The organism is Kutzneria sp. NPDC051319 (assembly GCF_040682195.1).
GTDB lineage: Bacteria > Actinomycetota > Actinomycetes > Mycobacteriales > Pseudonocardiaceae > Kutzneria.
Genome location: NZ_JBFBAM010000053.1, coordinates 1 through 55363 on the forward strand (window position 1 = coordinate 1; position 55363 = coordinate 55363).

The 55363-nt window shown below is 70.5% G+C and carries 55 protein-coding genes and 1 pseudogene (1 of these 56 cut by a window edge); 30 read left to right on the forward strand and 26 right to left on the reverse strand.

The features are described 5' to 3' along the window. Positions 1-8: 8 nt before the first annotated feature. The 6 genes from AB0M73_RS35430 to AB0M73_RS35455 all read right to left on the reverse strand — a co-directional run bounded on the left by AB0M73_RS35430 (position 9) and on the right by AB0M73_RS35455 (position 5889). Complete coding sequence (locus tag AB0M73_RS35430) at positions 9-563, reverse strand: hypothetical protein (protein ID WP_363900310.1); 555 nt, start codon at positions 561-563, stop codon at positions 9-11. 28 nt (positions 564-591) lie between these two features. Continuing rightward, positions 592-2010, reverse strand: coding sequence for a hypothetical protein (locus tag AB0M73_RS35435; protein ID WP_363900313.1), 1419 nt, complete (start codon positions 2008-2010; stop codon positions 592-594). Positions 2011-2183: 173 nt separating this feature from the next. After that, a complete protein-coding gene (locus AB0M73_RS35440) occupies positions 2184-3383 on the reverse strand; it encodes a cytochrome P450 (protein WP_363900316.1) in 1200 nt (399 codons plus the stop codon). 53 nt (positions 3384-3436) lie between these two features. Then, on the reverse strand, positions 3437-3868 hold the full coding sequence (locus tag AB0M73_RS35445) for a tetratricopeptide repeat protein (protein ID WP_363900319.1): 432 nt from the start codon (positions 3866-3868) through the stop codon (positions 3437-3439). Between the two features lie 102 nt (positions 3869-3970). Next, positions 3971-4867, reverse strand: a complete 897-nt coding sequence (locus AB0M73_RS35450; protein ID WP_363900322.1) for an SGNH/GDSL hydrolase family protein — start codon at positions 4865-4867, stop codon at positions 3971-3973. Between the two features lie 116 nt (positions 4868-4983). Next, the gene (locus tag AB0M73_RS35455; RefSeq protein WP_363900325.1) at positions 4984-5889 is read right to left on the reverse strand and encodes an LLM class flavin-dependent oxidoreductase; all 906 of its coding nucleotides are present in this window, start codon (positions 5887-5889) and stop codon (positions 4984-4986) included. A 474-nt stretch (positions 5890-6363) separates the two neighbouring features. Between AB0M73_RS35455 and AB0M73_RS35460 the strand changes: the two genes are divergently transcribed. Beyond that, positions 6364-7617, forward strand: coding sequence for a LuxR C-terminal-related transcriptional regulator (locus AB0M73_RS35460; protein ID WP_363900327.1), 1254 nt, complete (start codon positions 6364-6366; stop codon positions 7615-7617). Here the strand turns inward: AB0M73_RS35460 and AB0M73_RS35465 are convergent. Both AB0M73_RS35465 and AB0M73_RS35470 read right to left on the reverse strand, forming a co-directional pair. After that, the gene (locus AB0M73_RS35465; RefSeq protein WP_363900329.1) at positions 7600-8190 is read right to left on the reverse strand and encodes a hypothetical protein; all 591 of its coding nucleotides are present in this window, start codon (positions 8188-8190) and stop codon (positions 7600-7602) included. The two genes, AB0M73_RS35460 and AB0M73_RS35465, sit on opposite strands and share 18 nt — an antisense overlap. Positions 8191-8225: 35 nt before the next feature. Further along, on the reverse strand, positions 8226-9155 hold the full coding sequence (locus tag AB0M73_RS35470) for a helix-turn-helix domain-containing protein (protein WP_363900332.1): 930 nt from the start codon (positions 9153-9155) through the stop codon (positions 8226-8228). A 70-nt stretch (positions 9156-9225) separates the two neighbouring features. Between AB0M73_RS35470 and AB0M73_RS35475 the strand changes: the two genes are divergently transcribed. Together AB0M73_RS35475 and AB0M73_RS35480 are read left to right on the forward strand one after the other, a co-directional pair. Beyond that, complete coding sequence (locus AB0M73_RS35475; protein WP_363900336.1) at positions 9226-9900, forward strand: DJ-1/PfpI family protein; 675 nt, start codon at positions 9226-9228, stop codon at positions 9898-9900. After that, positions 9887-10828, forward strand: a complete 942-nt coding sequence (locus tag AB0M73_RS35480; protein ID WP_363900339.1) for a pyridoxal-phosphate dependent enzyme — start codon at positions 9887-9889, stop codon at positions 10826-10828. The genes AB0M73_RS35475 and AB0M73_RS35480 overlap by 14 nt, the downstream gene beginning before the upstream one ends. 4 nt (positions 10829-10832) lie before the next feature. On the opposite strand, the gene AB0M73_RS35485 is transcribed toward AB0M73_RS35480, so the two are convergent. Beyond that, the gene (locus tag AB0M73_RS35485; protein ID WP_363900341.1) at positions 10833-11294 is read right to left on the reverse strand and encodes a MarR family transcriptional regulator; all 462 of its coding nucleotides are present in this window, start codon (positions 11292-11294) and stop codon (positions 10833-10835) included. A 53-nt stretch (positions 11295-11347) separates the two neighbouring features. Here AB0M73_RS35485 and AB0M73_RS35490 point away from each other — a divergent pair, with 53 nt between their 5' ends. Beyond that, the gene (locus tag AB0M73_RS35490; RefSeq protein ID WP_363900344.1) at positions 11348-12715 is read left to right on the forward strand and encodes an alpha/beta fold hydrolase; all 1368 of its coding nucleotides are present in this window, start codon (positions 11348-11350) and stop codon (positions 12713-12715) included. Here AB0M73_RS35490 and AB0M73_RS35495 read toward each other — a convergent pair. Beyond that, positions 12712-13488, reverse strand: a complete 777-nt coding sequence (locus AB0M73_RS35495; protein ID WP_363900347.1) for a hypothetical protein — start codon at positions 13486-13488, stop codon at positions 12712-12714. The two genes, AB0M73_RS35490 and AB0M73_RS35495, sit on opposite strands and share 4 nt — an antisense overlap. A gap of 398 nt (positions 13489-13886) precedes the next feature. Here AB0M73_RS35495 and AB0M73_RS35500 point away from each other — a divergent pair, with 398 nt between their 5' ends. Beyond that, positions 13887-16235: a glycoside hydrolase family 95 protein gene (locus AB0M73_RS35500; protein ID WP_363900350.1), complete on the forward strand. Its 2349-nt coding sequence runs from the start codon at positions 13887-13889 to the stop codon at positions 16233-16235. Between the two features lie 148 nt (positions 16236-16383). On the opposite strand, the gene AB0M73_RS35505 is transcribed toward AB0M73_RS35500, so the two are convergent. Further along, positions 16384-17046: an SDR family oxidoreductase gene (locus tag AB0M73_RS35505; protein WP_363900353.1), complete on the reverse strand. Its 663-nt coding sequence runs from the start codon at positions 17044-17046 to the stop codon at positions 16384-16386. Between the two features lie 79 nt (positions 17047-17125). On the opposite strand from AB0M73_RS35505, the gene AB0M73_RS35510 reads away from it, so the two are divergent. The 5 genes and pseudogenes from AB0M73_RS35510 (at position 17126) to AB0M73_RS35530 (ending at position 19638) form a co-directional block, all read left to right on the forward strand. Further along, entirely contained in the window at positions 17126-18004 is an 879-nt protein-coding gene (locus AB0M73_RS35510; RefSeq protein ID WP_363900356.1) for a LysR family transcriptional regulator, read from the forward strand. Positions 18005-18035: 31 nt separating this feature from the next. Continuing rightward, the gene (locus AB0M73_RS35515) at positions 18036-18278 is read left to right on the forward strand and encodes a helix-turn-helix domain-containing protein (protein ID WP_363900359.1); all 243 of its coding nucleotides are present in this window, start codon (positions 18036-18038) and stop codon (positions 18276-18278) included. A gap of 1 nt (position 18279) precedes the next feature. Then, positions 18280-18462, forward strand: a pseudogene (locus AB0M73_RS35520) (Clp protease N-terminal domain-containing protein); the annotation flags it as partial. 201 nt (positions 18463-18663) lie between these two features. Continuing rightward, entirely contained in the window at positions 18664-18873 is a 210-nt protein-coding gene (locus AB0M73_RS35525) for a Clp protease N-terminal domain-containing protein (RefSeq protein WP_363900487.1), read from the forward strand. A gap of 51 nt (positions 18874-18924) precedes the next feature. Further along, positions 18925-19638: a thioredoxin domain-containing protein gene (locus tag AB0M73_RS35530; protein ID WP_363900362.1), complete on the forward strand. Its 714-nt coding sequence runs from the start codon at positions 18925-18927 to the stop codon at positions 19636-19638. A gap of 78 nt (positions 19639-19716) precedes the next feature. On the opposite strand, the gene AB0M73_RS35535 is transcribed toward AB0M73_RS35530, so the two are convergent. The 3 genes from AB0M73_RS35535 to AB0M73_RS35545 form a co-directional block, all read right to left on the reverse strand. After that, complete coding sequence (locus tag AB0M73_RS35535) at positions 19717-22311, reverse strand: LuxR C-terminal-related transcriptional regulator (protein WP_363900365.1); 2595 nt, start codon at positions 22309-22311, stop codon at positions 19717-19719. Positions 22312-22563: 252 nt separating this feature from the next. Then, positions 22564-24408, reverse strand: a complete 1845-nt coding sequence (locus tag AB0M73_RS35540; RefSeq protein WP_363900368.1) for a glycoside hydrolase family 9 protein — start codon at positions 24406-24408, stop codon at positions 22564-22566. Positions 24409-24485: 77 nt separating this feature from the next. Continuing rightward, positions 24486-24689, reverse strand: coding sequence for a hypothetical protein (locus tag AB0M73_RS35545; protein ID WP_363900371.1), 204 nt, complete (start codon positions 24687-24689; stop codon positions 24486-24488). An 18-nt stretch (positions 24690-24707) separates the two neighbouring features. Here AB0M73_RS35545 and AB0M73_RS35550 point away from each other — a divergent pair, with 18 nt between their 5' ends. The 4 genes from AB0M73_RS35550 to AB0M73_RS35565 are packed head-to-tail and all read left to right on the forward strand — an operon-like array spanning position 24708 to position 27362. Then, the gene (locus AB0M73_RS35550; protein WP_363900374.1) at positions 24708-25595 is read left to right on the forward strand and encodes an FAD:protein FMN transferase; all 888 of its coding nucleotides are present in this window, start codon (positions 24708-24710) and stop codon (positions 25593-25595) included. Then, entirely contained in the window at positions 25592-26098 is a 507-nt protein-coding gene (locus AB0M73_RS35555; protein ID WP_363900377.1) for a ferric reductase-like transmembrane domain-containing protein, read from the forward strand. Before AB0M73_RS35550 ends, AB0M73_RS35555 begins: the two co-directional genes overlap by 4 nt. After that, positions 26095-27096 carry an NADH-ubiquinone oxidoreductase-F iron-sulfur binding region domain-containing protein gene (locus AB0M73_RS35560; protein ID WP_363900380.1) on the forward strand — a complete coding sequence of 334 codons (1002 nt, stop codon included), beginning with the start codon at positions 26095-26097 and terminating at the stop codon, positions 27094-27096. Before AB0M73_RS35555 ends, AB0M73_RS35560 begins: the two co-directional genes overlap by 4 nt. Beyond that, positions 27093-27362, forward strand: a complete 270-nt coding sequence (locus AB0M73_RS35565) for a ferredoxin (RefSeq protein WP_363900383.1) — start codon at positions 27093-27095, stop codon at positions 27360-27362. The genes AB0M73_RS35560 and AB0M73_RS35565 overlap by 4 nt, the downstream gene beginning before the upstream one ends. On the opposite strand, the gene AB0M73_RS35570 is transcribed toward AB0M73_RS35565, so the two are convergent. Further along, positions 27286-28578, reverse strand: coding sequence for a cytochrome P450 (locus AB0M73_RS35570; RefSeq protein WP_363900489.1), 1293 nt, complete (start codon positions 28576-28578; stop codon positions 27286-27288). The two genes, AB0M73_RS35565 and AB0M73_RS35570, sit on opposite strands and share 77 nt — an antisense overlap. 342 nt (positions 28579-28920) lie before the next feature. Here AB0M73_RS35570 and AB0M73_RS35575 point away from each other — a divergent pair, with 342 nt between their 5' ends. From AB0M73_RS35575 to AB0M73_RS35595, 5 genes are all read left to right on the forward strand, one after another. After that, positions 28921-29319, forward strand: coding sequence for a hypothetical protein (locus tag AB0M73_RS35575; RefSeq protein ID WP_363900386.1), 399 nt, complete (start codon positions 28921-28923; stop codon positions 29317-29319). Between the two features lie 49 nt (positions 29320-29368). After that, positions 29369-31672 (forward strand): penicillin acylase family protein, encoded by a 2304-nt coding sequence (locus AB0M73_RS35580; protein WP_363900389.1) that lies wholly within the window; start codon positions 29369-29371, stop codon positions 31670-31672. 80 nt (positions 31673-31752) lie between these two features. After that, the gene (locus tag AB0M73_RS35585) at positions 31753-32562 is read left to right on the forward strand and encodes a M48 family metalloprotease (RefSeq protein ID WP_363900392.1); all 810 of its coding nucleotides are present in this window, start codon (positions 31753-31755) and stop codon (positions 32560-32562) included. Between the two features lie 131 nt (positions 32563-32693). Further along, positions 32694-33728, forward strand: a complete 1035-nt coding sequence (locus AB0M73_RS35590) for a saccharopine dehydrogenase NADP-binding domain-containing protein (RefSeq protein WP_043717643.1) — start codon at positions 32694-32696, stop codon at positions 33726-33728. Further along, entirely contained in the window at positions 33703-34908 is a 1206-nt protein-coding gene (locus AB0M73_RS35595; protein ID WP_363900396.1) for a serine hydrolase domain-containing protein, read from the forward strand. The genes AB0M73_RS35590 and AB0M73_RS35595 overlap by 26 nt, the downstream gene beginning before the upstream one ends. Positions 34909-34975: 67 nt before the next feature. On the opposite strand, the gene lipA is transcribed toward AB0M73_RS35595, so the two are convergent. Both lipA and AB0M73_RS35605 read right to left on the reverse strand, forming a co-directional pair. Then, positions 34976-35983, reverse strand: coding sequence for a lipoyl synthase (gene lipA, locus AB0M73_RS35600; RefSeq protein ID WP_043717640.1), 1008 nt, complete (start codon positions 35981-35983; stop codon positions 34976-34978). A gap of 36 nt (positions 35984-36019) precedes the next feature. Further along, positions 36020-36460: a hypothetical protein gene (locus AB0M73_RS35605; protein ID WP_363900399.1), complete on the reverse strand. Its 441-nt coding sequence runs from the start codon at positions 36458-36460 to the stop codon at positions 36020-36022. A 56-nt stretch (positions 36461-36516) separates the two neighbouring features. On the opposite strand from AB0M73_RS35605, the gene AB0M73_RS35610 reads away from it, so the two are divergent. Then, a complete protein-coding gene (locus tag AB0M73_RS35610; RefSeq protein WP_363900402.1) occupies positions 36517-37224 on the forward strand; it encodes a TetR/AcrR family transcriptional regulator in 708 nt (235 codons plus the stop codon). Here AB0M73_RS35610 and AB0M73_RS35615 read toward each other — a convergent pair. Next, positions 37133-38056, reverse strand: coding sequence for a LysR family transcriptional regulator (locus tag AB0M73_RS35615; protein WP_363900405.1), 924 nt, complete (start codon positions 38054-38056; stop codon positions 37133-37135). The genes AB0M73_RS35610 and AB0M73_RS35615 overlap by 92 nt on opposite strands. Positions 38057-38207: 151 nt before the next feature. Here AB0M73_RS35615 and AB0M73_RS35620 point away from each other — a divergent pair, with 151 nt between their 5' ends. Then, entirely contained in the window at positions 38208-39146 is a 939-nt protein-coding gene (locus AB0M73_RS35620) for an LLM class F420-dependent oxidoreductase (protein ID WP_363900408.1), read from the forward strand. Beyond that, on the forward strand, positions 39134-39991 hold the full coding sequence (locus AB0M73_RS35625) for an alpha/beta hydrolase (RefSeq protein ID WP_363900411.1): 858 nt from the start codon (positions 39134-39136) through the stop codon (positions 39989-39991). The genes AB0M73_RS35620 and AB0M73_RS35625 overlap by 13 nt, the downstream gene beginning before the upstream one ends. On the opposite strand, the gene AB0M73_RS35630 is transcribed toward AB0M73_RS35625, so the two are convergent. The 6 genes from AB0M73_RS35630 to lpdA all read right to left on the reverse strand — a co-directional run bounded on the left by AB0M73_RS35630 (position 39954) and on the right by lpdA (position 46569). Further along, a complete protein-coding gene (locus AB0M73_RS35630; RefSeq protein WP_363900414.1) occupies positions 39954-40427 on the reverse strand; it encodes a helix-turn-helix domain-containing protein in 474 nt (157 codons plus the stop codon). The two genes, AB0M73_RS35625 and AB0M73_RS35630, sit on opposite strands and share 38 nt — an antisense overlap. Before the next feature lie 5 nt (positions 40428-40432). Further along, on the reverse strand, positions 40433-41461 hold the full coding sequence (locus AB0M73_RS35635) for a serine hydrolase (RefSeq protein ID WP_363900417.1): 1029 nt from the start codon (positions 41459-41461) through the stop codon (positions 40433-40435). A 57-nt stretch (positions 41462-41518) separates the two neighbouring features. Continuing rightward, the gene (lipB, locus tag AB0M73_RS35640; RefSeq protein ID WP_363900420.1) at positions 41519-42250 is read right to left on the reverse strand and encodes a lipoyl(octanoyl) transferase LipB; all 732 of its coding nucleotides are present in this window, start codon (positions 42248-42250) and stop codon (positions 41519-41521) included. A 9-nt stretch (positions 42251-42259) separates the two neighbouring features. Continuing rightward, positions 42260-43156, reverse strand: coding sequence for a TIGR01777 family oxidoreductase (locus tag AB0M73_RS35645; RefSeq protein ID WP_363900423.1), 897 nt, complete (start codon positions 43154-43156; stop codon positions 42260-42262). A 225-nt stretch (positions 43157-43381) separates the two neighbouring features. After that, positions 43382-45145 carry a 2-oxoglutarate dehydrogenase, E2 component, dihydrolipoamide succinyltransferase gene (sucB, locus tag AB0M73_RS35650; RefSeq protein ID WP_363900426.1) on the reverse strand — a complete coding sequence of 588 codons (1764 nt, stop codon included), beginning with the start codon at positions 45143-45145 and terminating at the stop codon, positions 43382-43384. A gap of 53 nt (positions 45146-45198) precedes the next feature. Continuing rightward, entirely contained in the window at positions 45199-46569 is a 1371-nt protein-coding gene (lpdA, locus tag AB0M73_RS35655) for a dihydrolipoyl dehydrogenase (RefSeq protein WP_043717628.1), read from the reverse strand. A 199-nt stretch (positions 46570-46768) separates the two neighbouring features. Between lpdA and AB0M73_RS35660 the strand changes: the two genes are divergently transcribed. Further along, complete coding sequence (locus tag AB0M73_RS35660) at positions 46769-47107, forward strand: oxidoreductase (RefSeq protein ID WP_363900430.1); 339 nt, start codon at positions 46769-46771, stop codon at positions 47105-47107. Here the strand turns inward: AB0M73_RS35660 and AB0M73_RS35665 are convergent. Beyond that, the gene (locus tag AB0M73_RS35665) at positions 47092-47547 is read right to left on the reverse strand and encodes an OsmC family protein (protein WP_363900433.1); all 456 of its coding nucleotides are present in this window, start codon (positions 47545-47547) and stop codon (positions 47092-47094) included. The two genes, AB0M73_RS35660 and AB0M73_RS35665, sit on opposite strands and share 16 nt — an antisense overlap. Positions 47548-47615: 68 nt before the next feature. On the opposite strand from AB0M73_RS35665, the gene AB0M73_RS35670 reads away from it, so the two are divergent. Further along, complete coding sequence (locus tag AB0M73_RS35670; protein ID WP_363900436.1) at positions 47616-48164, forward strand: GNAT family N-acetyltransferase; 549 nt, start codon at positions 47616-47618, stop codon at positions 48162-48164. Between the two features lie 599 nt (positions 48165-48763). Here the strand turns inward: AB0M73_RS35670 and AB0M73_RS35675 are convergent. Further along, positions 48764-50248 carry a leucyl aminopeptidase gene (locus AB0M73_RS35675; RefSeq protein WP_363900439.1) on the reverse strand — a complete coding sequence of 495 codons (1485 nt, stop codon included), beginning with the start codon at positions 50246-50248 and terminating at the stop codon, positions 48764-48766. Between the two features lie 143 nt (positions 50249-50391). Between AB0M73_RS35675 and AB0M73_RS35680 the strand changes: the two genes are divergently transcribed. The 6 genes from AB0M73_RS35680 to AB0M73_RS35705 form a co-directional block, all read left to right on the forward strand. Further along, a complete protein-coding gene (locus tag AB0M73_RS35680) occupies positions 50392-51603 on the forward strand; it encodes an amino acid permease (RefSeq protein ID WP_363900442.1) in 1212 nt (403 codons plus the stop codon). Then, positions 51600-52232: a DUF402 domain-containing protein gene (locus tag AB0M73_RS35685; RefSeq protein ID WP_363900445.1), complete on the forward strand. Its 633-nt coding sequence runs from the start codon at positions 51600-51602 to the stop codon at positions 52230-52232. The genes AB0M73_RS35680 and AB0M73_RS35685 overlap by 4 nt, the downstream gene beginning before the upstream one ends. 110 nt (positions 52233-52342) lie before the next feature. Continuing rightward, entirely contained in the window at positions 52343-53440 is a 1098-nt protein-coding gene (locus AB0M73_RS35690) for a branched-chain amino acid aminotransferase (RefSeq protein ID WP_363900447.1), read from the forward strand. A 293-nt stretch (positions 53441-53733) separates the two neighbouring features. Further along, positions 53734-54180, forward strand: a complete 447-nt coding sequence (locus AB0M73_RS35695; protein ID WP_198047181.1) for a helix-turn-helix transcriptional regulator — start codon at positions 53734-53736, stop codon at positions 54178-54180. A 6-nt stretch (positions 54181-54186) separates the two neighbouring features. Then, positions 54187-54747 (forward strand): hypothetical protein, encoded by a 561-nt coding sequence (locus tag AB0M73_RS35700; protein ID WP_363900452.1) that lies wholly within the window; start codon positions 54187-54189, stop codon positions 54745-54747. After that, on the forward strand, positions 54744-55363 hold the 5' portion of the coding sequence (locus AB0M73_RS35705) for an MAB_1171c family putative transporter (RefSeq protein WP_363900455.1). The gene runs 568 nt beyond the window's last position; the window shows 620 of its 1188 coding nt (coding positions 1-620); it begins with the start codon at positions 54744-54746; its stop codon lies off the right edge, out of view. The genes AB0M73_RS35700 and AB0M73_RS35705 overlap by 4 nt, the downstream gene beginning before the upstream one ends.

A 55363-nucleotide genomic window follows, 5' to 3' on the forward strand; every position in this document is an offset into this window, starting at 1 on the left:
GGGGGCGCTTACGGGTGGGGGGGCCCGTACCGCTGGACCTCCTGGCAGACGTCGCCGATCGGCGACGTCTGCCAGGAGCCACCGGGGTAGGCGTGCTCCATCGCGTCGAGGAAGGCATTGGTCGCCCAGACGGGCTTGAGCCGGTTCTCCCGGCTGCCCCAACCGTTCTGCTGCTGGAAGAGACCGATGCTGGTGGCGTCGCCGCCGTCGACGTTCTTCAGCGTCGACTCCACGATGGTGGTGGTGATCGCGATGACCGCCGCCCGTTCCGACAGTCCACGGTCATGGACGGCCTTCACGACCACGCGGGCGCAGGACGTCCGGTAGGCGGTCATGCTGTCGGCCAGCGTCCCGGTCAGCTCGCCGTTCAGGGTCGCCGCCAGCTGGCCGTCGCGGCTGTTGGCCCCCTGAGGATCACACGGCAGGGTCGGGAGGCCGGCCAAGCGCGCCGCGACGTCCGAAGGGCCGGAAGTTGCCGCCAGGGCCGGGACGGCCAGGACGCTGATCGTGACGACGGCTGCGGCGACGGATCTGAGCAGCCGTCCGGTCATCTGTCTGTTCATGGGGGAGTTCCTTTGCCGCGCAGGGAGGTCAGGCCGCATTGACGAGCCCGCCGACCTGCACGGTGCCGTTGTTCAAGCCCGCGGTGTAGGTGGCGAAGATGTCCTTGTTGGTGTCGATGCGGGTGGCGTTGGTGAAGGCGCCCGCGGCGGAGCGGGTGCGGTCCCAGATGCCGTTGCCCGGCACGACAGTGGTGACATGGAGGGTGCCGTCGGGCAGGCTGCCGGCAGAGGCCGACAGGATGGCGCTGTTGGCGTCGATCAGGTCGGCGGCGGCGGCCCAGGTCCCGCCGGCGGTGCGGCTGCGGTACCAGACGCCGCTGTCCGGGACGACGGCGAAAAGGTGCACGGTGCCGTTCGGAAGGCTGGTGGCGGCGACCGAGGTGATGTACGGGTTGGAGTCGACGTGCGTGGCCGAGGCAGCCCAGGCTCCGTCGGCGGCCCTGGCACGGGTCCAGATGCCGCTGCCGGGAATCGTGGTGAACAGCGAGATGGTGCCGTTGGGCAGCGCAGTGGCCGCAATCGCCACGCTGTAAGGGTTGCTGTCGACCAGCGAGGCGTTCGACCAGGTGCCGTCGACGGCGCGGGTGCGGTGCCAGACGCCGCTGCCCGGCACGATGGCGAAGACGTGCAAGGTGCCGTCGTTGAGGCCGGTGGCGGCCACAGCGGTGATGTTGGGGTTGGTGTCGATCTGGGTGGCCGAGCCGGCCCAGACGCCGGCGGCGGTGCGGCCGCGGTACCAGATTCCGGAGCCCTTCACGACGTTGAACACGTACATGTTGCTGTTGGGCACACTCGCGGCGGCGGTGTCGATCAGGTTCACGTTGCCGTCGACCTTGGTGGCGCTGGCGTCCCAGGTGCCGACGGCCCACCGCGTGCGGTTGTACAGCGGACCCCGCGGCTCCTGGCTCACCTCGGGCGCGGTCCACCAGGACGTCTGCTCCTTGGCGCCGGCCCAGCTCAGGCTGAAGTGGATGTGGTCGGTGTGCGGGTTGGGTCCCGTGTAGGGCCGCCACTGGTCGGGCGAGTCGTAGGCCCGCCACATCTGGTGGTTCCAGATCATGTACATGATCCCGAGGCGGCGGGCCATCGCGTTCTTGTTGCCGTACTTGTCGGTGGCCAGCAACCACCTGATGATGTCCTCGGCGTCGGCCTTGTCCGCCGGGTCGTTGACGCTGAGCATGTAGTCGAGGGCGCGGCCCTCCTTGTGCTCACTCGTGTCGCCCGAGTCGCACGCGCGGGCAATGGACGAGTCGTGCTTGCCGTACGCCCGGTTCAGCAGGTCCCGCAGCCCGACCGTGCCCTTCTGGATGGGCAGACACTGGTCCTGCCCGTCGTAGGCCGCGTAGTCGTCGATGGCCGCCGGAAAGTTCGGCGTCGGCGGCGACGCCATCGCCACCTGGGGAAGCGCCGTCACCACCAGGCAGGCGGCCGCCAACCCGACCGCCAATCGAGTGCGCCACGAACCTCTCAGGAACGGTCGATCAGGTGACACAACCGGCATCACGAACCCCCATCTCGAAAGAAGCGTCACGGAGGGGGCCGTCGTCGATTCCCGAAGCCCCCGGTCAGACACTGGACCGGGGACCTTGCGGCTTTCTTGCGGAACTTCTGGACGAGCGCCTAGCCCAGCAGCGTCGGCAGCTCCCGATGCCCGTTGGACAGGAACGAGCGCATCGGGAGCAGCTCGTCCCCCGGCACGGCCAGGTGCAGGCCCGGGTAGCGGGTGAACAACGCCTCCAGGGCGATGGTGGCCTCCATGCGGGCCAGCGGGGCGCCGAGGCAGTGGTGCACGCCGTGGCCGAAGGAGACGTGCTGCTTGATGTCACGGGCGAGGTCGAAATCGTCGGCGGTGTCGCCGAAAACGGCGGCATCGCGGCCGGCGGCGGCGTAGGCGGCGAGAATGGCCTCACCGCGGGGAATGACGACGTCGCCGAGGTCGATGTCCTCCACGGCGTAACGCAGCGGCAGATAGGGCACGGGTGCCTGCCAGCGCAGGGTTTCCTCGCCGACATCGGCCCAGGACCGTTGTCCGCCAAGCACCAGCGCCAGCTGCTCGGGATGGGTGAGCAGCGCGGTGACGGCCTGGTCGATGAGGTTGACGGTGGTCTCGTGGCCGGCGGTCAACAGCAGGATGAGGGTGTCCACGACCTCGGCGTCGGTCAGCGGCGTGTGGCGGTCGGACGAGGCCTGGATGATGGCGGTGGTGAGATCGTCGCCGGGGTGGGAACGCTTGTCGGCGGCCAACTCCGTGAAGATGCGGTACATGTCCTCGGCGCTGGCGGCGGCCTCGGCCGGGCTGCGGGTGGTGTCGAAGACGGAGTCGACCACGAGCCGCAGGTCGTCCCGCTTTTCCCTGGCCACGCCGAAAAGCTGGCAGATCACCTCGACCGGCAGGCGGTAGGCGTACATGGCCCGGAGATCCACGGCCGGGCCGTGGGCGGCGAGTTCGTCCAGCAGGCCGTCGGTGATCCGCTCGATCCACGGCCGCAGCTCGGCGGTCCGCCGCGCCGTGAAGCCGGACGCGACAAGGGATCGGAACCGCTGGTGGTCCTTGCCGTAGGCGGTGAACATGTTCCGCACCGACACCCAGATCCGCAGCGGCCAGTCGGCGGCGATCTCCCCGGCCCGCCACGCCGCCCAGTGCAGCTCGGGATCCTTGGAGACACGGGGATCCAGCAGCAACGCCTTCACTGTCTCCATGCGTGGCACGGCCCACGCCCGCACGCCGCCGGGTAGCTCCACCGGCACGGCGGAACCGGTGTCCCGCAGCCGGGCGCCTTCGCCCTGGATGTCTGTGCCGTCGACGTCGAGTACGTGCATACGGCCATGCTGCCGCGGGAACGCGCCGCCGGCATCGGCCGTGCGATCACGAATTATCGGCCGAACGATTCAAGTTCGCGCCGCACGCGATCGCCGTCGGCGTCACGCAGCTGCGCCAACCGGCCCAGGACGTCGGCCTCGTCGTGGATGTTGCCGAGATCCCGGTACAGGGCCAAGGCCTGCTCGAAGTGCCGCACCGCGTCGTCGCCGTCGCTGAGACGGCCGAGGCTGTCCAGGGTGTTGGCCTCGCCGTCACGGTTGCCGTGTTGCCGGTGCAGCACCAGCGCGGCCTCGCAGGCGGTGCGGGCCTGGTCGTACTCGCCGGTCAGCGCGGACAGCACCCCGATCTGGTTGAGCGCGGTCGCCTGCCACACCGGCTCGTCCAGATCCCGGTACAGCTCAAGCGATCGGACGGCGTGCGCGAGCGCCGGCCGGTCGTCGTCGGCCCGGGCCAGCGCGAGGTGGGAATGCGCTTGCTCCGCCACGTCCCCGGAGCGTTCGGCCAGCTCCAGTCGGGGAGGGTGCGGTCCCGCCGCGACGGCTTGCCCTCGGTGACCTGTGAGGTCCCGAGGGCGAGCCGGCATGACTCAGACCTGGGCCAGGATCAGGTCGGCCAGCGCGGTCTGGCCGTCCTTGTTCAGGTGCAGCACGGCGTCCGGGCCTTCCTGGCCGGGCGCCAGCGCGTCGAAGCCGCGGTAGAACGGCGTGCCCGCCTGGCACAGCGAGTGCCCGGCGAAGGTGCTGTTGAGGTGCACGGAATCGGCGGCGTACTCACTGACGAACGCCGTGTCGACGCCGTAGGCCCGGGCCCGGGAAACGGTGTCCTGCAACGTCTTGTCCAGCTGGCTGGCCACGGCGTTGCCCTCGGTCCGCTCCTGCGCGCTGAACACCGTGTCGTCGCAGATCGGATCCAGCTTGCCGGCGGCGTTGGCGTCGGGGTTGAGCTGGCTGCCGTACGCGGACAGGACGATCTTCGCGTGCGGGCTGCGGGCGTGGATGTCCTTGAACAGCCGGCCCACGTTCGTGGCCATGTCCGGCAGCTTCGCGGTGATGGCCTGGGTCGGCGCGCCCGAGCAGTCGCCCTGGATGCACAGCCCGCCGTACGCCGCGTAGCCGATGTCGTTGGTGCCGATCGTCAGCAGCACCACGTTGGTGTCGACCTGCAGCGCGTCCAGCTGCGGACCCTGGCCGAGGAAGTCCTTGTACAGGTCGGAGGTGGCCGCGCCGCTGCACGTCACGTTGGTGAACTGCACGCTCTGGCCACGGGCCCGGACCCGGGCGACGATCTGCTCGGAGTAGGAGTTGTTGCTACGCCAGCAGTTGCCCTCGGTGCCGGCCTGGTAGTCGCCGGCGCCGGTGCCCGAGGCGTACGAGTCGCCCATGGCGACCACGTGCAGCGGGCCGATCTGCGCCGACGCCGCGGGGGCCATGGCGGTGATCGCCGCGAACGCGGCCAGGGCGGCGATGGGAAGTCGCTTCAACATTCGCTCCAGTGCTCGAAACGATGGACTGCCCGGCGACGCCGGCCCCATGCACGTCATCGCCAAACGATCTCCACCGTACCGGGCACATCCGGACCGCACCGGCGAAACGGCCGAACTCACCGCTCGCGGTCACGCACCCGCGGCAGGACCTCCTGCGCGAACAGCTCCATCTCGTCGCCGTGGCCGAGGATGTGCGTGACGCCGGCCCGCCGGTAGTCGAGGACCGCTCCGGCCAGCTCATCGGGCGTGCCGACCAGCGCCAGGCCCAGCGGGCCGAGGAACGGCATGGCCCCGGTCCACAGGTAGGGCCGCGGCCAGTGATCGGCGTTCTCGGGTGGCGAGGCGCACCAGCCGCCGGTCAGCGCCACCGCCTCGGCGGTCAGCCGCCGGAAGCGTTCCCTGACCGCGTAGACGTTCTCACCGGCGATCTCGGTCAACGCGTGGGCGGCGTCGACCGCCTCGGCCCGATTTCGCCGGCACACCACGGAGAACAGCAGCCCGACCTCGCGGCCGGCGGCGCGCACGCGGCTCCCGCGCCCGGCGACCACATCGGGCGCGGCGCCGAGGAGCAGCAGCACGTCGCCGTGCCGGACCGCGAGGTCGGACGCCGCGCCCGAACTACCGCTGAAATACAGTTCGGGCCGATCCCGTTCGACGGGAATTCGGCGTTCCCGCCACAACGCGTCGCACACCGTCCAGAACTCGTCATGCGCACGGAAATCGTTGTCGTAAGGACAGGCTCCGAGCACGCTCACCCGATCGTCGGTCACCGACGAGAGCGTGTTCACTTGTCGCACGAGGTGTGTCGGAGACTGCATGTCGGTGCGTGGGCAGATCATGAATCCGATGTTCTTGACGGCGCCTGCCAGATGTGCGGCGAGTGCGATCGGATCCGGCCGATGGAATGCCGACGGCAGCAGCACCTGGTCCATGCCGCCATCCTGCGCCGCATGGCAGAACTCCGCCGGATCGCCGTCGGCCGGCAGCGTCCAGTGGAACCGTGTCGATGCGAGCAGGCCCATCGCCACCCCCAGCAGGTTGGTGTCCGAATGCTAGGTCCGCAGTGGTCCGGCCCGGTATGGCGTGTTCTCCCTAGTACGCGGTTGACGCCGCGGAGCGCCGGCTGCACCGTTGGCAGGCGCGCCGTGCGCCGATCGAACCAGCGTCGCCACGAATGCCGGCCGCCGCCGTGAACGAATACCTAGGTAATTAACGGGCCAATTGTTGCCGCCTGCACGTACCGCTGCCATACTCGGCCGCCGTCTAGTGGGTTCTTGTTGACGCCGCCACCGTGCCACAGATGCAACCCCCTTTCTCGGAATAGTGGAGGGCCATACGAAGAGACACCCGTTGCAATCGATTTCATCCGATGACTGCGGGTTCTCGAGGTTGGTCTGTACGCCCGCCGGGATGGTGCTTTTGGTCGTATTGACCGGCACCGCTCCTGGGTGTTTTCTGCGGTTACCTCGTCGGGGCGGCGGAGGGAGAAATCGGCAATGCTCGCACATCCCCAGGTGAACGTCGTCCTCCAGCATCAGAACCGGCTGGTCAGGGAACTGCTGGCGACCCACCTGACCCGCGAGCCGGGCATCGCCCTGGCCGGCACGGTGGCGTCGGCCCCCGAACTGGCGCAGCTGTGCCACCTGTGCCGGCCCGAGGTGGCCGTGTTCGAGGCCGACACGCCCCGGTGGAGCAACGAGCGGCTGGTGTCGCTGCTGCTGGAACCCGGGCGCCGGCTGCGGATGGTCGGCGTGCACGAGGTGTTGCCCGCGGCCTACGTGATCCGCGCCTACGAGTCCGGCATCAGCGCCCTGGTGTCCTACACCCGAGGGCTCGACGCGCTCGTCGCGGCGATCAAGGTGCCGTCGGCCGCGGTGGAGATAACGCGGCTGGACAAGGGAAGCCGACAGGCCCTGACCACTCGCGAGCTGGAGGTGCTGTACCTGATCAGCGCCGGCTACGCGCCGCGCCAGGTGGCCTACGAGCTCGGCATCAGCCTGCACACCGTGGAGCACCACAAGCAGCGCATCTTCGCCAAGCTGGACGTGCACAACCAGGCCCACGCCGCCGCCAGCGCCACTCGGCTCGGGCTGATGGCCTCGGTGATCGAGCTGCCCCGACAGAAGAGCAGCCAGCTGCGGGACCTGCTGCGGGTGTGCGTCACCGGGCGGACGGCCGGCTGCATGATCGCCGACCGGGTGCGACGCATCCTCGGCGAGCACGACATTCCCGTGGTCGACGCGGACGAGCAGGGCGTGGCCACGGTGCTGATCGACCCGGAACCCGAGGACTGGCAGGCGATCGTGGTCGGCCGGTCGGTGCCGGTGGTGGTCGCCAGCCGGCAACTTCCGTTGCAGCACGCCATGAAAGCGCTTGCCGAAGGCGTTGCGGTGCTGCCCGTCGCGCGGATGGACGGCCTGATCGTGCCGGCCGTGCGGGCGGCCAGCCAGGGTTACCTGATGGTGGACGCGGCCCATTCCCGTTCGCTGCTGGGCAACACGCGCGGCGCGGACCGCACGTGGTGGCGGTGGCAGCTGTCGCTGACCCGACGCGAGCAGGAGATCATTGCGTCCATCGGCCGCGGGCACTCGGCCAAGCAGACCGCCCGGCTGCTCGGGATTTCCGTGCGCACGGTGGAAAACCTCCAGAGCAGCCTGTTCCGCAAGCTGGGCGTGCACAGCAAGGCGGCGGCCCTGGCCGCGGCCCAGGACCTTGGCCTGCTGGAGGACGGCCTAGCCCAGCTTGAATGAGGACAGCGAGCAGTCGTGCTCGACCTTCGTCTGCTGGTCGGAGGTGAGCTTCTGCGTCACGCCGTCGTCGTAGGTCCAGCCCGAGCCGAGCGGGTCGGTGGCGTGCACCATGAGGCCGTGGCTGGTCAGGCAGGTCATGTACATGTGGTACTGGTCGAGGTAGTGAGGATTCCTCGACTGGTCCAACTCCGGCGGCTGGAGCGGCAGTTTGTCCTTGCACGCCTTGCGGGCGTTGACCGAGGCCGGGCTGTCGTCGTTCATGTCCGGGCTGTTGCCGTCGGTGCGGCCATTGGCGTCGGCCGGCCCGGCGTGGTCGTCGCCCCGGCCGGTCAGCATGCGGTGCCCGTTGTCCTTGAGGCAGACGTTGTAGCCTCGCCAGGCCGCGTTGACGTCCTCGTCGGAGCTGTCCATGCGCAGCTGCGGCCGCTGCGAGTCGTCCGAAGTGGACGGTGCGCTGCTCCTGGGCGCGTCGGTCGTGGCCAGCGAGGCCACCTGCGGTGCTTGGGGTTCAGAGCCGCAGGCGGCCAGCGTGATCGCGGCCAGGGCGGCTCCGGCGTAGAGCGCGAGCTTCATGCCGGCCACTGTCGCAGGCGATTGTGAGGAACCTGTCAGCGAATTGTGCTGCCACGGAAAGCGGTGCGGTACGCGGTCGGCGTGGTCGCGGCCTCGCGGGCCAGGTGCAGCCGCAGGTTGGCGGCGGTGCCGAGGCCGCCGCGGCGGGCGACCTCGTCGACGCTCAGCCCGGTCGTCTCCAACAGCCGGCGGGCCTCCAGCAGGCGCTGCGCGGTGAGCCAGCGCAACGGCGTCATGCCGGTCTCGGCGCGGAAGTGCCGCGCGAAAGTCCTTGGCGCATAACCGGCATGCCGGGCCATGTCGTCCACAGTGGTCGGTTCGTGCAGGCGTTCGACGACCCACGCGCAGGTCTGGGCCAGACCCGTGCCCTCGGGAATCGGCCGGTCGACGAACTGGGCCTGGCCGCCGGACCGGTGCGGGGCGACGACCATGCGGCGAGCGACCCGGGCGGCGTGGTCGGCGCCGTGATCGACGCGGTAGAGGTGCAGGCAGAGGTCGATCGCGGCCGCGACGCCGGCGCTGGTCAGCACCTCGCCCTCGTCGACGTACAGCACGTCGGGCCGCACGTCGATCTTCGGGAACCGCCGGCTCAGCTCGTCGGCGTCGCGCCAGTGGGTGGTGGCCGTGCGGCCGTCGAGCAGGCCGGCCGCCGCCAGCGCGAACGCGCCCGTGCACACCGACACCATGCGGGCCCTGGTGCCGCGGAGGGCGTTGAGCACCGGCTCGGGTGGGGCGCCGAGGGGGAAGAAGCCTGGCACGATGACCGTGTCCGCGCTGGTCAGGGCCTTAAGGTCGGCCGTGGCCTCGATGCTGAAGCCGGTGGTCGTCGGCACCGGGCCGCGGTGTTCGGAGCAGACCGTGAAGTCGTAGCGGTCCCGCTCGTCGCGGTGCCCGAAGATCTGCGCCGGCACGGACAGGTCGAAGGCGACCACGTCCGCCAGGGCCAGGGCGACGATCCGATGCATGGCAGAATCCTAGCGAAGTAGGGCAGTCCTGCCACTCGTTCTCCTCGTCCGATGCGGTGAGGCTGGGGTCATGAACATCGGCTCGCTGGTTTTCGACGACATGGACCAGATCGACTTCACCGGCCCGTTCGAGGTGCTGTCCCGCCTGCCGGGCGGGCACCACCGCGTCTACGGCATCACCGGGCAGCCGGTGCGGGACGTTCGCGGCCTCACGATCGTGCCGGACGCGGCTATCGGCGATGCGCCGGCGCTGGATGTGCTGCACGTGCCCGGCGGGCGGGGCGTGGACGTGCTGATGGAGAACGAGGAAGTCCTTGCCTGGCTGCGAGAGCAGTCGGGCAACGTGGTCCTGTCCGTGTGCACGGGGGCGCTGCTGCTGGGGGCGGCCGGGCTGCTGGCCGGGCGGCGCGCGACCACGCACTGGGCCTCGCTGCACCTGCTCCCCGAGTTCGGGGCCGAGGCCGTCGACCGGCGGGTCGTCGTGGACGGCGACTGGATCTTCGCCGCCGGCGTGACGTCCGGGATCGACGGCGCGCTGACGCTGGCCGCCCGGCTGTGCGGAGACGGGGTGGCTCAAGGACTTCAGCTGTACATGCAGTACGCGCCCGAGCCGCCGTTCGACGCCGGGACTCCGGACACCGCGCCGCCGTCGGTGCTGGCCAAGGCCAGGGCCGATATGGCGGAGGTCACGGAGCGTCGGCTGCACACGATCCGGCGGATAGTGTCGGAGCATGCTCACCCTTGACGATGTCCAGGAAGCAGCCGCCCGCTTGAAGGGCGTCGCGCACCGCACGCCGGTGCTGCGCTCCCGCACCCTCGACGGGCGGGTCGGGGCCGAGGTCTTCCTCAAGTGCGAGAACTTCCAGCGCATCGGGGCGTTCAAGTTCCGCGGCGCCTACAACGCCGTGTCCCGGCTGTCGCCGGAGCAGCTGACACGGGGCATCGCCGCCTATTCGTCCGGCAACCACGCCCAGGCCGTCGCGCTGGCCGCCCGGGAGTTCGGCAGCAGCGCGGTCATCGTGATGCCGGAGGACACGCCGCAGTCCAAACTGGACGCCACCGCCGGGTACGGCGCCGAGATCGTCACCTACGACCGGTACACCGGAAACCGGGTGGCCATCGGCGATGCGCTGGCCGAGGAGCGGGGCCTGGCGCTGATCCCGCCGTACGAGCACCCGCACGTGATGGCCGGGCAGGGCACCGCCGCGCTGGAGCTGATCGAGGAGTCCGGTTCCTTCGACACGATCGTGGTGCCGATCGGCGGGGGCGGGCTGTTGGCCGGCAGCGCCACTGCGGCCAAGGGGCTCGACCGCCGGATTCGGGTGGTGGGCGTGGAACCCGAGCTCGGCAACGACACTCAGCTGTCGCTGGCCGCCGGGCGCCGGGTGTCGATCCCGGTGCCCCGCACCATCGCCGACGGCCAGGCCGCCGAGACCCCCGGCGAGCTGACCTTCTCCGTGAACCAGAAGCTGGTCGACGACGTCGTGCTCGTCACCGAGGGCGAGATCCGCGCCGCCATGCGCTTTGCCTTCGAGCGCTTGAAGATCGTGCTCGAACCCAGCGGCGCGACCTCGCTGGCCGCCGTGCTGCACGGCGGCTTTTCCGGTCGTGTGGGCGTGATCCTCTCCGGTGGCAACATCAGCCCGGAGCGGTTCGCCGAGTTGCTGGGGTAGTAGGTCAGCTCTGTCCGCGGAGCTGGGCGGCAGACCGTTCGTGCCGATCGGCTGCCGAGCGCAGGAACCGGACGATGGCGTCGAGTTCCGTGTTGCTGAAGTCCGCGACTTCGGCATGGGCCTCGGCCAGCCGTGTCCCGAGCAGCTCGGTCACGATGCGGGCGGCCCGGTCGGTGGGCACGATCAGCACCCGCCGGCCGTGCGTCGGGTCGGGCATCCGGCGCACGTAGTCGGCCTTGGCCAGCCGGTCGACCAGGGCGGTCACGGAGCCGGGGGTCAGCCCGAGCATGCGGGCCAGCCGGCCGGCGGGCAGCGGCCCGTGCCGGAACACCAGGTCCAGGCAGCGCAGGTCGGTGCGGTGCACGCCGAGGCGGTCGGCCAGCGCCTGGTCGTCGGCGTCGATGGCGGCCTGGAGGTCGGCCATGGCCGCGCCGAGTGCGGCGATGATGTCGTCCCGAGCGAGCATGTGTGCCAGTATAATGTTTGATCATCAAACATTATGGGGGTGTGATGCGAAGCGTGATCACTGCTGTCGCGGCCGCGTTGTTGCTGGTCACGGTGCGTGCGCCGGTGTCGGCCGCGCCGGAGGTGGAGTGGTCGCCGTGCCCGCAGCCGCAGGCCGCGAAGTACCACGCGGAGTGCGCCACCCTCGCCGCCCGCGGCGTGACGCTCGCGCTGCTGCGGATTCCCGCCACGGAGGCCTCGCAGGGGCCGGTGTTCGCCGACTCGCAGGAGATGGACGGGTACGGCGGCGGCCAGATCGACTTCTTCCTACAACACGGCGACCACTACCTGGCCCGGCTGCCGCAGACGCACCGCACGCACGACATCGTCCTGGTCGATCCGCGTGGCCTCGGCGCGAGCACGCCGGTGCGCTGCCCACTGTCCACGCATGACCCGGCCGTGCCCGAGTTCCCCGCCACGCCAACGGATACCGGGCAGATCACGCGGCACGGGGCGTCGGTGTATCTGCGCTGTGCCGCCGCCACCGGTCCGCTGATCGCCCACAGCGGCCTCGCCGAGCAGGCCGACGACCTCGAAGCCGTGCGCATGGCGCTCGGTGCGCCGAGGCTGGACTTCCTGGGCCAGGCGACCGGCGCCGAGCTGGGTGTCATCTACACCGCCCGCCACCCGGCCCACACCGGCCGGATGGTGCTGGACACCGCGGTCGACCCGTTCCTGCCGGCCGGGCAACGGGTGCTCGACACGGCGCGCGCCGAGGAGGCCGCGTTCGACCGGTTCGCCGCCTGGTGCGACCAGACGTCCGAGCAGTGCCCGGTGGCCGGCCAGGACATCGGCGCCGTGCTCGATGAATTGGGGACACGGGGCGTGCCCGGCCTGACCGGCGACGAGGTGCGTATCGCCGTCGGTCAGTTCCTGCTCGGCTATCCGTTCGCATGGCCGGGCCTCGCGCAGGCACTTCACGACGGCAACGCCAGCGACTTCGCGCCCTACGTCGCCCTGACCTACACCGAACCCGACTACACGGCCAGTCGCGCCCAGACGTGCGCGGACCACCCGAGCGATCCGGGGCGGCTCGCGGCCCTCGCCCGCCAGGTCCGCGCGGCGGCCCCGCACACCGGCGGCGTTTCCTTGCAGTGGGACGCCCTGCAGTCGTGCACCGGCTGGCCCGTCGGTCCGGCGCTGGCCGATCGGCTGCCGGGCCACGTCTTTCCGGCCTCGCCCGTGCTCGTCACGGCGACGGCCGACGATCCCATCAACCCGTCGGCCTGGGCCGCCGACCTCGGTGCCCGGATCGCCGGATCGCACGTGGTGATCGCGCCCGTGGACGGCCACGGCGCCCTGGACAACGCACCGTGCGCCGCGGGCGCGATCGACACCTACCTGGCGGACGGCACGCTACCGTCCACCGAGGACTGTCATTAGCAACCGACGCCGCCCGGCTGGATCCAGGCGAAGGCGGCGAAGCGCTGGCCCGGCACGTCCGACTCCGTGAAGTAGCCGCCGAACATCTTGGTGCTCTGCAGGCGGTCGGCGAAGTAGAGCGTGTAGGTCTGTGTGACGCCGCCGAAGCTGAGCGGCCGCACGAACGTCAGCGTGTGCGTGGCCGGATCCCAGGTGCGCTGGGCGATCGGCTCCGAGCGGCCGAGCTCGTCGTACCACAGGTTGATCTCCGGGACCCGGCACTGCGTGAACTGCACGCTCATCGTGCCGGTCCACCCGTTGCCGTTGAAGCCGTAGTAGCCCACCAGGTCGTCCGGCAGCGTGTCACTGGCCTTGAACGCCTGCAGCCGAGGCGTGCCCAGCGGCAGATAGTCCTTGGCGTACACGCCGTAGCGCTGACCGGGCACATCGGACTGCGTGAAGAACCCGCCGAACACCGGCGAATTCGCCTTGTGGTCGCCCAGGTACAGCGTGTACGTCTGGCTGTCGTTCCAGGCCAGTGGTCGCGTGATGGTCAGCGTGTGGGTGGACGTCGACCAACTGCCGGACAGCCGTTCGTCGCGGCCCAACTCGTTGTAGTGCATGGTGATCGCCGGCGAGCCGGTGGCCGAGTTGCTCACCGTCAGCGTGCCGGCCCACCCGTTCCCGTTGAACGCGTAGCTGCCGTCGATTGTGGACACCGCCGCCGCGGCCGGCGCGGCCAGGGCCACCATGGCGACCGTCGCCGTGGCAACGGCCCAGGATTTCAGGGACATGCCGGGGATCCTGGCCGCCCGGGTCGTCGCCGGCAATGTCCCTAGGTGCAGACTTGGCTTGCCCCGCAACGGATTGTGTCGGCGGCACCCGACCGAGCGCGGGGGCCGGGTGCCGCTCGTCCTCGACGCTACGCCGAACGGCCCAGAGTGCGCCCGCCGTGCGACCACCCGGTCCAGCCGAACTGCCTGAACGGCCGCGATCCGTTGATGCAGGGAAGGACGCCTTACCCTCGTTCAACGCGGGTAAGGCGTCCTTCCCTGCATCCCCCAGCCCCTGGCATCCCGGTTCGTCGGCAGAACAGGTCAGCCACCGGCCAAATTTATTAGGATTTATTGACATTCATCGGATGTTTGAGCAGGCTACGGCCGACACCCGGTACACCTGCAGGAGGTCGACAATGACCGAGTCAGCTGGCCACACCCGACGGGACGCGCTACGCCTCGGCGGCGTTTTGGGCGTAGCCGCTGCGATGACGGGTTTGCGGCCGTTCACCGCGCAGGCCGACCCGGTCCGGCCGACGGACGCCGAGGTGGTGGCGGACAACGACGCCACGGCGCTGTGGTACCCCGCGCCGGCCGAAGAAGGTCGGATCATCGAGCAGGGCCTGCCCGTCGGCAACGGACGGCTCGGCGGCCTGGTCGGCGGGGATCCCGGCAGCGACTTCGTCTACCTCACCGACATCACGTTCTGGAACGGCGACGTGAACGACGTCGTCCAGGACGACGGGCAGCTCAACTACGACTCCACCCACTTCGGCAGTTACGGACAACTGGCCAGAGTCGGCGTCGACGTGCCGGCGCATGCGCTGTCGGCGGTGAAGGACTACCGGCGGCGGCTCGACCTCAGCAACGGCGTCGTGACGGCGACCTACACGTACAAGGGCGTGCACTACCGCCGCGAGGTGTACTGCAGCCACCCCGACGACGTGCTGGTGATCCGGCTGACCCAGTCCGGCGGCGGCAGCTACACCGGCTCCGTCTCGCTGGCCGGCACCCATGGCGAGACCACGGCCGGCGCGAGCGGGGCGATCTCCTTCGCCGGCACCCTCGACAACGGCCTCAAGTACGCGAGCGTGGTCACCGCCGCCGGCAAGGGCGGCAGCGTTTCCGTGCAGGGCAACAAGGTTGCCTTCACCGGCTGCGGCGAGGTGCTGATCATCGTGTGCGGCGGCACCAACTACGCCGCCACGGCCGCGACCGCCTTCAAGGACGCCGCCGTCGACCCGTCGGCAATCGCCCGGCAGAAGGCCGCGAAGGCCGTCGGCGTGGCGGGGACCGTGCTGCTGAACACGCATGTCGCGGACTACCAGGCGTTGTACAACCGGATGACCGTCGACTTGGGACGGTCGTCGTCCCAGCAGCGGTCCATGGACACCTGGGCCCGGCTGTGGCAGCGGGCCGCGCCGAACGCCGAGCCCGACCCCGAGCTGGAGGCCATGTACCTCCAGTTCGGACGGTACCTGGTGATCTCCGGCTCGCGGGACAGCCTTCCGCTGAACCTCCAGGGTTTGTGGGTGTCCAACAACAACCCGGACTGGTACGCCGACTACCACACCGACATCAACGTCCAGATGAACTACTGGCTGCCCGACCGGGCCGGCCTGAGCCGCTGCTTCGACGCCTTCGCCGACTACTGCGTCTCGCAGCTGCCGTCGTGGACCGCCACCACCCAGAAGGCGTTCAACGACAACCGAAACCGTTTCCGCAACACCAGCGGCAGGATCGCCGGCTGGGCCGTCGCCTTCTCCACCAACCCCTACGGCGGCAGCGGCTGGTGGTGGCACCCCTCCGGCAACGCGTGGCTGTGCAACAACCTGTGGCAGCACTACGAGTTCACCCAGGACAAGGCGTACCTGACGAAGATCTACCCGCTGCTCAAGGGGGCCGTGCAGTTCTGGGAGGCGCGGCTGGTCGAGAAGGACGGCAAGCTGTACGACGACCACGACTGGTCGCCGGAGCAGGGGCCGCAGGACGGCATCGGCAACACGTACTCGCAGGAGCTGGCGTGGGACCTGTTCACCCACTTCCAGACCGCCACTGACGTTCTGGGCCAGGACCAGGACTACGCCAAGACCATCACGGCCATGCGGGACAAGCTGTACCTGCCGGTCGTGAGCCCGAAGACGGGGTGGCTGGAGGAGTGGATGTCGCCCGACAACCTCGGCGACACCAAGCACCGGCACCTCTCGCCGCTGATCGGCTTCTTCCCCGGCGACCGGATCCGCGTCGACACCAGCCCCAGGGAACTCGTCGACGGCGTCCGGAACCTGCTCACCGCCCGCGGCACGCAGAGCTTCGGCTGGGCCTGCGCCTGGCGGGCCGCGTGCTGGGCCCACCTGCGTGACGCCGAGAAGGCGTACCAGATGGTGCTCACCGTCATGACGCCGTCGGTCAACTTCGGTAACGGAAGCGCCGCCAACCTGTTCGACATGTACTCCTTCGGCGAGCGCACGACGTTCCAGATCGACGCCAACTTCGGCGCCCCCACCGCGATGCTGGAGATGCTCGTCCAGTCCCGCCCCGGGGAGATCGACCTGCTGCCCGCCCTGCCGGCCGGGTGGGCCCGGTCGGGCCGGGTCACCGGCGTCGGCGCTCGCGGCGGCTTCACACTCGACCTGGAGTGGCGCAACGGCAAGGTCACCGGCCTCACCCTGCACAGCGTCGGCGGCACCAAGACGGTCGTGAAGTCCGGCACCTGGTCCCGAACAGTGACCATGACGGCCAACAGCTCGCAGAAGATCATCTAGTGCGGAGCAGCCCCCGAATCGATCCAAACACTGGGCGCCGACAGTTTCGATTGGACGGCCGATGAGTGGTCGGCCACTCACCGGGCACTGTCGCACCCCCTCGCTAGGCTGGAATCGGGGGCTGCTCATTTTTCGCTGACGATCACAGTCAGGCCAACCGGCCGCCGCCGTCCACGTGCAGGGTGGCGCCGTTGATGAAGGGGTTGGCCAGGACCGTCAACGCGGCGGCGGAGACGTCGGAGGGGTGGCCGATGCTGCGGCTGGGGTTGGCCGCGGCGACCTGGGCGAAGAACGACTCCTTGTCGGGGCCGTCCCAGGAACCCGAGTCGATGATGCCGGGGGAGAGGGCGTTGACCCGGATCGGGGCCAGCTCGACGGCCAGGGCCTCGGCCAGCGCGGCGACGGCGATGTTGCCGGTGGCCATCACCACCAGGCCGGGGCTGGGCCGCCAGCCGGCGACGCCGGAGAACAGCAGGATGGAGCCGCCGGGGCGGATGCGCCCGGCGAAGTGCTTGGTCACCATGATCGGCCCGACCACCTTGACGTCCAGCGCGGTGTGCACGGCACCCATGTCCAGCTCGGTGACGGGCCCGTTGGCGTGCGCGGCCGACACGGACACGATGTGGTCGACCTCGCCCAGTTCCTCGGCGAGGCGGCGGATCGAGTCCTCGTCGGTCAGGTCGACGGCGGGCGTGCTGTTCCGTCCGACCAGGACGACGTCGGCGCCGGCGGCGACCAGGTCGGACTTGAGCCGGGCGGCGATGCCGGAGGCGCCGCCGATGATCAGGACCTTCTTGTCGGTGAGGTTCACGTCTTGGGTAACGCCGCAGCTCACCGTAGGAATCCCGTCGCGATCTGAATGTTTCCGAGGGTATCCATAGAATCAGCGAATGCCTACGCTTCGTGCCCTGGAATGCCTGGTGGCGGTGCTGGACGCCGGCTCGATCACCGAGGCGGCGGCCGCGCTGCACATGTCGCAGCCGGCGCTCTCGCACCAACTGGCCGCGCTGGAGAAGGAACTGGGGGCCGCCGTCGTGGAGCGGCTGCCCCGAGGCGTCCGGGCCACGGCCGCCGGCCGGGCGATCGAGGCGGATGCCCGAACCGCCCTCGCCGCCGCGGATCGGGTCGTCACGACCGGTCGTGACGTCGCGAAAGGGGTCGCCGGGCAGCTGCGCATCGGCTGCGCCGAGAGCCTGACGGCCAGCCTCCTGGCCCCGGTGCTGCGGCAGTGGCGACGGCGTCATCCGGACGTGCGGATCGTTCTCACCGAGGCGACCAGCGCCGATGTCCTTGCGCAGCAACTGGATTCCGGTCAGACCGACATCGCCGTCGGTCCGATGCCCGGCCGCTGGACCGGCCACAGTGGACTGATCGGCCACGAGGACGTTGTCGTCGTGCTGCCGCAAGGACATCTGCTCGCCGACCAGCCGGCGGTCACGTTCGAGCAGCTGCGGGACGAGCCCGTCGTGCACCTCAACGCCGACAACGGATTCGCCGGCTGGCTGGATTCCGTTGCGGCGCAACACGGTGTGGTCCTCACGGTGGAGATGCGCACTCGGCAGGCCGTCACCGCCGCCGCGTTGGCCGCCGCCGGTGTGGGCATCGCGATCGTGCCCCGGTCGGCCATCGGCGCCCGCTTCGCCGGCGTGGTCGTGCCGCTGGACCCGCCGCTCGGCCGTGATCTCGTCTGCCTGGTCGCCAATCCCGCCGACACCCTGGCCCGCCGCTTCGAGTCGGCCGTGCTGAGCCGCGGTGTCAGGATGCCTTGACAATGGCCCGTGTCAGGCTAACCTGACAACCATGACGGAGGAGAGCACGCCGGCCGAACTGGCCGGCCAGATCACCGACAAGGACCCCGCCGTCGGGTTGCGGGCCGTCGTGGCGCTGCGGCGGCTGCTGGAGGAGCTCGAACGGCTGCACGTCGACAGAGCCCGCGAACAGGGCTGGTCGTGGCAGGACATCGCCACCGCGCTCGCGGTCAGCCGCCAGTCCGTGCACGAGAAGCACGCCAACCGCCGCAAGGCGCAGTACAAGGAGGCCTGACGTGTTCGAGAAGTTCACCGACCCGGCCAAACGGGTCCTCGTGCTGGCCCAGGACGAGGCCATAGAGCAGGGCCACGACCACATCGGCACCGAGCACGTGATCGTCGGGCTGGCCGGCATGCCCGGCACCGTCGCCGGGGATGTGTTGCGCGACAACGGGGTCACCGTGCCATCGCTCCGTGAGGAGATCGCTCGGGTCTTCGTCGCCAGCGGCGCGCACCACGCCGGACCTCAGGCCGCCACCGAGGCCCTCGCCGCCATCGGCATCGACGTCGACGAGATCCGCCGCCGCGCCGACGAGACCTTCGGCCCCGGCAAGTTCCACTTCCCGCGCCCGCCGTTCAGCCCGCGGGCCAAGCGGGCGCTGGAGCACACGCTCCGGCAGATGGTGGAGCTGGGCAGCGAGACCATCGGCCCCGAGCATCTTCTCCTGGGCATCCTCGCCGAAAGCGACAGAAAGGAGGAAGGGGAAAGTGTGGAGGCGACCGACGGCGGAGATCGACAAGCGCCCGGCGTGGGCGTGAAAGTGCTGCGCAACCTGGGCGTCGACGTCGACGCGCTGCGGCCCGCGGTGCTGGCCCGGCTCGGCCGCTGAACCGTTCGCGTCTCCCGGCCGTCGTGGTGGGCGGACGGGAAGGAGTGTTCGGTGGGCGCGAATCGAACCAGGGGTGCAGTCGCGGCGGCGCGAGGGGCGGGCGACGGGCGGCGGAACCTGATCCTGGTGGTGGCCGTGGCGGTGATCGCGGCGGCGGTGATCGGGGGCGTGGTCGTCACGCACGCGAGGGCCGATGTGCCGCAGGCCGGCGGGACGTACGCGACCACGGTGCAGCAGGACGGCACGGTCGTGGCGGGCAGCGCCAACGCCAAGGCGACGCTGGACGTGTACGAGGACTTCCTGTGCCCGTACTGCAAGCACAACCTCGAAGACCCCTACGGCAAGGACATGACCATGGCCATCGCCGCCGGGTCGCTCCGGGTCGACTACCACGTGCTGGATCTGCTGGACAACGAGACGACGCCCGCCGGGTACTCGCTCCGTGCCGGCAATGCCGCGCTGGCCGCGGCCAAGGCGGGCCGGTTCGCCGAGTTCCACGCCGCGCTGTACGAGCAGCAGCCGACCGAGGGGCAGGCCGGCTACACCGATGACCAGCTGGTGGACATCGGCCGCAAAGCGGGTATCACGAGCCAGCAGTTTGCGGACGAGGTCAAGGCCGGCGCCTTCGACGCCGAGATCCGCGGCCAGACCGACAAGGCCCGCGACTCGGTGAACTTCAAGGGCACGCCCACGGTGCTGTCCGGCGACAACCAGGTCGACATCAGCAAGGCCGGCTGGCTCAGCCAGCTGACCGGCGCCGCCTGAGCAAGATCAAGGCTCAATTCCTCCACTCCGAGTGGAGGAATGCCCCCTTCCACACAACAAGGGCTTGACGGGAGGGGGTTAGGGGGCTATGCGGGCCAGGTCTACCCGGGACTGGATGGCCAGCTTGCGGTAGATCTGCCGCAGGTGGAAGCCGACGGTGTGGGGCGAGACGAACAGCTCGGCGGCCACCTGGCGGTTGGTGAGGCCGTGGGCGACGAGGCGGGCGACCTTCTCCTCGGTGCCGGTGAGGCTGCCCCACCCGGTGGCCGGCCGGGGCACGTGGTGCCAGTGTCGGCGGCGGATGCCCAGTCGGCGCAGGCGGCTGCGGACGCGGGCGGAATCCCAAGCGGCGCCAAGGGAGTCGTAGACCTCCATAGCACGGTCCAAAGCGGACACCGCCTCGTCACGGTCGTAGTCGGCCAGCAGGCCGCCGAGGTCCTCGGTGGCGGAGGCGCGGGCCCATCGGTCGGAGTACCGCTCCGTGGCGGCGACCAGACCCATGACGTCACGGGAATGCAGGGCCCGGGCATGCCATCCGACGCCCAGGGCCTCGGCGGAGGCGACAAGAGTCTCGGCGAAGACCTCGTCGCCGGCGGCAAGGGCGGTGCGCACGCACCAGGCCGCGGCGGCGGGGTCCTCCAACAACAACTCGCGGCGACGGGAGGGATCGGTGCGAACCTCGGCCAACACCGCCAGGGCCGCCTCGGGGCCGCTGCGCGCGGCGGCGACCTGTGCGGTGATCCACACCCGCATGGACGACCAGGGCAGCGACTCGAAGGCCTGAAGGCGGTCGGCGGCGGTGGCGACATCGCCGCGCCGCAACGCGGAAAGCACCAGCACGGCCCGAAGATGCGGTTCGTACAAGGGCATCTGCGTGTCGGCGGCGACGCCGACACCGGCCAGCGCCTCGGCCTCCGCCTCGGCCAGGCTGCCCTGCGCGAAGTACAGCCACGCCCGCAGCGCGACGGGCACGCTGGCCAACACCTTCGCGCCGGCGCAATCGTCCTCAATGGACCGTATTGTCTCGGTGGCCTCGACCAGCAACCGCGCCCGGATCTGCATCCACGCCATGGCCCAGCGCGGATCGAAGTACCACGGGGATTCCTGCGTGGTGGCTTTCTGCACGGTGGCCAGGGCGTCGTCGAGCCGACCCCGCCGCCACATCGCCACCGCCCGCACGGTCAGGGACACGCCGTCCCAGCCGGTGGCGACCTTCTCGGCGGCGACCTGATTCCCGTACGCCAGTGCGGAAAGCCGCACCGGGCCGGCGCCGATCCGCGCGGCCCGGGCGACGTCTCCGTTGAGCAGCAGAGCGACGGCCAGGTCCTGCCCCGGCCGCGCCAACGCGATGGCCCGGTCGAGAGACCCGGCCTTGGTCAGCGCGGCGACGGCGGTCCGTGCCAGCTCGGCGTGCTCGGGCAACTCCCGGTCGGCCACCTCCAGACCGCGAACGGCAAGGGCCGCAGCGGTTTCGGGGGAGTGGCCCAACAGGCGGTCGGCGGCGGCGCGAATGGCGCCGACGGCCTGCCCGTCGGCCACGGGGCCGCAGTGCAACAGGTGAATGGCGGCCGCGTCGGAGGGCAGCAAAGCGGCGGCCTGTTTGTGCAGCAGGGAGCGCATCAGCTGCGGCACGGTGTCCAACACGGCCCGCCACACCGGCTCGCGGTGGAACTCGAAGGCGTTGGACAGACATCCGATGAGCCCGGCGGTCAGTGCCTCCTGCAACGGCTTGAGCAGCGTCGCCGGCGGCGTGGACAGCATGTCGGCCAGGTCCTGCGGGCTGAACGTGCGCCCGAGCACGGCGGCGACCTGGAGCACCTGCACGGTCGTCGGATCCAACCGGGCCAGCCGTTCCCGCACGCAGGACAGGAACCGGTGCGGCAGGCGGGATTCGTCCAGGGCGACGGCCAGTGGATTGAACGGTAGCGGCCCGTCGGCCAGCCGCGCGATGCCGGCCTCGATGCGGAGCGCCTCGTCCGCCTGGAGGCCGAGGACCAGGTCGACGACCGAGCGCGGGCTGCCGCCCATGCATTCGCACAGCGAGGCGACCTCGGCGTCCGGGGTGGCGTCGAGCAGGTCGGTGACGACCTCGGTGACCACGTCGTCCGGCAGCGCGCCCAGGTCGGCCAGCCACTCGGTGCGGACCGCGCCGGCCATGGCCCCGAGCAGCAAGCCGTTGGGGGAGTCCAACTCCTCCGACCGCATGGCGAAGATCCACACCACCGGCCGGTCGTCCAGCCGTGACATGAGATCGCGCAGGGCGGTCACGGTCAGCGGGTCCGCCCAGTGCAGATCGTCCACGGTGACCAGCACGGGACCCCGCCGCAACTGGGTCTCCACGTGCCGCTCGAACTGCGCCGTCAGCCAGCTCAGCCGGCTGGCGTCGGGGGCGACGGCATGCGGCTGGCGCACCACCGGCAGGCCCAGCACCGAGATCTCCGGCCGGTCCACGATGCCGTCCACCACGGAGAACCCGCGGCCCTCGGCCAGCGCCGCGGCCTCGATCAGCAGCCGTGTCTTGCCGGCGCCCACCGGGGCGGCCAGCAGCAGCGTCTGCCGGCCCTGGTCGACCGCGCGCATCGCGCCCACGATCTGGTCGAGCTGTCCGTCCCGGCCGCGTAGTGGCCGCCGGGCCCGTGCCGGCGCCCGCTGTTCGAGAACCTGCCGCTTCATGATCTCCCCCGGTTCGGATCGACGAAAGAGCCGGTGATCGAATGATTCGCGGGGCGAGAAAGGTCAATACCGCCGGAAAGGCAGTGGAATACGCATGGTTCGGTCCCTTGCCGGGTGTTTCACGTCACCTGGGGCCCAGTCAAGCAACCGGCCATCACAGTGTCAACTCACTCTAGGAATTCCCGTGAAACAGGCCCGAACAAGTACGTAGGGCCGGGCATCGCTGCCCGGCCCTACCCTTCGCCCTATTGCCTAACCGATCGAAGCGGCGTAAAGGAACCACGTCGAGTGCGGCAGCCACTGCTCCAGCCACCGCCAGTCGGTGTTGTGGCCGGTGAACGCCTCGCCCGGGTCCCAGGCCAGGCCGCGGCCGTCGTCGCCCTTGCCGGTGATGCCGTTGACGATGCCGCCGGCCGAACGCAGCCAGCGCCAGGAGCCGGCCGGCTGTCCGTCCGCGTACTCCAGGTACAGCGGCTGGTCGCGGCCGGTGCCCTCCAGCATGCACACGTCGTACGGGTTGACGCCGACGATCCAGTTCAGCTGGTCCTGGGCGTACGCCCGCAGGCTGGCCGCGAACGGGCCCCCAGAGGGAGTCTTCTCGAAGAAACCGGCGGCCAGGCGCGCGGCCGAGGCCATCGAGGCCAGCCGGGCGTTCTCCCCCTGCCACCAGGCGTCGTCCGTGCGCGGGGTGACGTTGTGCGGGAAGAAGTAGCCGCTGTACCGCGTGCCCTTGCCGTCCTGCACCAGCTGCCGCGCGTAGCCGAACGGGTTGGGCACCTCGCCGGTCACGTTCAACTCGAACTGCAGCGACCGCCGCACCACGTCCAGCACCTTGGCCCTGGTCGCGGCGTCGGCGATGTCCAGGTAGGTCAGCAGGCTGACCACCGGCAGGCCGGCGTCGGAGGGGTGGAAGAACGGGCGGTCGGCGTCGTCGGCCCGCCAGTAGTCGTGATAGCCCTGCCACGACACCAGCCGCGAGCACAAACTGGCCGCACGCGCGTCCGCCGCCGCCCGATACGCGTCCTTCTTGGTCGCCTTGAACAACTCGGTGGCGGCCAGCAGCGCGTTGAAGTCGTCGAGGATGTTCTCCTTGCCGTCATTCAGCAGTGACACGTTGTAAACGAGGAGATAAGCGAAAGCGTCTTCGGCCGCGGCCAGATATTCGACAGACGTGTAGTCGCCGGACACCGGATAGGTGCTGCAGCGGGCCAGCGCGGCGATGGCCAGGCCGCCGCCCTCGCGGAAGTCGACCTGCCGGGTGCTCAGGCTGCGCTGGGTCGGGTCGGCGCCGAGGTCGTCGGCCTCGGGCTGGCCGACCGAGCTGTAGAAGGAGCCGCCCCGGGTGTGCACACGGGTCAGGTAGTCGGCGCCGAACAGCGCCTCGTCCTGCAGCCAGCCCTGCGCCGCCACCAGGTCGGTGTTGCCGCGCTTGGCCACCTGGTCGTGCGAGGCGGCCAGCGCCCACGCGGTCAGGGGGATGGACAGCGTGTTGAAGTACGACAGGTTGGACAGCTGGGTGAAGTGCTTGCCCCAGTCGGCGGCCGCGTCGTACCAGCCGCCGCTGGCGTCGAAGGTGCCGCCGGACTTCAGCGGCAGCTTCCGGTCGGCCTTGTCGTACTGGCCGGAGCTGCGTGAGTCCTTGAAGTAGTGGATCAGGTGCGACATCGTGCGCCGCTCCAGCACGTTCGGCTCGATCCGGAACGGCTGCGAGCTGCCGCCGTCGACCGTGACGGTGTACTGGCCGGTGCGGTTGAACGAGGTGAGGTCGGCGACCCAGTAGTAGCTGGGCACGGCCGGCACCTGGTCGGCCAGCCAGTCCTTGACCGGGCCGACGTAGCGCGCCAGGCCGCGGGACACGGTCTTGCCGGTGGCGGTGTCGATCACCTGGTACGGCTTGGGCGCGGTGGACGCCTTGGCCGCGGCGATCACCACGCGCTTGGAGGCGGTCGGCTCGTAGCCGACATTGTTGGCCAACACCAAGGGTTTCGGGCCGGCGTCGAAGCTCGGCGGTGGCAGTGCGGCCGAGCCGGCGACGGCGGCGGTGCCGAGGAGGAAGCGGCGGCGGGAAGGTGACTGCTCCGGTGCGGACTCAGACATTATTAGTAAACCTCCTTAACAATTTGTCACCCTAGGTGTCGGCTCGGTCACGGTCAAGGAAATGGCACAGCGAGGGCTCAGCTCGTCCACAGCTCGGCGGCGCACCGTGGACGCATGAACGCTCGGGAGCAGGGGATTCGCAGCGCCGCCGTGATCACCGCGGCGCTCGCGCTGGTCGGTGTCGGCGGCGCGGTGGCGGTGGCCGCCGTGGTCAGCCATTCCGACAGCGCGACCACCACGTCAACTTCGGACAGCCAGCTGTCCACGGGCACGGAGCCCATGGCCAGAACGGGGGGATCATGAACGCCCCGGTGAACGCCGACGAGTGGGCGGTCTGGAGCACCACGGCCCGTGTTGTCGTCACGGAACCGGAGACCCTGGCGGCGGCGCGGGTGCTGGTCGAGTCGATGCTGTCCGAGATCGACCTGGCGTGCAGCCGGTTCCGGCCGGACTCGGAGCTGATGGCGGCCGCCCGCAGCAGCGGCCCGGTGCGGGTCAGCCCGCTGCTGGCGACGCTGGTCGAGGTGGCGCTCAAGGCCGCGGAGGACAGCGGCGGGGCTGTCGATCCGACCGTCGGCAGCGCGCTGTGCGCCCTCGGCTACGACCGTGATCTCTCCACAGTGGACGTCGACGGCGTGACCCTGGCGGTGACGGTTTCCGGTTGGCGCAGCGTCAAGTTGACCGGCAACACCCTGACCGTGCCAAAGGGCGTTGTCCTGGACCTCGGTGCGACGGCCAAGGCCTTCGCCGCCGACTGCTGCGCACGGCTGGTCGCCGACGCCCTCGACACCGGCGTGCTGGTCAGCCTCGGCGGGGACATCGCGACCGCGGGCCCCGCGCCGGCCAACGGCTGGCAGATCCTGGTTCAGGACCGCGCCGACGATCCGTCCTGCGTGATCACGATGCCGGCCGACAAGGCGATCGCCACCTCCAGCACGCGCAGCCGGCAGTGGCGGCGCGGCGACCGCCTGCTGCACCACATCCTCGATCCCGGCACCGGTCAGCCCGCGCCGGGCATCTGGCGCTGTGTCACGGTTGTCGCCGACCACTGCGCCGACGCGAACACGTTGACCACCGCCGCGCTGGTCAAAGGCCACGACGCGTTGGCGTTGCTGCGGGCCCACGACGTGCCGGCCCGGCTGGTCGCGGCGGACGGCTCGGTCCGGACCCTCGGCGGCTGGCCGTGATCTGGTACATCGCCCGTGGCGCCGGCGTGATGGCGCTGCTCATGCTCACGGTCTCGGTGACGCTGGGAATCGCCACCAGACAAGGGAAACCCCTCGCCGGGCTGCCCCGCTTCGCGGTCGCCACCGTGCACCGCAACGCCAGCCTGATCGGGCTCGGCCTGGTCCTCACGCACGTGCTGACCCTGCTGTTCGACTCCTACGCCAACCTCAACCCGATCGACCTGCTGGTGCCGTTCGTCGGCTCCTACCGGTCGTTCTGGCTCGGGCTCGGCACGCTGGCCTTCGACCTGCTGCTGATCGTGCTGATCACCAGTCTGAACCGGGCTCGCCTCGGGCTGCGGGCCTGGCGGGCCGTGCACTGGACCGGCTATGCGATCTGGCCGATCGCCCTCGCCCACGGGCTCGGCACCGGCACCGACGCCACCCAGCTGTGGATGGGCGTGCTGGCCGTGGGCTGCGCCACCGCCGTTGCCACCGCCGCGACCTGGAGGTTCGTCACATGAGGCCGCTGCTCGACGCCGCCGCGCGGGACGAGGACGAGCACATCGCCCGCAACGGCCCGCTGCCGTGGCAGCACACGCCCGGGGCGCTCATCGCCGCCCTGGCCGAGGCCGGGCTGGCCGGCCGTGGCGGAGCCAACTTCCCGACCTGGCGCAAGTTGGCCCGCACCTCGGTCGCCGACCGGCCGGTGGTGATCGCCAACGCCGCCGAGGGCGAACCGGCCAGCCACAAGGACAAGGTGCTGCTCCAGCGGTGCCCGCACCTGGTGCTGGACGGCCTGCAACTCGCCGCCGAGGCCGTCGGCGCTCGTCGGGTCTACCTGTACGGAGCCGTTGTCCCGCAACGAAAATCCGACCGGTATCCGATCACCTGCGTCGAAGCGCCCGACACGTTCACGGCGGGGGAATCGTCGGCGGTGATGGCCGCCGTCAACGGCCGTAAACCGTTGCCTACCAATGACCGCCGTGACGACATGCTGGTGCAGAACGTGGAGACGCTGGCCCGCATAGCGCAGATCGCCCGCTACGGCCCCCGGTGGTTCCGCCGGCACGACACCTTCCTGGCCACTGTTTCCGGTGCCGTGCAACGGCCAGGCGTGTACGAGGTCGAGCGAGGTGTTGCCGTGCAACGGCTCCTGGACCTCGCCGGCGGCGTCGGCACGAAGGCGGTGCTGATCGGCGGCTATCACGGCACCTGGCTGAGGCCGCACGAGACGATCGCCGATCCGGGCGCAGGCGTGGCAATTGCCTTGCCGAACAACGAAAGCGGCCTGCGCAAGACCGCGGAGATCGTCGGCTACCTGGCGTCCCAGAGCACGAGGCGGTGCGGGCCTTGCCGCTTCGGCCTGCCGGCGCTGGCCGAGGCGTTGTCGGCCCGCCGCTGGAATCAGGTGCGGCAGTTGGTCGGGCTGGTCGACGGCCGTGGAGCCTGCCACCACCCCGACGGCACGGCCCGGCTCGTACGCAGCGCGCTGGCGGTTTTCGAGGAGGAGTCCCGATGAATGAACTGCACGTCGACTGGATCGCCTGCGACGGCCGGGGATTGTGCGCGGAACTGTTGCCGGAATTGGTGTCCGCCGATCCCTGGGGCTATCCGCTCATCGCCGACGCGGCGGTTCCGGCCCACCTCGAAGAACACGCGAGGCGGGCGGCACGGCTGTGCCCCCGCCTCGCGATCAGCTTCAACGCGGTCAGTCCACCAGGACCGGCAGTTCGTCCACACCGTACACAATGGACACCTGCCGGTACGCCAGCTCCTCGGGGCTGACCGCCAGCCGCAGCTTCGGGAACCGCCGCACCAGCGCCGGATAGGCGATGCGCAGCTCCATCTTGGCCAGCTCGGCCCCGATGCAGCGGTGGATGCCGTGCCCGAAGGCCAGGTGCGAGGACGCGGTCGGGCGGTCCGGGTCGAACGCCTCCATGTTCGGCCCCAGCGCCGCGTCCCGGTTGGCCCCGGACAGCGAGCAGATCACCACGTCGCCGGCCTTGATCTCCTGGCCGCCCAGCACCATGTCCTTGCGGGCGAAGCGCGGGAACGCCACCTGCACCACGGTCAGCAGCCGCAGCAGCTCCTCGATGAACGCGTTGATCGCGTCGTCGTCGGTGCGCAGCCGCTCGAACGCGACCGGATCCTGAAGCAGCACAATGGTTCCGAGCGCAAGCATCGACGTGGTCGTCTCGAAGCCGCCGGTGAGCAGGCCGTCGGCGATGCTGGCCAGCTCCTCGTCGTCGATGGTGTCGCCGTGCTCCTTGATGATCTGGCCCAGCAGGTCGTCGCCCGGGTTCTTACGCTGCTTGGCCACCACGCCACGCAGGTACACCAGCGACTCGGAGATCGCGCCCAGCGAGGCGCTGGCCCCGCCGAACAGGTCGAACCGGGCCGCGCCCAGGCGCTGGAAGTCGTCGCGGTCCTCGTAGTCCACGCCGAGCAGCTCGCAGATCGTCAGGCACGGGATCGGCAGCGCGAAGGCCTGCATGAGGTCCACCGGGCCGTCCTTGGCCCCGGCCTCGATGGTGTCCAGCGTGTCGGCCACGATGCGCTCGATGCGCGGCGTGAGCCGGCTCAGCCGGCGGATGGTGAATTCCGGCGTCAACACCTTGCGCAGCTTCGTGTGCACCGGCGGGTCGGAGAAACCGAGGCCGCCCGGATTCTGCTCCGCGGTGATGCCGAAACTACCGGTGAGATTGGCGAAATCGTTGCTGAAGTTGTCGGTCGAGCCGAGCACGGCTCGGGACTCCTCGTACCCGGTGATCAGCCAGGCGCGGAACCCCAGCGGCAGCTTCAGGCGTGTGACCGGCTCGGACTCGCGCTGCACGCGCATGGCGTCGACCGGGTGCACCCCCTCGCGCTCCAGCGGCATGAGAGCGGAATCGGGAATGAAGGGGATACGCGACAGATCGAAACCGTCCTGCCCCGTCTTCGCCATCTGCCTGCGCACGATCCACGACGTAATGCGTGATGTAATGCGCGAGCCGAGCTTCATCATGAATTCAAGATACCCCATGGTCCCTGAGGGTCGTGCCAGCATTCGGCCAACCGACACGCCCTGGTCACCCGGTCGTTGCAGACGCCGTTGCCCGGCGGCGCACGCGTCCGCGTAGGCGTGCGCCTGCGTGAGCCCGCGCCTCGCTTGATCCGGTCGCTTGAAAAGCCGGTAGTCGACGCGACGTGACGGCCGTTACCGTATCGCGTCCATTCCTCGCCCGATCGGCAATTGTCGAGTGAGCCTCGGATCCACAGTGGATCTGCTGATCGGGGCAAGGGGCTTGAGCCGATCAAGGTTCCCAACTAGCCTCTGCCCACTCGATCGGTCAAGGGGGCTCGGATGGGCGTGCAGGGAGCGGGAAATCGGCCGCCGTGGTACGTGTTCGTGTTGGCGGTGCTGGGAGTCCTGCTCGTGCTGACCGCGGTGATCGGCTTCGGGCCGCGCTCTTCCGGCGGGCCGCTCCCCACTGCGGAACCGGTACCGCAGCCGTATCGGGGGACGGACACCCCCACGCCGACGTCGCTGCTGGGCGATCCGACCTCCGTGACGGTCGCCACCACGTCCTCGTCACGGGCCGTGGTCACCGTCACCACGGCCGCGCCCATCATCACGCCCACGACCACCGCGCCGTCGACCACGACCCGGCGCACCACCACGATTGCCTTGACGGGCCCGGCAAATCCGCCCTACTGCTGCTGGTACGGCGGAGGTGACTGGGGCGGGCATCATCACCGTTGACACACGCACTGGTACTCTCGGTGACCGAGCGACGTCGAGAGGTTCCGCGATGCGAGTGCTCCGCCTGGTGCTCGCCGCGAGCCTCGTGCTCGGTCTCGCGGCGCCCGCCGCGGCCGTCGGCACGGGGCAAGCGGCAACGATCTACTCGGCCTCGGTGCGCCGCACCGAACACGGCATCCCCCATATTCTGGCCCGGGACATCGGTTCCGCCGGCTACGGCTACGGATATGCCTTCGCGCAGGACAATCTGTGCGCGCTGGAAGAGATCATGATGACGGCCAACGGGGACCGGTCCCGCTGGTTCGGCCCGGACGCCGACGCCGGCGATCTCAGTTACGGCCCGCTGACCAACCTGGCCAGCGACACGTTCGTCCGTTCCGTGCTGAACAACGGCTTCCTGCGCCGCGTCATGGATCAGCCGGCCCCGCTGGGCCTGGACGCCGAGACCCGCCGGCTGATCGACGGCTACGTGGCCGGAGTCAATCGACACATGGCCGAAACCGCCGCGCCCTGCCATGGGGCGCGATGGGTGCGGCCGGTCACGTCCGACGACATCACGCAGATGGGCTTTCTGTTCAGCCAGTTCGGCGGCCTGCACGAATTCCAGCGAGCCATCGCCGACGCCAAGCCGGCCGGGTCCACCGCGGCGGCAATTCCCCATCCTCGCTCCGGCGAAGAGGGCAGCAACGGGGTGGCCATCGGCGCACGGGGTGTTGTCGGCGGCGACGGCTCGGCCCTGCTGGCCAACCCGCACTTCCCTTGGCTGGGCGGGGATCGCATGTACCAGGTGCAGCTGACCGTGCCCGGCGTGATGGACGTCAGCGGCGCCAGCATCTACGGCACGCCGTTTGTCGTGATCGGACACACACAGCACCTGGCGTGGACGCACACCGTGTCCACCGCGCAGCGATTCACCCTGTACGAACTGCATCTCGTGCCCGGCGACCCGACCAGCTACCTGGTCGACGGCCGGCCGGAGCGGATGACCGAGACGGACGTCATCGTGCCGACCGGCCCGGCATCCTCGGTCACCACAAAGGTTTACAGGTCGCGCTACGGGCCGGTGCTGGCCGACGGCTGGACCGCGACGCACGCCGTCGCCGTGCGTGGGGCCAGCGCCGACAACGGGCGGGCCTTCAACGAGTGGGTGTCGCTGGACCAGGACGACAGCGTCGCCGAGCTGCGCGAGACGCAGAACCGGTACCAGGGCGTGCCTTTCGTGAACACGATCGCCGCCGACGCCACCGGTGTCGCCTACTTCGCCGACGCCTCGGCGGTTCCGCACGTCACCGACGAGCAGGCCGCTCGCTGCGTCGACACGCCCGAGGCGAAAGCGCTGTACCCCAACGAGATCGAGCTGGACGGGTCCACTTCGGACTGTGCGTGGGGCAGCGATCCGGACGCCGTGGTGCCCGGCATCTTCGGCCCGAGCCGGTATCCCACGCTCAGCCGTGCCGACTTCGTCACCAACAGCAACGACAGTTCGTGGCTCACCAACCCGGCCGCGCCGATCACGTCCCTGCCGGCGATCTACGGACCGGTCGGGACCAAACGACTTCCGCGCACGCAGCTCGGACTGGAACAGATCCAGGATCGGATCGGGACCGGGTTCACACTGGCGAACATGGATGAGTTGCTGACGGCAGAACGGAATTGGAGCGCCGACCGGGCCCGTGACGCCACGGTGACGATGTGCCGGCACGATCCCTTGCTCATGTCGGGTGACGGCCGGGAGGTGGACGTGAGCGCGGGCTGCTCGGCGTTGGCCGCGTGGAGCGGCCGGAACTCGGTCGGCGACCGCGGAGCCGTGCTGTGGCGCGAGTTCTGGCTGCGTGCGGCCCGGGTTCCGGAGGTGTGGTCCGTTCCGTTCGACCCGAGCCGTCCCGTCTCGACGCCGAACACCCTCGACACGGACAGCCCCGGTGTGCGGCAAGCGCTTGCCGACGCGGTGCTTCGCTTGGCACAGTTGCATGTCCCGGTCGACGCGCCGCTCTCGGCGGCCCAGTACACCACGGTCGGCGGCGGCGAGCTGCCGGTGCCGGGGTGCGGAAACGTGGAGGGCTGTTATGACATCACCGCGGCCACCGACTCCGGGCTGCTGGGCGACGGCGGCCGATTCGGCGCTGTGACCATGGGTTCCAGCTTCGTGATGGCCGTGCGCCTGACCCGGGACGGGCCCAAGGCCCGCACCCTGCTCACCTATTCCGAGTCGTCCGACCCGTCCTCGCCGCACCACGGCGACCAGACGGTGTTGTACGGCCGGGGCGGGTGGGTGCCGGACCGCTTCAGCGAGGCGGAGATCACCGCCAGCCCGGAGCTGTCCGTGTCGGTTTTGTGTGGTCGTGGCGCATAGTTCACGCTCCGTCGCGAATCGACTTCATAACGTCTGTCGTCGGAGGTCCGCTGTGGACCGAACGGAAGTACGCTGCGCACGTGTCTTCGGTGGAGGGGCAGCCGGTTCCGGCTGACGAACAGGTGGTCGGCTCCGTGCTGCCCAGGGACCGAGACCTCGTCCGGTGGCTGGTCGCGGCCGGTGGCGGCTACCTGGCGGCCGCGCTGGTGCTGGTGCTGCTCGCGGGCGAGTACGCCTTGCGGGTGCTGGGATATGTCGTCGACGTCCCGATGGCCGTGCTTGCCGCCGCCGTCCTCGTTCGTGTCGCCCGGTTACGGCAGCTGCAACGCCGCACCCGGTTACGGCCGGCGCTGCTGGCGCCCCAGCTGGCCGCCGGGATAGCGCTTGCCGGGATCCCCGACGTCCGGGTCCGCGTCGGCTCGCGGGCCGTCGGCCGGTCCTATCGCGCCGGGCGGCACGGTGTCGTGCTGCTGAACGACTCGATGCTCGACCGCATCCCGCTGGCCACCACCTTTGTCGTCGCCCACGAGCTCGCGCACCTGGCCCGGCACGACACCCTGCGGCAGACCGTCGTCGCCGTGTACCTGCTCACTCTGTCGGCCTTGTCACTGTGGGTCCTGCCCTGGCCGGTCGCCGTCGTCGTCGCGTGCATCGCCTTCACGCTGGCCGTGACGTACACGTGGACGCGTGAGCTGGAGTGCGACCGGATCGCCTCCCGTTGCGCCGGGCAGCGCTCCGGCGTCGCCGCCATGGACGCCTTCACCAAGTGGCGCTCGCGCAACCCGCTGGTGCGGGTGTGGAGCGTGCTGAGTCACCCACCGTTGTCCTTGCGCCGCAACGCCGTGCTCGATCCCGAGCGGATGACCGGGTGGTTCGGCCCCAAGGACTGACCGATCTCCTCTCCGCCCTGCCCCATCGCGCCTGGTGAGCGCGCGCCCGCGTGAGTAGAATCGTCAGCAGCGGGCCGCCGTTGTTGTGGTGGGAGCAGCAACGGCGGCTCCGGCTCGGCATACTTTGGGCCATGTTGATGGTCTACGGCGCCAACGGCTACACCGGCCGGCTCATCGCCCAGCTCGCGGGGCAGCGCGGCGAACGCCCCGTGCTGGCCGGGCGCTCGGCCGAGAAGCTGGAACCCCTCGCCCGCGAGTTCGGGCTGGAACACCGGGTCGTCCCCCTCGACGACCAGGACCGGCTGTGCGAGGCCCTCGGCGACATCGACGCCGTCGTGCACTGCGCCGGGCCGTTCTCCGTGACGTCCGAGCCCATGGTCGACGCCTGCCTGGCCACCGGCACCCACTACGTCGACATCACCGGCGAGATCGACGTTTTCGAGCGCATCTTCACCCGTGACGGCGAGGCCAAGCGCGCCGGCGTGGTGCTGCTGCCCGGCGCCGGCTTCGACGTCGTGCCCACCGACGGCGTGGCCGCCATCCTCGCCCGGGAGCTGCCCGACGCCGTCGAGCTGGAGCTGGCGTTCCTGGCCGGCGGCGGCATGAGCCCCGGCACCATGAAGACCACCGTCGAGGGCATCACCACCGGCGGCCGCGCCCGCGTCGACGGCGCCCTCGTCACCGTCCCCGTCGGCCACCGCTCCCGGGTCGCCGAGTTCGCCTCACGTCCCCGCCGTGTGGGTTCCGTCCCGTGGGGCGATCTCAGCACCGCCTTCCGGTCCACCGGCATTCCCACCATCACCACCTACACCGTCGTCCCCGAGTTCGCCGGCAAGGCCCAGACCCTGCTCGCCCCCATGTTCCGCTCCACCGCCACCCGGGAGTTCGCCAAGCGCCTGGCCGGCTTCATCCCCGGTCCCTCCGAGCGCACCCGCGCCGGCAGCCGCTGCGAGGTGTGGGGCCAGGTCCGCAACGCCGCCGGCCGTCAGCTGTCCATGACCCTCACCGGCCCCAACCCCTACCTGCTCACCGCCGACTCCGCCCTCCGCGCCGGGTTGAAGCTGATCGCCGGCGACGCCCAGCCCGGCTCCCACACCCCGTCCTCCGCCTTCGGCCCCGACTTCGTGGCAGAGTTGGACGGTGTCACCCTCAGCCCCGTCGGATAGCCCCGGAACCGCCGTCGCCGTCATCCGCGCCGGGGAGGTGATCCACCAGGAGTGCACCGGTTTCGCCGACCTGGAATGGCGTCAACCCATCGCTCCCGACACGGTGTTCCCCTTGGCGTCCATCACCAAGTCGTTCACGGCCTTGGTCGTGCAGCGCTTGATCGATCTCGACACGACGATCGGCGCCTACCTGTCGGACTACCCCACTCCGGGCCGGGACGTGACGGTCCGACAACTGCTCAACCACACCTCGGGCATCCCGGAGCAGATGCTGATCCCCGAGTTCCGCGAGCGGCGCTTCCTGACGCACACCAGCGAGGAAGTCCTCGCCTTCTTCACCGACCTGCCGCTCGACTTCCCGCCCGGCTCGCGGTACGCGTACAGCAACACCGGCTACTGGCTGCTGGGCCTGATCATCGAGGCTGTGACCGGCTCGTCCTACGGGGAAGCTGTCGCCGAACACGTGTTTCGGCCGGCCGGCATGGCCGACAGCCGGATGCTGGACGACGACGCGGTCATCCCGCGCCGGGCCCGTGGCTACGCGGTGGCCGACGGCGTGATCACGGCGACGCAGATGTGCAGCGCCACCGTCACCGGCGCAGCCGGCGCGCTGCTCGGCACCCTCGACGACATGGTGCGGTACGACCAGTTCCTGAAGGGACACGAGTTCGACCTCGCCTCGCGGACCCCAGGCGTCCTGACCTCGGGCCGGGCCACCAACTACGGGTTCGGCTGGGTGCTCGGCGACTACCGTGGCACCCCGTACGCCGCCCACGCCGGCGGCCTGGACGGGCACACCTGCCTCTACGCCCGATTCCCCCAGGAGGACCTCAGCATCATCCTGCTCGGCAACCACAAGGGTCACCCCATCTATCAGACGGTCCTCGACCTGGCCGAGAAGTTCCTGGGGCTACCCGTGCCGACCGTGCCACCGGCCGGGCCGATGCCGGTCGAGCTGGCCGGCGCCTACCGCGACCATGACAACGTGGCTGAGCTCACCGCCACCGGCGACGGCCTCACGCTGACGTTCGCCCGCAAGGTCCGCCCGCTGCGTCGGCTGGACGAGAGCACCCTCATCTGCGCCGATGACCCCGATATTCGCCTGCACCTGCACGAGGACGGCGGAATCACGGTGGACTACCCGTTCTACCTGTTCACCGGCTACCGGGACTCCCCCTGATGCAGGGAAGGACGCCTTACCCGCGTTGAACGAGGGTAAGGCGTCCTTCCCTGCATAAAGAGAGGCGTCAGCGGGGGGCCAGCAGTGAGCTGGCTTCCTGGGCGGCGGTGCCGGCCTTGAGCAGGTGTTCGAGGTTGGCCGGCAGTTGCTCGCCACGCTTGTGCACGGCCTGGGCGTAGAGGCGGCCGGCCCGGTAGGAGGAGCGCACGAGGGGCCCGGCCATCACGCCGGAGAAGCCCATCTTCTCGGCGTCGGCGGAGTGGGCGACGAACTCCTCGGGCTTGACCCAGCGCTCAATGGGGTGGTGCCGGACGCTGGGGCGCAGGTACTGGGTGATGGTGATGATCTCGCAGCCGGCCTCGTGCAGGTCGTGCAGCGCCTCGGTGACCTCCTCGGGGGTCTCGCCCATGCCGAGGATGAGGTTGGACTTGGTCACCAGGCCGGCCTCGCGGGCCATGGTGATGACCTCCAGCGACCGCTCGTAGCGGAAGGCCGGGCGGATGCGCTTGAAGATGCGCGGCACGGTCTCGAGGTTGTGGGCCAGCACCTCGGGCCGGGAGGAGAAGACCTCGGCCAGCTGGTCGGGCTCGGCGTTGAAGTCGGGGATCAGCAGCTCGACGCCGGTGCCGGGGTTCATGGCGTGGATCTGGCGCACGGTCTCGGCGTACAGCCAGGCCCCGCCGTCGGGCAGGTCGTCGCGGGCGACGCCGGTGACGGTGGAGTAGCGCAGGCCCATGGCCTGCACGGACTCCGCCACGCGGCGCGGCTCCTCGCGGTCGAACTCGGCGGGCTTGCCGGTGTCGATCTGGCAGAAGTCGCAGCGCCGGGTGCACTGGTCGCCGCCGATGAGGAACGTGGCCTCACGGTCTTCCCAGCACTCGTAGATGTTGGGACAGCCGGCTTCCTCGCACACGGTGTGCAGGCCCTCGCGGCGGACCAGCCCCTTGAGCTCCTGGTACTCGGGGCCCATGCGGGCCTTCGTCTTGATCCAGGACGGCTTCTTCTCGATGGGGGTCTGGCTGTTGCGCACTTCCAGTCGCAGCAGCTTGCGGCCCTCGGGGACGACCTCTGTCACACGCTCACCTTACGCTTCGCCCCAGCGTGTCCGGGGTCACGCGGCGGCGGGCACCCGACCGCGCAGCAACGCGGCGAAGGCGCCGCCGACACGCTCGAGAACCTCGTTGGGCTCGGTGAACTCGGCCAGGCCGGCGGCCAGGGCGAGCATCCGGTGCTCGCGGGCGGTGGCATCGGCCAGCACGCCGGTGGCGTTGTCATCGAGCAAACGCCTAAGAGTGGGGTTCTCGGCGACGGCGCGGCGCCACGCGGTGGACACGGCGTCCACCCGGTCGCCCTCGGCGTCCGACAGGGCCAGCCCGATCCGAGCGGTCAGCGCACGGGTCCACTTGTGGTCCAGCGCCAGCAGCAGCTCGTCGGTGTCGGCGAACACGGCGGCAGCGTCGGGGACCTGGGTGAAGGCCTCCTCGATCGTGCCGGCGGTGGCCAGTACGGCGTCGATGACGTCCCGGCGACGGTAGTAGTCGTTCCAGCTCATCGTCGTACCTCCGGTCTTCGGCATACTCGCGGTATGTCCGACACGAGGACCATACCATGGGTACGTACCGGCGGTATGTGGATACAGTTGTGAGCGTGGCGACAGCGCGGTCGAGACGGCTCGAGTACTCGGAATCCACCAGGGACGCCCTGGTGGACAGCGCCGTGGAGCTGTTCACCAAACGCGGCTACGCCGGCACCTCGCTGGACGAGGTGGCCAAGCGCGCCCGGGTGACGAAGGGCGCGCTCTACCACCACTTCAGCGGCAAGCAGGCGCTGTTCGAGGCGGCCTTCGACATCGTGGAGACGAAGGCGATGCGCCGCCTCGGCGAGATCGTCAGCGGCCCCGGCCACCCGTGGGAGACGGCCATGGCCGGCCTGCGGGCCTACGTGCGGGTCTGCCTCGACCCCGCCTTCCAGCGCATCGTGGTGCACGAGGGCCCGGTGGTGATGGGCTGGGCCCGCTGGCGCGAGGCTGAGGAGCACTACAGCTTCGGGGTGATCCGCGCCTCGGTGTCGGCCCTGGTCGAGTCGGGCGAGATCGAGGAGATGCCGGTCGAGGTCATGTCCCGCCTGCTCTACGGCGCGCTGTCGGCGGCCGCCAGCATGATCGCCGGCGCCGCCGACCCGCGCAAGGCCAGTGAGGAAGTGGCCTGGTCGATCACGAGGGTGGTCAGCGGGCTGCGCCGACCGGCAGCAGCATGTGCTGACGGGCCGGCGACGGAACCGGCCGATCGATCGGCGCCGCGGCGTCGTCGCCGGTAGCCAGCACCGCGGCCAGCAGCGCGCCGGCCGCCGCGTTCGACCGCTCCGGGTGCGCGAGCATCAGCTCCCACGCCGGCGTCTCGCCCTGCAACTCCACGAACCGCACCCCGGCCCGGCCCCGCGCGGTGGTCCGAGGCAACACCGCCACCGCCAGCCCGGCCGCGACGACGTCCAACATCGTCTGCACGTCGTCGGCGTGGAATCCGACCTTGCCGCCGAACTCGTTGCCGCCACCGGGAAACTCCACCAGCGTCTCGGCCCGCAGCTCGGCGAGACCAACCGAGTTGCGCTGGGCGAACCGGTGATCCGGCCCGCAGGCCACCACCGGCCGCTCGGGCCGCACCGGCGCGACGGTCACCCCGTCACCGCCGGGCAGGCGGTTGGTCGGCGTCAGCAGCAGGGCCAGGTCCAGCCGCCCATCCCGGACCTGGTCGAGCAGCCGCGCCGAGGAGTCGTGGCTCAGCGCCACCTCCACGTCGGGGTGCGCCCGGTGGAAGCGGCCGAGGGCAGCCATGAGGTGGCCGTGGTCGACAGCCCGTGACATACCGACGCTGACCCGGCCCCGCAGCCCGCCCTGCACGGCGGCGACGGCCTCGCGGGCGGCGGTCACCGTGCTGAGCGCGCGGCGGGCCTCCACCAGCAGGGCCCGGCCGGCGTCGGTCATGCGGACCTGGCGCTTGTCCCGGACGAACAGCTGGGCGCCGAGCTCGCGCTCCAGTGTCTGGATCGATGCGGAAAGGCTGGACTGGGCGATGTGCAGTCTCCGGGCGGCCCGAGTGAAGTGGCACTCCTCCGCTACGGCGACAAAGTGCGTCAACTGGCGCAACTCCATGCTGATCACCTGGTTCTCGGCGGTATTCGGACTGGCAACAGCACGCGGCGTCACCGATGACCCTAGGACCGTGACGGGGGGAGCGGGCAATGACTGATGGATTCATTAGTGCCGAACGGCTCCACTGGCGCGGGGTGGCTAGGTTGTGCTCGTGGACTTTCGGATCTTCACCGAGCCCCAGCAGGGGGCGACCTACGACGACCTGCTCCGGGTGGCCCGCGCCGCCGAGGATGCCGGTTACGACGCGTTCTTCCGTTCCGACCACTATCTGAAGATGGGTGACGGCGACGGCCTGCCCGGTCCGACCGACGCCTGGATCACCCTGGCCGGCCTGGCCCGCGAGACGTCCCGGCTGCGGCTGGGCACGCTGATGAGCCCGATCACCTTCCGTCACCCCGGCCCGCTGGCCATCTCGGTGGCGCAGGTCGACCAGATGTCCGGCGGCCGGGTGGAGCTGGGCATCGGCAGCGGCTGGTTTGAGGCCGAGCACACCGCCTACGGGATCCCGTTCCCCGGGCTGGGCGAGCGCTTCGACCAGTACGAGGAGCAGGTCGAGATCCTCGCCGGCCTCTGGGGCACGCCAGTGGGCCAGACGTACTCGTTCGCCGGCAAGCACTACCAGCTCACCGACTCGCCCGCGCTGCCCAAGCCGGCGCAGAGCCCGCGCCCGCCGATCCTCATCGGCGGCGGTGGGGCCAAGCGCACGCCCCGGCTGGCCGCGAGGTTCGCCGACGAGTTCAACATCCCGTTCGCGCCGATCGACCGGGCGAGCGAGATCTTCGCCGGGGTCGACGCGGCCTGCGCGGCGATCGGCCGCGACCCGTCGACCATGATCCGGTCGGTCGCGCAGCCGGTGGTGCTCGGTCGCGACGACGCCGAGGTCGCCCGCCGGGCCGCCAACATCGGCCGGGACGTGGTGGAGCTCAAGCAGAACGCCTTCGCCGGCACGCCGGCCGAGGTACTGGACCGCATCGGCGCCTGGCACGAGGCCACCGGCGTGCGGCGGGTCTACCTCCAGCTGCTCGACCTGTCCGACCTGGACCACGTGGACCTCTTCGCGGCCGAGGTCGCCGCCAAGTGGACGGTCTGACTTCACCAGGGCCGCCCGTCCTTCTGCTGCACGGGCTCGGCGGCGACCACCGTGGCCTGCGGGAACTGGCCGACGCGCTCGACGGGGTCGACGTCGTCGTGCCGGACCTGCCGGGCTACGGGGCGTCGCCGCCGATGTCCGTGCCGCACACGTTGGAGAACTACGCCGCCGAGGTCGAGCGGCTGCGGCTGTCGTTGGGGCTGGACAGGTTCGTGCTGGCCGGCCACTCGCTGGGGGCGTCCATCTCGCTCGTCTACGCCGCTCGGTACGGGGCCGCGCTGGACGGGCTGTGCCTGTTCAACCCCGTGTCCGAGGCGACCGGTCCGACGGCCTGGCTGGGCAAGCTGTACTACCGCATCGGTTCTTGGCTGCCGTTGCGGGCGGCCCGGTTCTGGCTGTGCAGCAAGCCCGCGGTGTATCTGGCCGACGCCTTCGTCATCGTGACCAAGGACAAGGCCCGGCGGCGGTGGCTGCTCGACATGGACTACGAGAACTACCGCAACGCCAGCGTTCGAGCGATGACCGAAGCCTTCCTCAGCTACTTCGACACCAGCTTCGCTTCATTGGCCGCACAGGTCTCCGTGCCCACCCTGGTGATCACCGGCACCCGCGACGGCATAGCCCCGGTCGACGCGGTCACGGCTCTGCAGAAGGGGATCGCGGATTCCGAGCTGGTGATCGAACCCGGCGCCGGCCACCTCTTCCCGGCCGAGGAACCGGCACGGGCGGCGGAACTGCTCACCGCTTTCCTGGCAGCACCCCCGCGAGTCCCGCTCTCGGGCACACCGAAATACGGTTTTGAGCAGATCACCGCAGCTGACCGGCCACGTCCGACGCGGCCGTGAGGATCACCAACAGCGGGATGACGGCCGTGGGCGGCACCTGGTAGCTGCCCCGGCTGTCCTGCTCCACCACCTTGGCCGCGACCAGGGCCTTGAGATGGTGGTAGAGCTGGCCGGTGGAGCGCAGCCCGGCCGCCTCCGAGAGGGCGGGGGCGGGCTGCGCGCCGTTGGCGATCAGGTGCCGGACGATGGCCGCGCGGACCGGATGTCCCAGCGCCGCAAGGACATCGACGCGGGGGCCGTCGGGAAGCGCAAGCGTGCCGGCGGCGCCGAAGCGGATCTGCCACGACAGCGCGCCGCCGAAATCCACCTCGCCCTGGTAGCCGATGATGCCAGCGGCCAGCGGCTCGGGCGCGACGGCGTGGCCCTCCAGGGCGGCGACGCGGCGTTCGAGGTCGGCGATCCGTCCAGGTAGACCGGGCGCGGTGTAGTCAGACACGGTCGTCAAGCATGCACGATCTCCCGGGACACCCGCTGCCAGGTGGCCGGGTCACGCAGCAGGCCCACGCAGACCTGGAAGAAGTAGTCGACCTCGCCGTTGTGCAGGGTGAGGTAGTCGGCCCACGGCAGATCGGCCACCAGGATCGCCAGGGTGGCGACCGTGCTGTCGGTTCGGCGCAGCGAAAGCCCGAAGTTGAGCAGCCCGGGCAGCTCGCCGCCCTTGAAGCCGAGGCCCAGCTCGCCAGGTTCGAGCCCGCCGGCGAACAGCTGCTCCAGGTAGCGCCGGCCGGGGACGCGCTCGGTGGCGATGGCCCGGTGCAGCGAAGCGACGTCACGGGCGGTGCCGCGGTGGGTGGTCGGCGTCCACGCCAGCTGTGCGTCGGCGCTCGGCAGCTCGCTGAGCTTGGTCAGCGCCGCCTCCCGGAAGGACTCGTCGGCCAGAAACCGTTGGGCCAGCTGGTCGCTGCCACCCGGCCACCAGAGCCGCAGCATGTCGCCCAGCTCGGTCGTCACCTCGGCTTCCGGCCAGCCGCCGCAGGCCGCGGTCCGACGCAGCGCCGGGACCCCGAGCAGGTCACGCAGGTAGTCGGCCGCCGTGTTGTCGCTGTCCATGATCGTCGCCTGCACCACCCAGTCCAGCGGCACCAGCTGGTCGGGATCGGTGGCGCGCACGCCGTCGTTCGGGATCCCCAGCCTGGTCAGGGCGGCCGGATGCGCGCCGCCGTCCAAGCCGGGCAGGTAGCGGGCCTCCCAGTCGCGCATCGTGACGCGTCGCTGCGGGTTGATGCCGCTGCCGGCGAAGGTGGCGGCGTGGATCGCCTTGTACGCGGACGCCATCGCCACCGGCCGGTCGGGGTGCAACGCGATGCGTCGCCCGCGGCCGTCGTCGGCGTACAGGCTGACGTGGTCACGCCGTTGCGCCAGCCACGCGATCCAGTCGGTGCCTTCCGCGGCGACCGCCCGGGTCGGCGCCAGCAGCGGCACCGCCGCGACCGCCGCCGCCCCCGCGAACACGCTTCTCCTGGACAGCATGAAGCCCCCTCTTCCGGTTTTCCGTAGTTACGGAATAGCAGAGAGGGGGTTGGTCTGTCAGGAGGACAGCGAGAACGTCACCCCGGCGGCCGTGGGCTCGGTGCGGTCGATGTTGCGCACGGTCACCGGCAGCGTGCCCTCGATGGCCGCCAGCACCGCGGCCTCGACCAGCGGCTGCACCTCGGCCACGGTGACGTCCCGGCCGAGTTCGGCGCTGAGCGAGGTGACGCCGGCGTCACGGATGCCACACGGGATGATCTTGCCGAAGGCGCCCAGGTCGGCGTTGCAGTTGATCTCCAGGCCGTGCATGGTGACGCCGCGCTGGACCCGGATGCCGATGGCGGCGATCTTGCGCTCGGGGCGGTCGCCGTCGGCGGCCAGCCACACGCCGCTGCGGCCCTCGACCCGGCCGGTCGGCACGCCGAGCTGGTCGCACACGTGGATCAGGGCCTGCTCGACGCGGCGCACGTAGTCGACGACGTCAACCGGGTCGCTGAGCTTGACGATCGGGTAGCCGACCAGCTGGCCCGGGCCGTGCCACGTGATCTTGCCGCCGCGGTCGACGTCGATCACCGGCGTGCCGTCCTGCGGGCGGTCCTCGGGCTCGGTGCGCTTGCCGGCGGTGTAGACCGACGGGTGCTCCAGCAGCAGCAACGTGTCCGGACCGGCGCCGTCCGCGCGGGCGTTGAGCAGCTCGCGCTGAAGCTCCCAGGCCTGCGCGTAGTCGATGGTGCCCAGCGGCCGCACCTGCACGGGATCGGCCGTGGCGCGGCAGGAAATGGTCGTCACACAGCGACTTTACGCCCGCTGGCCGAGCACTTCCGGAAGGGCTGTGGCCAGCGTCTCGTGCTGGAACTGGAAACCGTGGTCCAGCAGCGCCTTCGGCGTCGCCCGCTGGCCGATGAGCACGCCCTCGTCGGCGAACTCGCCCAGCACCGCCCGCAGCGCGAAACCCGGCACCGTCCACGGCGTCGGGCGGCCCATGACCTCGCCCATCACCTTGGTCAGCTCCGCGTTGGTCAGCTGCTCCGGCGCGCACAGGTTGACCGGACCCGAGATGTCCTCGTGTTCCAGCACGAACCGGATCGCCGCCAGCTCGTCGTCCAGCGAGATCCACGGCCAGTACTGGCAGCCGTCACCCAGCTTGCCGCCCAGCATCAGCGACACCAGCGGCTTCAGCTTGCCCAGCAGGCCGCCCGACTCGGCGAACACCAGGCCGGTGCGCAGCAGCACCACCCGCGCGCCGGCGTCGGCCGCCGGCCGGGTCGCCGACTCCCACTCGTGCACCAGGTCGGCCAGGAAGCCCTGGCCCTTCGGCCCCGACTCGTCCACGGTCCGGTCGCCCGTGTCGCCGTAGAAGCCGACCGCCGAGGCGTTCACCAGCACCGGGATCTTGTGCTCCACGACCGCCGCCGCCAGCACCTCCGTCGGCTCGACCCGGGAGTCCAGCAGCGTCTGCTTGCGGGCCTGGCTCCAGCGCTTGTCGCCGATGCCCGCGCCGCACAGGTTGAGCACCGCGTCCACGCCGTCCAGCGTGCCGTCCTGGATCCGGCCGGCCGGCGGGTCCCAGCTGCGCTCGTCCCGGGCCGACGCCGGCCGTCGCACCAGGCGCAGCACCTCGTGGCCGGCGTGCCGCAGCACCGGCAGCAGGGCGGAACCGATCAAGCCGGACGAGCCGGCCACCACGACGCGCATGCCCAGATCGTCCCTCGCCGTCCGGTGGGCCGCAGCACCGGGGTCTGTTCCCGGCCGGCTCGAACGGACAGCCCGTCCGGTGAAAATGACCGGCCGTCTTGACGGCGATGAGCGCCGGTCCCGACGCCGTTCCGCATGACCGAAGGCCCCCCTGATGCAGGGAAGGACGCCTTACCCTCGTTCAACGCGGGTAAGGCGTCCTTCCCTGCATGAATCGGGCGGTGCTCAGAGGCCGAGGTCGGCCTCGAAGGCGCCTTCCTCGAGGCGGTGCTTGATCGTGGTGAGGAAGCGGGCCGCGTCCGCGCCGTCCACCAGGCGGTGGTCGTAGGACAGGGCCAGGTACACCATGGACCGGATGGCGATGGTGTCGCCGCCGGCCTCGTCGGCCACCACGACCGGGCGCTTCACCACGGCGCCGGTGCCGAGCATGCCGACCTGCGGCTGGTTCAGGATCGGCGTGTCGAACAGGGCGCCCCGGCTGCCGGTGTTGGTCAGCGTGAAGGTGCCGCCCGACAGCTCGTCCGGCTTGATCTTGTTGTTGCGGGTGCGCTCGGCCAGATCGGCGATCTTGCGGGCGATGCCGGCGATGTTGAGGTCGCCGGCGTTGTGCACGACCGGCACCATCAGGCCGCGCGGCGCGTCCACGGCGATGCCCAGGTGCTCGGCGCCGTGGTAGGTGACCTCCATCGTCTCGTCGTTGATGGAGGCGTTGACCTGCGGGTGCTGCTTGAGCGCCTCGACGGCCGCCTTGGCGAAGAACGGCAGGAAGGACAGCTTCACGCCCTCCCGCGCCTCGAAGCCGCGCTTGGCCCGGTCCCGCAGGCGCGCGATCCGGGTGATGTCGACCTCGATCACGGTGGTGAGCTGCGCGGAGATGTGCAGCGACTCCACCATGCGCTTGGCGATGGTCTGCCGGATCCGCGGCATCTTCTGCGTGGTGCCACGCAGCGCCTGGGCCTCGGGCGACGGGGCGGCCGAGGCGGCGGCGGCCGGAGCCGCGTGGGCCGGTGCGGCGGGAGCGGCCGGAGCCGGGGCGGGGGCCTTCGCGGCCTCCACGGCGGCCAGCACGTCCTGCTTGCGGATCCGACCACCGACACCGGTGCCCTTGAGCGCGTTCAGGTCGATGCCGTTCTCCGACGCCAGCTTGCGCACCAGCGGCGTGACGTACGGCGAGCCGTTGGCGTCGTCCGCGGAGGAAGCGGCCGGAGTCTGCGGGGCCGGAGCGGGCGCGGCGGGGGCCGGCGCCTGCTGCTGGGCCGGCGCGGCCTGCTGCTGGGCGGGGGCCGGCTGCTGCGGGGCCGGGGCCTGCTGCTGAGCGGGCGCGGACTGCTGCGGCGCCGGGGCAGCGGCCGGGGCCGCCGCGCCGTCACCGATGACGGCGAGCTTGCCGCCGACCTCGACGGTGGCGTCCTCGCCGGCCGAGATCTCCAGCAGCGTGCCGGCGACCGGCGACGGAATCTCGGTGTCGACCTTGTCGGTGGACACCTCCAGCAGCGGCTCGTCCACCTCCACCTTGTCGCCGACCTGCTTGAGCCAGCGGGTGACGGTGCCCTCGGTGACGCTCTCGCCGAGCGCCGGCATCGTGACCTCGGTGCCCTCGGCGGGACCCGACGACTGCGACTGCGACTGGGCCGGGGCCTCGGCCTGCGGGGCCGGGGCGGCCGGAGCCTGCGCCTGAGCCGGCTCGGGCTCCGGGGCGGCGGCCGGCTGCTCCTGCGCGGGGGCCGGGTCCGCCGGGGCGGACTCGCCCGCGCCGTCGCCGATGACGGCGAGCTCGGCGCCGACCTCGACGGTCTCGTCCTCCTTGACGACGATGCGCTGCAGCACACCGGCGGCCGGCGACGGGATCTCGGTGTCGACCTTGTCGGTGGAGACCTCCAGCAAGGGCTCGTCGACGTCGACCCGCTCACCCTCCTGCTTGAGCCAGCGGGTGACGGTGCCCTCCGTGACACTCTCGCCGAGTGCCGGCATCTGGACGGAGAAGGCCATGGGTTAGTGACTCCTCGTGCTCGTTGCGCGCGTGGCTGACTTTGTTCGGACGGTCAGCCGTGCACGTGCAGCGGCTTGCCGGCCAGGGCGAGGAAAGCCTCGCCGAGGGCTTCTGTCTGGGTCGGGTGCGCGTGGATCAGCGGGGCGACGTCCTCGGGGAACGCCTCCCAGTTGTAGATCAGCTGGGCCTCGCCGATGAGCTCGCCGACGCGCTCGCCGACGAGGGTGACGCCGACGACCGGGCCGTCGGGCGCCTTGACCAGCTTCACGCCGCCGCTGGTCTTGAGGATCTGGCTCTTGCCGTTGCCGGCGAGGCTGTACAGGTAGGTGGTCGCGGAGCCGTACTTCTCCTTGGCCGCGGCCTCGGTCAGGCCGACCGAGGCGACCTCGGGATTGCAGTACGTCACGCGCGGGATGCCGGCCTCGTCGATGACCCGCGGGTTCTGGCCCGCGATGTCCTCGGCGACGAAGATGCCCTGCTGGAAGCCGCGGTGGGCCAGCTGGAGGCCGGGCACGATGTCGCCGACCGCGTAGACGCCGGGCAGGTTGGTGCGCAGGCGCTCGTCGGTGATGACGAAGCCGCGCTCCATGCGGACGCCGGACTCCTCGTAGCCGTGGCCCGCGGTGTTGGGGCCGCGGCCGACGGCCACCAGCAGCAGGTCGGCCTCCAGCACGTCGCCGTTCTCGAGGCTGACCGAGACGCCGGCGTCGTTCTGGGTGGCCCCGGTGAACTTCACGCCCGTCTTGAACTTGATGCCGCGCTTGCGGAAGGCGCGCTCCAGCTGCTTGGAGGCCCACTCGTCCTCGGCCGGGACCAGCCGCGGCAGCGCCTCGACGATGGTCACGTCGGCGCCGAAGGAGCTCCACACGCTGGCGAACTCGACGCCGATGACGCCGCCGCCGAGCACGACGACCTTCTCCGGGATCCAGTCCAGGTTCAGGGCCTGGTCGCTGGTGATGACCCGGCCGCTGATCTCCAGGCCGGGCAGGCTGCGGGCGTAGGAACCGGTGGCCAGCACCACGTTCTTGCCGATGTAGCGGTTGCCGTCGACGACGACCGTGTTGGGGCCCTGGAAGGTGCCGGCGCCCTCGACGAGCGTGACCTTGTTGGCCTTCACCAGGCCCTGCAGGCCCTTGTAGAGGCCGGAGATCACACCGTCCTTGTAGGAGTTCACGCCCGGCATGTCGATGCCCTCGAGCGAGCTCTTGACGCCGAACTTGTCACCCTCGCGGGCCGCGTCGGCGACCTCCGCCGCGTGCAGCAGGGCCTTGGTCGGGATGCAGCCGCGGTGCAGGCAGGTGCCGCCCAGCTTGTCCTTCTCGACCAGGACGACGGACAGGCCGAGCTCGGCCGCGCGGAAGGCGCAGGCGTAGCCGCCCGAGCCGCCGCCCAGGATCACAAGGTCGGCGGAGGTGTCGGTCACGGGATCTCCTCGACTGGCAACAGTGGCAATTCGTGGTCTGCGGGTCGCTCGCGCGTGTACGCGCGCGTCAACTGTTGCCATCTTGTCACTTCGCGGTCGCGGCTGCCCTGACCGGGGGAGGGATCGAGGGGGTTTCACACTCTTCGACCGCCGGTGCTGGCACGATTGAGTCAGACGTGCGATACGGGAGGAGACGTCCGTGGGCTTGTTCGATCGTTTTCGCAGGACCAGGCGTCCGGGCGTGACCCGCGGTTCGACCTCGCACGACACCTCCCACCTGGAGGCATGGGCGACCGCGCACCGGGGCGTCGAGGCGTTCGTGGAGCCGCGGACCACGGTGACGGAGACCACTGTGGTGTTGGTCGCTCACGACGGCGAGTGGACCCGTCGTCGCATCGACGGCGAGCAGGGCGCGTTCCGGCTGGGCCGCAAGCTCGGCATCCCCGTGTACGAGGTGAGCAAGATCGGCTACCCCAAGCGCATGCGCGAGTACACCGCGCGCCAGCGCTCGCAGTCCCGTCGTCAGTCCACCGACTGAGCCGTCGCCGGTTCGATCGTCACCGGGAAGTTGACCGAGTTGGCGATGAAGCACAGGTGATGGGCCCGCTCGTGCAGCTCGGCCAGCTTGTCCCGGCCACTGTGGACGGTCACCTCCGGCCGTAGCGTCACCTCGGTGAAGCGTCCGCCGCCGTCCGATCCTTCGACCATCGTGCCCTTCGGGCGGTCCCGATAGGCCGTGACGACGATGCCGGCGTCGGTGGCCAGGTGCAGGAACCACAGCATGTGGCACTGGGACAGCGAGGCCACCAGCAGCTCTTCCGGGTTGTAGCGGTCCCGATCGCCTCGGAAGGCCGGGTCCGACGACCCCGGTATCCCCGGTTTCCCCTCCGCTGTCACCTCGTGGGCCCGTGAGTAGTCCCGGTAGCCCGTCGTCGCCCCGCTCCAGCTGACTTCCACCTCATACCCGTGTTCCCGCATACGTCTTGTATACACGCAACCGGGCCCGTTCGGGAACGTCAACCGGAGAGATCGACCTTGGGGGAGACATGACGCTGTCCGCCGTTCGCCTGGACGCCGACCGGATCGTGCTGCGGGCGCTCCGCGACGCCGACCGGGACCGGTTCATCGAGCTCCGCACCGACCCCGAGGTCAACGCCCACATCGGCGGTCCCACCCCTCGGCAGGCCGTCGAACAGCGCCTCGCCGACATCGGCGGGCTGTCCAACGCCACCGTGCCCGGCGTCTACGCCATCGCCGACCGGGTCACCGACACCTTCCTCGGCACCGTCCAGCTCACCCGGCTGCCCCTCGCCGAGCCCGGCCACATCACCCCGGCCGGCGAGGAGCTGGGCATCGGCTACCTGCTCCACCGCTCCGCTTGGGGTGCCGGCTTCGCCTTCGAGGCCACCTCCGCCCTGCTTCGCTCCGCCGCCGCCGAGCTCCCCGACGAGCCCGTCCTGCTCATCACCCAGTCCGCCAACGTGCGTTCCCTGAGCCTCGCCCGCCGGTTGGGTTTTCGGGCGGTCAGCACCTTCGAGGCCTACGACGCCGAGCAGACCCTGTCGGTGGCCGCCCTGCATTCCTTCAAGGCTTGAACGGGATTCGGTTGCTCGTGGGCTTTGCCGGGGTTTCGCCCGCCCCTTGCCGGGAGTGGTCCCGGGGTTCTGCCCGCCCCGCACTGTCGGCCGGACCGGTGTCGTGTTCGCCGGGGGGACAGGCCTTGCTTACCGCCCTTGGCGAAGGGGCGCGGTGGGCGGAGCCGCCAGCGCCACGCGTGCCGCAGGGCGGGAAGACCGCCGGCCGACCTCGTCACGGCCGCCAGCAACAAGAAGTCCAGAGCCCCACCCACGCACCCCACCCACACCGGGGGCTGGCCCACGCCTGATTTTACCGATCACCCCCACCTCCCAAGCCGCCCGAAGATCCACATGTGGACAACCAGAGCCCTGTGGACAACCCAAGAACCCCAGCCGCACAACGACCAAACCCCCAGCCGCACAACGACAGAACCCCAGCCCCACAGCTCAAGAACCCCAGCCCGCAACGACAGAACCCCCAGCCCTACAACGACCAACCCCCAAGCCCCGCAACGACAATCCCCCCCAACGACAATCCCCCCCAACGACAAACCCCAAGCCCCACAACGACAAACGCCCCGCCCGACAAGACCGGGCGGGGCGTTCGAACCACAACCTCAGCCGTTGGCGGCGATGTCCGCCAGCACAGCAGCGATCGTCCGCACCGGAACCCCGGTGCCGCCCTTGGTGACGTACCCGAACGGCCCGCCGGAGTTGTACGCCGGCCCCGCCACATCGAGATGCGCCCACGGCAGCTCCGCCGGCACGAACTCCCGCAGGAACAGCGCCGCCGCGAGCATCCCGCCGAACCGGTGCCCGGTGACGTTGGCCAGGTCGGCCAGCCGGGAGTCGAGGTCTGAACGGAGCTCCTCGGGCATGGGCATGGCCCAGCTGCTCTCCCCGACGGCGTTGCCCAACGACGCCACCCGGTCCCGGAACTCGTCGGTGCCCATGATGCCGGCGGTGCGCTTGCCCAGCGCCACCAGCTGCGCGCCGGTCAGGGTCGCGGTGTCGATCAGGTAGTCGGGGTTGTCCTCGCACGCCCGGACGATGGCGTCGGCCAGGATGAGCCGGCCCTCGGCGTCGGTGTTGAGGACCTCGACGGTCTTGCCGCCGTACATGGTGAGCACGTCGCCGGGACGGTAGGCGTCGCCGGACGGCATGTTCTCGGCCATGGGCACGGTGGCGACGACCTCGAGCGGGTACTTGAGCTTGGCGGCCAGCAGGACGCTGGCGACGACGGCGGCCGCGCCGCCCATGTCGGAGGTCATCTCGTCCATGCCGGCGGCGGGCTTGATGGAGATGCCGCCGGTGTCGAAGGTGATGCCCTTGCCGACCAGGGCGACCTTCTTGCGTGCCTTGGGCCCCTTGTACGACAGGCGAACCAGCCGCGGCTGGCGGCTGGAGCCGACGCCGACGCCGAGGATGCCGCCGTAGCCGCCCTTGCGCAGCGCCTTCTCGTCGAGCACCTCGACCTCGACGCCGTTGGCCTGGGCCAGCTCGACGGCCCGCTCGGCGAAGCTGCCCGGGTACAGGTCGTTGGGCGGCGTGTTGACGAGGTCGCGGGTGATGGCCACGCACTCGGCGATGGCGGTGTGCGCCTTGAGGGCGGCCTTGTGGTCCTTGGCCACGCCCTCGGCCGGGCTGACGAACTCGACCTTGGCCAGGGTGGCCTCGGTGGAATCCGACTTGTACTTGGTGAAGGTGTACGACCCGAGCAGGGTGCCCTCGACGGCGGCGCCGAGGTCCAGGGCGGACAGCGCGCTGGCCGCCTTCTTCGACTTGCTCAGGGCGCGGGCCGAGGCGCCGGCGGCGCGGCGGACCTGCTCGGTGCCGTAGTCGGGCTTGCCGAGGCCGACGGCGATGAGCAGCGGGGCGGCCAACTTGCCGCCGGTCGGGACCTTCACGACCTCTTCGGCCTTGCCGGTCGCGCCGAGCACGCCGAGCAGCTCGGGCAGGCCGCCGTCGAAGGCGGCGGCGACGGCGTCCGCGCCGGGCGCCAGCTCCAGGCCGTCGGGCCCCTGGACGGTGCCGACGACAACAACGTCCACGGCCAGTGCGACCAGGTCGCTGTCGGTCAGTGCTAGCTTCGGCGCGGTCACTTTTGGCTCCTCGACTCCTGCTGCGGTGATGCTGTGAAAACCGATGCTAACCACTCCTTCGTGAGCGTCGCTAACTACCTCGCCGTGAGCGTCATTCGTCAGGTGGCTGCCGATCACGCGGCGCGTCTGGGAAGGTGGGCAGCGTGACGCGCACGCTGCGCCGGCAGCTTCCGGTGTCCGACACGATCGCGCTCGGTGTCGGCGGGATGCTCGGCGCGGGTGTTTTCGCGGCTTTCGGGCCCGCTTCGGCCATCGCCGGCACGTATGCGCTGGTCGGGATCGTGCTGGCGGCTCTGCTCGCGGCGTGCAGCGCGTTCTCCACGGCCGATCAGGCGCGGGCTTTCCCGGGTGACGGCGCCGGCTACCGCTACACCACACACCTGCTCGGCGCCTGGCCCGGTCGCATGGCCGGCAGCGCGTCGATCGCCGGCCGACTGGCCGCCGCGGCGGCCATCGCCGGCACTTTTGGGGCGTATGTCACGCCGTCGCGCCCGCTGTTCGGCGCGCTGGGCGTGTTGGCCGTGGCCACGGCACTGGACGTGGTCGGTTTTCGGCTCAACCGCAAGTTGAACTGGGCGGTCGTGGCCATTGTGGCCGTCACGCTGGGCCTGGTCGTCGCGGCCTGTTTCGCCGTGCCGCCGCCCCCGATTACCAACGCCCCGGACGCCGACCAGCCGCTGGGGCTGCTGCCCTCGGCCGGCATCCTGGTCTTCGCGTTCCTCGGCTTCGAGCGCATCACCGCGCCCGCCCTGGACGAGCCGAGCTTCACCGCCCGCCGGCTGCACCTGGCGATCCCCGTGACCCTGGTGCTCGTGCTCGGCGTCTACCTCGCGGTCGGCGCCGCCGCGTTCCGGCAGCTCGGGCCGTCCCGGCTGGCGTTGTCGCCGACGCCGCTGCTGGACGCCGTGACCTCCGCCGACGGCCAGTGGCTGGTGCCGCTCGTCGCCGCCGGGGCCGCCGTCGCGACGGTCGCCGCGCTGCTGGGAGTGCTGTCCGGGGCCCGGCAGACCGTCACGGCAGTGGCCAACAACGACAACCTGCCCGCCGTCTTCAAACACGATCGGGTGGCGGGCTGGGTCGGCGGCGCGGTGGCGGCAGTCCTGGCCGTCGCGATGGAACCGTCCACGGCGATCGGCTTCGCCGCCTGCGCGATGCTGGCCTACTACGCGTTCACCAACGCCTCGGCCCGGATCCTGCTCCGGGAGGACCGGACCTGGCCGATGCGGACGGCCTGTTTCGGACTGGGACTGTCCGTTCTGTACGGCATGACAATGCCGCCCTTCCTCCTGGCGGCAACGATTGCGGTCGTACTGCTCGGATCCGCCGGCATGTCTCTGTACCGTCGGACGGTGTGACGAACGTATCGGCGACCTGGGCCCCGGGCACCACCGCGCTGCTGCGATTCCGCCGTCTCGACGGCACTCTCGGACAGGTCCACCCGCTCAGCGTGCTGTCCGACGACGGCCGGGCGCTGGTCGGCTGGCTGCCCGCGGACACGCCCATCGTCGGCACCCGGGTCGTCGGCGGCCGCAACCCCCGCGACGTGCCGATGGAGCAGCGGTTCACCGCCGAGCGGGAGCGTTTCCCGCACGTGTGGCACACCTCGGCCAACCTGCGCCTGATCGAGGAGGACCGGTGGTCGAGCACGTGGTGGTTCTTCAGCCGTGACTGGGAGTTCCAGGGCTGGTACGTGAACCTGGAGATCCCGATGGGCCGCACGGCGTCCACTGTGGACCGCGTGGACGGCGCGCTGGACGTGGCCGTCGCCTCCGATCTGAGCTGGTCCTGGAAGGACGAGGACGAGGCGCAGGAGTGCGTCCGGGTCGGGCGGCTGTCGGTCGAGCAGCTGGCGCGGCTGCGGGCCGAGGGGGAGCGGATGATCGCGCTGGCCGAGGCCGGCCGCTTCCCGTTCGACGGCACGTGGACGGATTTCCGCCCGGACCCGGCCTGGCCCGTGCCCACGCTGCCGGCCGGCGACTACTGAACCCGGACTGGCCTGCGGCTACCCTTGCGCGCGGGTCGCACCGATGGTTGGACGTCCGATCTTTGGGACTACGATTTTCTGACCGGTGAGTAGGCGTTAACCTTCATGACATGACGCCAGGCACCCACTTCAGCCATGTCCCGCACCCGTCACCGGCGACCCCGGAGCGGGTAGCGCAGGTACTGGCTTCGCCGGGCTTCGGACAGCACTTCACCGACCACATGGTGACGATCAGCTGGAACTCGGAGCAGGGTTGGCACGACCCGGTCGTGCGGCCCTACCAGTCGCTGGAGCTCGATCCGGCGGCGATGGTGCTGCACTACGGGCAGGCGATCTTCGAAGGGCTCAAGGCCTACCGTCAGCCCGACGGCTCGCTGAAGTCCTTCCGGCCTGAGGCCAACGCCGAGCGGTTCCGCTCGTCGGCCCGCCGGCTGGCCATGCCCGAGCTCCCGGACGAGGAGTTCCTGGGGTCCATCCGCGAGCTGCTGACCGTGGACGGCCGCTGGGTGCCGGAGCAGGCGGAGGAGTCGCTCTACCTGCGGCCCTTCATGATCTCCGTGGAGAAGGGCCTCGGTGTGCGGCCCGCCAAGGAGTACCTGTACGTGCTCATCGCCTCGCCGGCCGGCTCCTACTTCAGCGGCGGCCTGCGCCCCGTGAGCGTGTGGCTGTGCACGGAGTTCGTGCGGGCCGCCCCCGGCGGCACCGGCGCGGCCAAGTGCGCCGGCAACTACGCGGCCTCGCTGCAGGCCCAGGCCCAGGCGGCCGAGCAGGGCTGCGACCAGGTCGTGTGGCTGGACGCCATGGAGCGGCACTGGGTCGAGGAGATGGGCGGCATGAACCTGTTCTTCGTGTTCGGCTCGGGAGCCGACGCGAAGGTGGTCACGCCGGAGCTGTCCGGCTCGCTGCTGCCCGGCATCACCCGCGACTCCATCCTCCAGGTCGCCTCCGACCTCGGCTACGCGGTCGAGGAGCGGCGGGTGTCCACCGAGGAGTGGGAGAAGAAGGTCGGCACGGGTGAGCTGACCGAGGTGTTCGCCTGCGGCACGGCCGCGGTGATCACGCCGGTCGGCCGGGTCAAGCACGCCGACGGCGAGTTCCTGATCAACGGCGGCGGCTCCGGCGAGGTGACCATGCGCCTGCGCGAGACGCTGACCGGCATCCAGCGGGGCGCGGACGACACGCACGGCTGGATGCACACCTTCGCCTGAGGTTCCGGGTTCGGTGCCCGTGAGATCCACTCGGATCTCACGGGCACTTTTCTGTCTCGAAGCTGGTGGACCGCCGTCTCCCCCGCAGGACGCCCGGCGGTCCCCTCAGCCGCCGGCCACCGCGGGCCGAACACGCGCGGTCACCGTTCTCGACGATAGAGAGGACGGCCGGGGGATTGCAATACTCTGCATTGAAGGTGCATTATATTGCACGTCGGGTGAGGTGATGCCGAAGTGACCGGAGGTGACGAATGGCCAGCGACAACAACGGTGCCGGGTCCGGGACCGAGGGTGTGAGTGACCGTTTGAACGTCACCCGATCGGCCGTGGGCGAGCGCCTGCGTCACATCAGGGAGCACCACCCCGAGGGCGCCATGACCCGGGCCGAGCTGGCCGAGCGGTCCGGCGTCTCGCTGCGCACCATCGCCGCGCTGGAATCGGCCGAGGGCGCCAACGTCCAGGTCGATACGCTGATCAAGCTCACCCACAGCCTGGGCATCCGCCGCGTCGCCTACCTGCTGGACGCGGACGTCTTCGCCCAGGTCAACCGGGAGCTGGCGCTGTCCGTGCAGCTGCGGGAGGCTCGCGTCGCCGGCGTGGAGGCCGTGCTGCTGCGCAACTCCACCGGCATCTCCGACGACGCCGCGAGCACCCTGAACAACCTGCTCGACGCCATCGTCGGCGCCGCGCGGCAGGCCAAGGGCAAGCTGCAGGGCGATGCATCCGACACGGGGCGGTGATCCGGCGTGATGGTGGCCCGGTGGAGCCGCGGGCGGGTGTCCGGTTCGCTGCGTAAGCGCTGCACGGCCGAGCTCGCCACTCTCGATCTACGACCCGGGGCGGAGATCCAGGCCGTCATCGACGAGGTCGGCGCTCGACGCGGGCGGCCGGTTCGGATGGTGCCGTTCGACCTGCCCGTGGCCGCGCCCGAGGGCTTCCTCATCACCACCGGCGACGAGGACTTCATCGTCTTCGAGCGTCGGGCCGTGCCGCTCTACCAGCGGCAGATCGTGCTGCACGAGGTCGCGCACCTGCTCTTCCAGCACGAGACCGAGACCGTGCTGGCCGAGGACGCCATCGCCATGATGATGCCGTCGCTGGATCCGGGGCTGGTCAAGCGGGTGCTCGGCCGCGAGCACACCAACAGCGTCGCCGAACAGGAGGCGGAACTGCTCGCCTCGATGATGGGCCAGCGGATCAGCCCGTGGAGCACGGACCGCGCGTGGGACGTGGTGCCGGAGGACCGGGAGCTGGTCGAACGCCTCGTGCGCGCACTGGGGCGCGCCGACCACCCTGGGACGAGATGAACGCCTACCTGTATCCGGCGTGCGCGATCATCGTCGGCATCGTCACGTTGATCAAACTGCCTACCTTGTGGACCCGCCGGACGCCGACGCATGTCGTGCTGTGGCTGGTTTTCGCCGGCACCACGCTCCTGTTCACCATCTCGTCGCCGACGGTGTGGCCCCGCGTGAGCGCCGCCATCGGCATCACCAACATCTCCGGCCTGATCACGCAGGGCCTGGTCATCGTGCTGGCCGCGTTGCAGCAGGTGCTGGTCCTGTTGTGGGTGCACGACTCCGGGACGGCGTGGCGCAAGGTCCGGGTGCGGCTCTCGCTGTTCGCCCTGGTGCTGGTGGCGATGTCGGCGCTGTTCTTCGCCAGCATGGCTCGCGGCGAGAACCCCAACGACTTCGCGCTGGCCAAGGCCGGGCAGTTCCCCTACTACCTCACCGTCTACGTCGTGTCGTTCTGTGTGGCGCAGGGCAGCACGCTGCGGATCTGCCTCCAGTGCGCCCGGAAGGTCAGCGCCACCTGGCTGCGCCGCGGCCTGCTGCTCACCGCAGTCGGGTGCGGGGCCGACTTCGTCTACGCCGGCGGGCGTCTCGGCGACATCGTGGTCGCCGCCTTCGGCGCTTCCGG

Excerpts from the sequence above, each read along its gene's own strand:
- AB0M73_RS35470 (WP_363900332.1), bottom strand. The coding sequence starts at position 9,155 with ATGCATCGGATCGTCGCCCTGGCCCTGGCGGACGTGGTCGCCTTCGAC.
- AB0M73_RS35645 (WP_363900423.1), bottom strand. The coding sequence starts at position 43,156 with ATGCGCGTCGTGGTGGCCGGCTCGTCCGGCTTGATCGGTTCCGCCCTG.
- AB0M73_RS35540 (WP_363900368.1), bottom strand. The coding sequence starts at position 24,408 with ATGTCTGAGTCCGCACCGGAGCAGTCACCTTCCCGCCGCCGCTTCCTC.
- AB0M73_RS35670 (WP_363900436.1), top strand. The coding sequence starts at position 47,616 with ATGACGCTGTCCGCCGTTCGCCTGGACGCCGACCGGATCGTGCTGCGG.
- AB0M73_RS35455 (WP_363900325.1), bottom strand. The coding sequence starts at position 5,889 with ATGGGCCTGCTCGCATCGACACGGTTCCACTGGACGCTGCCGGCCGAC.
- sucB (WP_363900426.1), bottom strand. The coding sequence starts at position 45,145 with ATGGCCTTCTCCGTCCAGATGCCGGCACTCGGCGAGAGTGTCACGGAG.
- AB0M73_RS35590 (WP_043717643.1), top strand. The coding sequence starts at position 32,694 with ATGTTGATGGTCTACGGCGCCAACGGCTACACCGGCCGGCTCATCGCC.
- AB0M73_RS35565 (WP_363900383.1), top strand. The coding sequence starts at position 27,093 with ATGAATGAACTGCACGTCGACTGGATCGCCTGCGACGGCCGGGGATTG.
- AB0M73_RS35560 (WP_363900380.1), top strand. The coding sequence starts at position 26,095 with ATGAGGCCGCTGCTCGACGCCGCCGCGCGGGACGAGGACGAGCACATC.
- AB0M73_RS35570 (WP_363900489.1), bottom strand. The coding sequence starts at position 28,578 with ATGAAGCTCGGCTCGCGCATTACATCACGCATTACGTCGTGGATCGTG.
- AB0M73_RS35615 (WP_363900405.1), bottom strand. The coding sequence starts at position 38,056 with ATGGAGTTGCGCCAGTTGACGCACTTTGTCGCCGTAGCGGAGGAGTGC.
- AB0M73_RS35430 (WP_363900310.1), bottom strand. The coding sequence starts at position 563 with ATGAACAGACAGATGACCGGACGGCTGCTCAGATCCGTCGCCGCAGCC.
- AB0M73_RS35665 (WP_363900433.1), bottom strand. The coding sequence starts at position 47,547 with ATGCGGGAACACGGGTATGAGGTGGAAGTCAGCTGGAGCGGGGCGACG.
- AB0M73_RS35535 (WP_363900365.1), bottom strand. The coding sequence starts at position 22,311 with ATGAAGCGGCAGGTTCTCGAACAGCGGGCGCCGGCACGGGCCCGGCGG.
- AB0M73_RS35500 (WP_363900350.1), top strand. The coding sequence starts at position 13,887 with ATGACCGAGTCAGCTGGCCACACCCGACGGGACGCGCTACGCCTCGGC.
- AB0M73_RS35510 (WP_363900356.1), top strand. The coding sequence starts at position 17,126 with ATGCCTACGCTTCGTGCCCTGGAATGCCTGGTGGCGGTGCTGGACGCC.
- AB0M73_RS35635 (WP_363900417.1), bottom strand. The coding sequence starts at position 41,461 with ATGCTGTCCAGGAGAAGCGTGTTCGCGGGGGCGGCGGCGGTCGCGGCG.
- AB0M73_RS35610 (WP_363900402.1), top strand. The coding sequence starts at position 36,517 with ATGGGTACGTACCGGCGGTATGTGGATACAGTTGTGAGCGTGGCGACA.
- AB0M73_RS35690 (WP_363900447.1), top strand. The coding sequence starts at position 52,343 with ATGACGCCAGGCACCCACTTCAGCCATGTCCCGCACCCGTCACCGGCG.
- AB0M73_RS35580 (WP_363900389.1), top strand. The coding sequence starts at position 29,369 with ATGCGAGTGCTCCGCCTGGTGCTCGCCGCGAGCCTCGTGCTCGGTCTC.
- AB0M73_RS35525 (WP_363900487.1), top strand. The coding sequence starts at position 18,664 with ATGGTGGAGCTGGGCAGCGAGACCATCGGCCCCGAGCATCTTCTCCTG.
- AB0M73_RS35575 (WP_363900386.1), top strand. The coding sequence starts at position 28,921 with ATGGGCGTGCAGGGAGCGGGAAATCGGCCGCCGTGGTACGTGTTCGTG.
- AB0M73_RS35485 (WP_363900341.1), bottom strand. The coding sequence starts at position 11,294 with ATGCTCGCTCGGGACGACATCATCGCCGCACTCGGCGCGGCCATGGCC.
- AB0M73_RS35550 (WP_363900374.1), top strand. The coding sequence starts at position 24,708 with ATGAACGCCCCGGTGAACGCCGACGAGTGGGCGGTCTGGAGCACCACG.
- AB0M73_RS35480 (WP_363900339.1), top strand. The coding sequence starts at position 9,887 with ATGCTCACCCTTGACGATGTCCAGGAAGCAGCCGCCCGCTTGAAGGGC.
- AB0M73_RS35465 (WP_363900329.1), bottom strand. The coding sequence starts at position 8,190 with ATGAAGCTCGCGCTCTACGCCGGAGCCGCCCTGGCCGCGATCACGCTG.
- AB0M73_RS35475 (WP_363900336.1), top strand. The coding sequence starts at position 9,226 with ATGAACATCGGCTCGCTGGTTTTCGACGACATGGACCAGATCGACTTC.
- AB0M73_RS35545 (WP_363900371.1), bottom strand. The coding sequence starts at position 24,689 with ATGGGCTCCGTGCCCGTGGACAGCTGGCTGTCCGAAGTTGACGTGGTG.
- AB0M73_RS35460 (WP_363900327.1), top strand. The coding sequence starts at position 6,364 with ATGCTCGCACATCCCCAGGTGAACGTCGTCCTCCAGCATCAGAACCGG.
- AB0M73_RS35605 (WP_363900399.1), bottom strand. The coding sequence starts at position 36,460 with ATGAGCTGGAACGACTACTACCGTCGCCGGGACGTCATCGACGCCGTA.
- AB0M73_RS35440 (WP_363900316.1), bottom strand. The coding sequence starts at position 3,383 with ATGCACGTACTCGACGTCGACGGCACAGACATCCAGGGCGAAGGCGCC.
- AB0M73_RS35450 (WP_363900322.1), bottom strand. The coding sequence starts at position 4,867 with ATGTTGAAGCGACTTCCCATCGCCGCCCTGGCCGCGTTCGCGGCGATC.
- AB0M73_RS35515 (WP_363900359.1), top strand. The coding sequence starts at position 18,036 with ATGACGGAGGAGAGCACGCCGGCCGAACTGGCCGGCCAGATCACCGAC.
- AB0M73_RS35495 (WP_363900347.1), bottom strand. The coding sequence starts at position 13,488 with ATGTCCCTGAAATCCTGGGCCGTTGCCACGGCGACGGTCGCCATGGTG.